The sequence below is a fragment of the Mycobacterium sp. ABE4_509 genome (assembly GCF_056160785.1).
This window is the reverse complement of sequence record NZ_JBSWXU010000005.1, coordinates 1-57,025: the sequence shown is the minus strand read 5'-3', so window position 1 is coordinate 57,025 and position 57,025 is coordinate 1. Positions and strand designations below refer to the sequence as shown.

General features: G+C 68.6%; 54 protein-coding genes, 2 tRNA genes and 1 pseudogene (1 of these 57 cut by a window edge). 26 read left to right on the top strand and 31 right to left on the bottom strand.

Annotated features, from left to right (window positions below; genetic code table 11):
• Positions 1-555 carry the beginning of a 2-oxoacid:acceptor oxidoreductase subunit alpha gene (locus ACXAID_RS02225; RefSeq protein WP_475020544.1) on the bottom strand. Its footprint begins 1,404 nt before the window's first position, so only the first 555 of its 1,959 coding nucleotides appear in the window; it begins with the start codon at positions 553-555; its stop codon lies off the left edge, out of view.
• Positions 556-916: 361 nt separating this feature from the next.
• Positions 917-1,927 (bottom strand): LacI family DNA-binding transcriptional regulator, encoded by a 1,011-nt coding sequence (locus ACXAID_RS02220; RefSeq protein WP_475020543.1) that lies wholly within the window; start codon positions 1,925-1,927, stop codon positions 917-919.
• A 79-nt stretch (positions 1,928-2,006) separates the two neighbouring features.
• Here ACXAID_RS02220 and ACXAID_RS02215 point away from each other — a divergent pair, with 79 nt between their 5' ends.
• The 5 genes from ACXAID_RS02215 to ACXAID_RS02195 all read left to right on the top strand — a co-directional run bounded on the left by ACXAID_RS02215 (position 2,007) and on the right by ACXAID_RS02195 (position 6,495).
• Positions 2,007-3,188 (top strand): phytanoyl-CoA dioxygenase family protein, encoded by a 1,182-nt coding sequence (locus ACXAID_RS02215; protein WP_475020542.1) that lies wholly within the window; start codon positions 2,007-2,009, stop codon positions 3,186-3,188.
• The gene (locus tag ACXAID_RS02210; RefSeq protein ID WP_475020541.1) at positions 3,185-4,213 is read left to right on the top strand and encodes a Gfo/Idh/MocA family protein; all 1,029 of its coding nucleotides are present in this window, start codon (positions 3,185-3,187) and stop codon (positions 4,211-4,213) included. Before ACXAID_RS02215 ends, ACXAID_RS02210 begins: the two co-directional genes overlap by 4 nt.
• Positions 4,210-5,091: a sugar phosphate isomerase/epimerase family protein gene (locus tag ACXAID_RS02205; protein ID WP_475020540.1), complete on the top strand. Its 882-nt coding sequence runs from the start codon at positions 4,210-4,212 to the stop codon at positions 5,089-5,091. The genes ACXAID_RS02210 and ACXAID_RS02205 overlap by 4 nt, the downstream gene beginning before the upstream one ends.
• Positions 5,088-6,050, top strand: a complete 963-nt coding sequence (locus tag ACXAID_RS02200; protein ID WP_475020539.1) for a Gfo/Idh/MocA family protein — start codon at positions 5,088-5,090, stop codon at positions 6,048-6,050. Before ACXAID_RS02205 ends, ACXAID_RS02200 begins: the two co-directional genes overlap by 4 nt.
• Before the next feature lie 136 nt (positions 6,051-6,186).
• Positions 6,187-6,495, top strand: a complete 309-nt coding sequence (locus tag ACXAID_RS02195; protein WP_475020538.1) for a hypothetical protein — start codon at positions 6,187-6,189, stop codon at positions 6,493-6,495.
• Between the two features lie 67 nt (positions 6,496-6,562).
• Here ACXAID_RS02195 and ACXAID_RS02190 read toward each other — a convergent pair whose 3' ends face one another.
• Entirely contained in the window at positions 6,563-7,747 is a 1,185-nt protein-coding gene (locus ACXAID_RS02190) for a LuxR C-terminal-related transcriptional regulator (RefSeq protein ID WP_475020537.1), read from the bottom strand.
• 135 nt (positions 7,748-7,882) lie between these two features.
• On the opposite strand from ACXAID_RS02190, the gene ACXAID_RS02185 reads away from it, so the two are divergent.
• Genes ACXAID_RS02185 through ACXAID_RS02175 form a run of 3 tightly spaced genes read left to right on the top strand, consistent with a single transcriptional unit; the run spans position 7,883 to position 9,719 of the window.
• Positions 7,883-9,118, top strand: coding sequence for a cytochrome P450 (locus ACXAID_RS02185; RefSeq protein ID WP_475020536.1), 1,236 nt, complete (start codon positions 7,883-7,885; stop codon positions 9,116-9,118).
• Positions 9,115-9,528 (top strand): nuclear transport factor 2 family protein, encoded by a 414-nt coding sequence (locus ACXAID_RS02180; RefSeq protein ID WP_475020535.1) that lies wholly within the window; start codon positions 9,115-9,117, stop codon positions 9,526-9,528. The genes ACXAID_RS02185 and ACXAID_RS02180 overlap by 4 nt, the downstream gene beginning before the upstream one ends.
• Complete coding sequence (locus ACXAID_RS02175) at positions 9,525-9,719, top strand: ferredoxin (RefSeq protein ID WP_475020534.1); 195 nt, start codon at positions 9,525-9,527, stop codon at positions 9,717-9,719. Before ACXAID_RS02180 ends, ACXAID_RS02175 begins: the two co-directional genes overlap by 4 nt.
• A gap of 107 nt (positions 9,720-9,826) precedes the next feature.
• Here ACXAID_RS02175 and ACXAID_RS02170 read toward each other — a convergent pair whose 3' ends face one another.
• The 13 genes from ACXAID_RS02170 to ACXAID_RS02110 form a co-directional block, all read right to left on the bottom strand.
• Entirely contained in the window at positions 9,827-11,143 is a 1,317-nt protein-coding gene (locus tag ACXAID_RS02170) for an MCE family protein (RefSeq protein WP_475020533.1), read from the bottom strand.
• Positions 11,144-12,247: an MCE family protein gene (locus ACXAID_RS02165; protein WP_475020563.1), complete on the bottom strand. Its 1,104-nt coding sequence runs from the start codon at positions 12,245-12,247 to the stop codon at positions 11,144-11,146.
• Between the two features lie 56 nt (positions 12,248-12,303).
• Entirely contained in the window at positions 12,304-13,542 is a 1,239-nt protein-coding gene (locus tag ACXAID_RS02160; protein ID WP_475020532.1) for an MCE family protein, read from the bottom strand.
• On the bottom strand, positions 13,539-14,696 hold the full coding sequence (locus ACXAID_RS02155) for an MCE family protein (protein ID WP_475020531.1): 1,158 nt from the start codon (positions 14,694-14,696) through the stop codon (positions 13,539-13,541). Before ACXAID_RS02155 ends, ACXAID_RS02160 begins: the two co-directional genes overlap by 4 nt.
• Positions 14,693-15,721 carry an MCE family protein gene (locus ACXAID_RS02150; protein WP_475020530.1) on the bottom strand — a complete coding sequence of 343 codons (1,029 nt, stop codon included), beginning with the start codon at positions 15,719-15,721 and terminating at the stop codon, positions 14,693-14,695. The genes ACXAID_RS02155 and ACXAID_RS02150 overlap by 4 nt, the downstream gene beginning before the upstream one ends.
• A gap of 25 nt (positions 15,722-15,746) precedes the next feature.
• The gene (locus ACXAID_RS02145; protein ID WP_475020529.1) at positions 15,747-16,997 is read right to left on the bottom strand and encodes an MCE family protein; all 1,251 of its coding nucleotides are present in this window, start codon (positions 16,995-16,997) and stop codon (positions 15,747-15,749) included.
• Position 16,998: 1 nt separating this feature from the next.
• Complete coding sequence (locus ACXAID_RS02140; RefSeq protein WP_475020528.1) at positions 16,999-17,853, bottom strand: ABC transporter permease; 855 nt, start codon at positions 17,851-17,853, stop codon at positions 16,999-17,001.
• Position 17,854: 1 nt separating this feature from the next.
• Positions 17,855-18,568 (bottom strand): MlaE family ABC transporter permease, encoded by a 714-nt coding sequence (locus ACXAID_RS02135; protein WP_475020562.1) that lies wholly within the window; start codon positions 18,566-18,568, stop codon positions 17,855-17,857.
• Between the two features lie 227 nt (positions 18,569-18,795).
• Positions 18,796-18,945: a hypothetical protein gene (locus tag ACXAID_RS02130; RefSeq protein ID WP_475020527.1), complete on the bottom strand. Its 150-nt coding sequence runs from the start codon at positions 18,943-18,945 to the stop codon at positions 18,796-18,798.
• A 139-nt stretch (positions 18,946-19,084) separates the two neighbouring features.
• The gene (locus ACXAID_RS02125) at positions 19,085-19,909 is read right to left on the bottom strand and encodes an ATP-binding cassette domain-containing protein (protein WP_475020526.1); all 825 of its coding nucleotides are present in this window, start codon (positions 19,907-19,909) and stop codon (positions 19,085-19,087) included.
• Between the two features lie 4 nt (positions 19,910-19,913).
• Positions 19,914-20,975 (bottom strand): ABC transporter permease, encoded by a 1,062-nt coding sequence (locus tag ACXAID_RS02120; protein ID WP_475020525.1) that lies wholly within the window; start codon positions 20,973-20,975, stop codon positions 19,914-19,916.
• Positions 20,976-21,004: 29 nt separating this feature from the next.
• Positions 21,005-21,991 carry a substrate-binding domain-containing protein gene (locus ACXAID_RS02115; protein ID WP_475020524.1) on the bottom strand — a complete coding sequence of 329 codons (987 nt, stop codon included), beginning with the start codon at positions 21,989-21,991 and terminating at the stop codon, positions 21,005-21,007.
• Between the two features lie 166 nt (positions 21,992-22,157).
• Positions 22,158-23,153 (bottom strand): LacI family DNA-binding transcriptional regulator, encoded by a 996-nt coding sequence (locus tag ACXAID_RS02110; protein ID WP_475020523.1) that lies wholly within the window; start codon positions 23,151-23,153, stop codon positions 22,158-22,160.
• A 95-nt stretch (positions 23,154-23,248) separates the two neighbouring features.
• On the opposite strand from ACXAID_RS02110, the gene ACXAID_RS02105 reads away from it, so the two are divergent.
• Positions 23,249-24,034: a TIM barrel protein gene (locus ACXAID_RS02105; protein WP_475020522.1), complete on the top strand. Its 786-nt coding sequence runs from the start codon at positions 23,249-23,251 to the stop codon at positions 24,032-24,034.
• 108 nt (positions 24,035-24,142) lie between these two features.
• Here the strand turns inward: ACXAID_RS02105 and ACXAID_RS02100 are convergent, their stop codons facing one another.
• Positions 24,143-24,874: a GntR family transcriptional regulator gene (locus ACXAID_RS02100; RefSeq protein ID WP_475020521.1), complete on the bottom strand. Its 732-nt coding sequence runs from the start codon at positions 24,872-24,874 to the stop codon at positions 24,143-24,145.
• 161 nt (positions 24,875-25,035) lie between these two features.
• Here ACXAID_RS02100 and iolC point away from each other — a divergent pair, with 161 nt between their 5' ends.
• From iolC to ACXAID_RS02065, 7 genes are all read left to right on the top strand, one after another.
• Complete coding sequence (iolC, locus tag ACXAID_RS02095; RefSeq protein ID WP_475020520.1) at positions 25,036-26,004, top strand: 5-dehydro-2-deoxygluconokinase; 969 nt, start codon at positions 25,036-25,038, stop codon at positions 26,002-26,004.
• Positions 25,997-26,881, top strand: coding sequence for a Cgl0159 family (beta/alpha)8-fold protein (locus ACXAID_RS02090; RefSeq protein WP_475020519.1), 885 nt, complete (start codon positions 25,997-25,999; stop codon positions 26,879-26,881). Before iolC ends, ACXAID_RS02090 begins: the two co-directional genes overlap by 8 nt.
• A 3-nt stretch (positions 26,882-26,884) precedes the next feature.
• Positions 26,885-27,781, top strand: a complete 897-nt coding sequence (iolB, locus tag ACXAID_RS02085; protein ID WP_475020518.1) for a 5-deoxy-glucuronate isomerase — start codon at positions 26,885-26,887, stop codon at positions 27,779-27,781.
• A 12-nt stretch (positions 27,782-27,793) separates the two neighbouring features.
• Positions 27,794-29,743, top strand: coding sequence for a 3D-(3,5/4)-trihydroxycyclohexane-1,2-dione acylhydrolase (decyclizing) (gene iolD, locus ACXAID_RS02080; protein ID WP_475020517.1), 1,950 nt, complete (start codon positions 27,794-27,796; stop codon positions 29,741-29,743).
• Positions 29,744-29,752: 9 nt separating this feature from the next.
• Entirely contained in the window at positions 29,753-30,769 is a 1,017-nt protein-coding gene (locus tag ACXAID_RS02075) for a Gfo/Idh/MocA family protein (protein WP_475020516.1), read from the top strand.
• 24 nt (positions 30,770-30,793) lie between these two features.
• A complete protein-coding gene (locus tag ACXAID_RS02070; RefSeq protein ID WP_475020515.1) occupies positions 30,794-32,284 on the top strand; it encodes a CoA-acylating methylmalonate-semialdehyde dehydrogenase in 1,491 nt (496 codons plus the stop codon).
• Positions 32,285-32,403: 119 nt separating this feature from the next.
• Entirely contained in the window at positions 32,404-33,288 is an 885-nt protein-coding gene (locus ACXAID_RS02065) for a bifunctional helix-turn-helix transcriptional regulator/GNAT family N-acetyltransferase (RefSeq protein WP_475020514.1), read from the top strand.
• Positions 33,289-33,361: 73 nt separating this feature from the next.
• Here the strand turns inward: ACXAID_RS02065 and ACXAID_RS02060 are convergent, their stop codons facing one another.
• Complete coding sequence (locus ACXAID_RS02060; RefSeq protein ID WP_475020513.1) at positions 33,362-35,539, bottom strand: glutamine synthetase III family protein; 2,178 nt, start codon at positions 35,537-35,539, stop codon at positions 33,362-33,364.
• 193 nt (positions 35,540-35,732) lie between these two features.
• On the opposite strand from ACXAID_RS02060, the gene ACXAID_RS02055 reads away from it, so the two are divergent.
• The 4 genes from ACXAID_RS02055 (at position 35,733) to ACXAID_RS02040 (ending at position 42,500) form a co-directional block, all read left to right on the top strand.
• Entirely contained in the window at positions 35,733-38,078 is a 2,346-nt protein-coding gene (locus ACXAID_RS02055) for an FdhF/YdeP family oxidoreductase (RefSeq protein WP_475020512.1), read from the top strand.
• Positions 38,078-38,902 carry a formate dehydrogenase accessory sulfurtransferase FdhD gene (gene fdhD / locus ACXAID_RS02050; protein ID WP_475020511.1) on the top strand — a complete coding sequence of 275 codons (825 nt, stop codon included), beginning with the start codon at positions 38,078-38,080 and terminating at the stop codon, positions 38,900-38,902. Before ACXAID_RS02055 ends, fdhD begins: the two co-directional genes overlap by 1 nt.
• Before the next feature lie 169 nt (positions 38,903-39,071).
• On the top strand, positions 39,072-41,066 hold the full coding sequence (locus tag ACXAID_RS02045) for a chitinase (RefSeq protein ID WP_475020510.1): 1,995 nt from the start codon (positions 39,072-39,074) through the stop codon (positions 41,064-41,066).
• A 192-nt stretch (positions 41,067-41,258) separates the two neighbouring features.
• The gene (locus ACXAID_RS02040; protein WP_475020509.1) at positions 41,259-42,500 is read left to right on the top strand and encodes a glycosyltransferase; all 1,242 of its coding nucleotides are present in this window, start codon (positions 41,259-41,261) and stop codon (positions 42,498-42,500) included.
• Between the two features lie 31 nt (positions 42,501-42,531).
• On the opposite strand, the gene clpX is transcribed toward ACXAID_RS02040, so the two are convergent.
• Positions 42,532-43,812 carry an ATP-dependent Clp protease ATP-binding subunit ClpX gene (gene clpX, locus ACXAID_RS02035; RefSeq protein ID WP_475020508.1) on the bottom strand — a complete coding sequence of 427 codons (1,281 nt, stop codon included), beginning with the start codon at positions 43,810-43,812 and terminating at the stop codon, positions 42,532-42,534.
• Positions 43,813-44,102: 290 nt separating this feature from the next.
• The gene (locus tag ACXAID_RS02030; RefSeq protein ID WP_475020507.1) at positions 44,103-44,384 is read right to left on the bottom strand and encodes a hypothetical protein; all 282 of its coding nucleotides are present in this window, start codon (positions 44,382-44,384) and stop codon (positions 44,103-44,105) included.
• Positions 44,385-44,512: 128 nt separating this feature from the next.
• Here ACXAID_RS02030 and ACXAID_RS02025 point away from each other — a divergent pair, with 128 nt between their 5' ends.
• Positions 44,513-44,956, top strand: coding sequence for a TIGR03618 family F420-dependent PPOX class oxidoreductase (locus tag ACXAID_RS02025; RefSeq protein ID WP_475020506.1), 444 nt, complete (start codon positions 44,513-44,515; stop codon positions 44,954-44,956).
• A 4-nt stretch (positions 44,957-44,960) separates the two neighbouring features.
• Here the strand turns inward: ACXAID_RS02025 and ACXAID_RS02020 are convergent, their stop codons facing one another.
• The 4 genes from ACXAID_RS02020 to ACXAID_RS02005 all read right to left on the bottom strand — a co-directional run bounded on the left by ACXAID_RS02020 (position 44,961) and on the right by ACXAID_RS02005 (position 47,913).
• Positions 44,961-45,650, bottom strand: coding sequence for an ATP-dependent Clp protease proteolytic subunit (locus tag ACXAID_RS02020; RefSeq protein WP_475020505.1), 690 nt, complete (start codon positions 45,648-45,650; stop codon positions 44,961-44,963).
• Positions 45,647-46,231 carry an ATP-dependent Clp protease proteolytic subunit gene (locus ACXAID_RS02015; RefSeq protein ID WP_173012233.1) on the bottom strand — a complete coding sequence of 195 codons (585 nt, stop codon included), beginning with the start codon at positions 46,229-46,231 and terminating at the stop codon, positions 45,647-45,649. The genes ACXAID_RS02020 and ACXAID_RS02015 overlap by 4 nt, the downstream gene beginning before the upstream one ends.
• A 124-nt stretch (positions 46,232-46,355) precedes the next feature.
• Positions 46,356-47,780, bottom strand: a complete 1,425-nt coding sequence (gene tig / locus ACXAID_RS02010) for a trigger factor (protein WP_475020504.1) — start codon at positions 47,778-47,780, stop codon at positions 46,356-46,358.
• Between the two features lie 59 nt (positions 47,781-47,839).
• Positions 47,840-47,913: transfer RNA gene (locus ACXAID_RS02005), tRNA-Pro, on the bottom strand.
• Between the two features lie 160 nt (positions 47,914-48,073).
• On the opposite strand from ACXAID_RS02005, the gene ACXAID_RS02000 reads away from it, so the two are divergent.
• A tRNA-Gly gene (locus ACXAID_RS02000) sits at positions 48,074-48,147 on the top strand.
• Between the two features lie 126 nt (positions 48,148-48,273).
• Here ACXAID_RS02000 and ACXAID_RS01995 read toward each other — a convergent pair.
• The 5 genes from ACXAID_RS01995 to ACXAID_RS01975 form a co-directional block, all read right to left on the bottom strand.
• Entirely contained in the window at positions 48,274-48,624 is a 351-nt protein-coding gene (locus ACXAID_RS01995) for a hypothetical protein (protein WP_475020561.1), read from the bottom strand.
• 334 nt (positions 48,625-48,958) lie between these two features.
• A complete protein-coding gene (locus tag ACXAID_RS01990; RefSeq protein WP_475020503.1) occupies positions 48,959-49,201 on the bottom strand; it encodes a hypothetical protein in 243 nt (80 codons plus the stop codon).
• 141 nt (positions 49,202-49,342) lie between these two features.
• On the bottom strand, positions 49,343-49,561 hold the full coding sequence (locus ACXAID_RS01985) for a hypothetical protein (RefSeq protein ID WP_475020502.1): 219 nt from the start codon (positions 49,559-49,561) through the stop codon (positions 49,343-49,345).
• Positions 49,558-49,968: a hypothetical protein gene (locus ACXAID_RS01980; RefSeq protein WP_475020501.1), complete on the bottom strand. Its 411-nt coding sequence runs from the start codon at positions 49,966-49,968 to the stop codon at positions 49,558-49,560. The genes ACXAID_RS01985 and ACXAID_RS01980 overlap by 4 nt, the downstream gene beginning before the upstream one ends.
• Before the next feature lie 50 nt (positions 49,969-50,018).
• Positions 50,019-50,495 (bottom strand): hypothetical protein, encoded by a 477-nt coding sequence (locus ACXAID_RS01975; protein WP_475020500.1) that lies wholly within the window; start codon positions 50,493-50,495, stop codon positions 50,019-50,021.
• Between the two features lie 142 nt (positions 50,496-50,637).
• Here ACXAID_RS01975 and ACXAID_RS01970 point away from each other — a divergent pair, with 142 nt between their 5' ends.
• Positions 50,638-51,627 carry a LysR family transcriptional regulator gene (locus ACXAID_RS01970; protein WP_475020499.1) on the top strand — a complete coding sequence of 330 codons (990 nt, stop codon included), beginning with the start codon at positions 50,638-50,640 and terminating at the stop codon, positions 51,625-51,627.
• A 64-nt stretch (positions 51,628-51,691) separates the two neighbouring features.
• Positions 51,692-53,408 (top strand): annotated as a pseudogene (gene ctaD, locus ACXAID_RS01965) (aa3-type cytochrome oxidase subunit I); the annotation flags it as partial.
• A 55-nt stretch (positions 53,409-53,463) separates the two neighbouring features.
• On the opposite strand, the gene ACXAID_RS01960 reads toward ctaD, so the two are convergent.
• The gene (locus tag ACXAID_RS01960; RefSeq protein WP_475020498.1) at positions 53,464-55,053 is read right to left on the bottom strand and encodes a Na+/H+ antiporter; all 1,590 of its coding nucleotides are present in this window, start codon (positions 55,051-55,053) and stop codon (positions 53,464-53,466) included.
• Positions 55,054-55,204: 151 nt separating this feature from the next.
• On the opposite strand from ACXAID_RS01960, the gene ACXAID_RS01955 reads away from it, so the two are divergent.
• Both ACXAID_RS01955 and ACXAID_RS01950 read left to right on the top strand, forming a co-directional pair.
• Positions 55,205-55,969 (top strand): acyl-[acyl-carrier-protein] thioesterase, encoded by a 765-nt coding sequence (locus tag ACXAID_RS01955; protein WP_475020497.1) that lies wholly within the window; start codon positions 55,205-55,207, stop codon positions 55,967-55,969.
• 79 nt (positions 55,970-56,048) lie between these two features.
• Positions 56,049-56,318 carry a hypothetical protein gene (locus tag ACXAID_RS01950; RefSeq protein ID WP_475020496.1) on the top strand — a complete coding sequence of 90 codons (270 nt, stop codon included), beginning with the start codon at positions 56,049-56,051 and terminating at the stop codon, positions 56,316-56,318.
• Positions 56,319-56,334: 16 nt separating this feature from the next.
• Here ACXAID_RS01950 and ACXAID_RS01945 read toward each other — a convergent pair.
• On the bottom strand, positions 56,335-57,025 hold a 691-nt coding region (locus ACXAID_RS01945), incomplete at its 5' end, for a hypothetical protein (RefSeq protein ID WP_475020495.1).

Here is a 57,025-nt window from a genome sequence, read left to right as displayed (position 1 = left end):
CAGCCCGAGAGCGAACATGTTCTTGGCGCGCTGGCCGTCCTTCTTCGTCGCGCCGATGGACTCGACGGCGCCCAGCGTCAGCGTGGTCATCGCGACGGACTGGACGACGTAGTCGGAGAGTTCCTCGGTTTCCAGCGGGTTGGCCTCGTAGCCGACCTTGGCGAGATTGCGCTTGGTGAACTCATCGGAGTTCGCGATGATCAGCCCGCCGCGGGGCAGGTCGGAGACGTTGGCCTTGAGCGCGGCCGGGTTCATCGCGACCAGGACGTCGGGCCGGTCGCCGGCGGTCAGGATGTCGTAGTCGGCGATCTGGATCTGGAACGACGAGACGCCGGGCAGGGTGCCCTGCGGGGCGCGGATCTCCGCGGGGTAGTTCGGTTGCGTCGCCAGGTCGTTGCCGAACAGCGCCGCCTCGGTGGTGAACCGGTCGCCGGTGAGCTGCATGCCGTCACCGGAGTCGCCGGCGAATCGGATGACGACCTTCTCGAGCTTCTGCCGAGGCGCCCGGGCCGCGCCGGCGGCGCCATTGCCGGCCGTACTGCCGTTCTCTCCCACTCGCCTACCTTCCGTGCTTTTCCCGGCCCGACGGGCCGGTGTCGGCGACCGTCCACCGAGCTGCTCACTGAGTGATCCAGTGAGTCATCCACTGGGTCACTGCGGATGCGACGCACCGTCGGTGGACGTGCCCCAAAGTTTGGTGTCACTGTCAGTACCGATTATTGCATCTTTCTTAGGCACCCCTATAACAGGCGCGGGGGTGACGCGGAGGTGTCGCGGAATCGAACACACTGCTCAGCGCCCCGAGATACGGCACAATGAGACAATAGTGTGTTGTTCGTCACGTTTCTGGCAGATGTCCGGAGCGAGTCGTTCCTTATTTTTGGTTACCGCCCGGTAGCCCGCGGCCGGCGCCCGATCAAGCCTGGATCGGGATGTTGTACGGCGTGATGACCTGGATCGGGACCGGGCGCACCGGCTCGGCGGGCAGCGCGCCGCGCTCGGCCAGCAGCAACCGCAGCGCCAGCCGGGCGTCCGCGCGCAGATCGTTGTGCAGCACCGCCGAGATGCGGCCGTCGCGCAGCAGCCGCCGATTGTCGGCGTCGAGGTCGTGGGCGACGAACACTCTGCACTCTCGGCCCAGTCGCTCGAACGCCGCGACCGTCGCGGCGTTGCCGCCACCGACCGAGTACACGGCCGCGACGCCGGGGTTGGCCTGGAGCGCCTCGAGAACGAGCGCCTCGTTGGTGGCGTCGATACCGTCGCTGTCACTGACCTCCACGATGGTGCGCGCCGAGGTGCGCAGCCCGGCACGGAACCCCACCTCGCGCTCTCCCTCGCCGCGGAACACCGTCCGGCTCAGGGTGATCAGCACATCGGAGGGGGAATCGGCGAGCCACTGTTGCACCAGGTAGGCCGCGGTCACCCCGGCGCCGTGGTTGTCGATGCCCACATAGGCGCAGCGCGCGCTGGCGGGGACGTCGGTGGTGTAGGTGACCACCGGCACCCCCGACTCGACCAGCCGATCGACGGCCTCGGCCACCTCGGGCTCGTCCTGGGCCTTGAGCACCACCCCGTGGCTGCCGCGCAGCCGGTCCAGCGCCTCGACCATCTGCGCGGTGGAGCCCGACTCCCAGAGATGGAAGCGGGCACGCAGCATCGCCGGGGCGAACGCGGGCAGCTCGGCCTCGATCGCGGCGCGGAACGCATCGGAGAACCGCCGCGGCGTCTGCATGACCACGTCGATCAGGAAGCGGCGCCCGTTGAGCCGCAGCTGCGCACGCTGCTTGTCCAGATCGGCGATCGCCTGGTTGACCTCGGCGACGGTGTTCTCCCGAACACCGGGCCGGCTGTGCAGCACCCGGTCGACGGTCGCTTCGCTCAGCCCCGCCTGCTGGGCGATCTCCCGGACCTTGTACCGGTGCGCCACGCCAAGCCTCCGCTCTTGAGGTGTTTTTGATGGTTTTCTGCCGTTGATTGGGATCCGGATCACAGCAAGACTATCGGCTATGCCAACACCCCTGCACGCCCCCACCGAAGCCGGGGCCTGGCTCGACGAGGGTGATCTGAACCTCGACGACTTCCGCGCCCAGATCGAACGCGACACCGAGCTGGCCGACTACCCGCACGCCGCGGATGTCCGCGGCAACGTCCTGGTGTACTCGGCGCCGTCGATGGCCCAGGCGCGCACCCGGGCCGAACGGCGCGCGCTGCAGTCCGAGCTCATCGGCGCGCTGGCCGACGGACCCGGCGTGGTCGTGTTCACCGAGGCATTCGAGCCCGCCGTCGTCGACCGGGCCAATACGGCGTTCTTCGGCCTCATCGACGCGCAGCGCGCCGGTGGGCTGGCCGCCGGCGACCACTTCGGCAAACCTGGCGCCAACGACCGGATCTGGAACGCCGCGCAGAAGCTGGCGCTGCACGACCCGCAGGTGTTCGCCGACTACTACGCCAACGATGCGCTGGCCGTGGTGTGCCAGGCCTGGCTCGGCCCGCGCTACCAGGTCACCTCGCAGGTCAACGTCGTCAATCCGGGTGGCACCGCGCAGGTCCCGCACCGCGACTACCACCTGGGCTTCGTCGCCGACGAGCACCTCGCCGACTATCCGGCCCATGTGCACCGCACCTCACCGGTGCTGACGCTGCAGGGCGCGGTGGCGCACTGCGACATGCCCGTCGAGAGCGGCCCGACGATGCTGCTGCCGTACTCGCAGCGCTTCGCCGGCGGCTACATCGCCTTCAACCGCCCCGAGTTCGTCGAGTACTTCGCCGACCATCACGTGCAGCTGCCGCTGCGCAAGGGCGACGCGGTGTTCTTCAACCCGGCGCTCTACCACGGCGCCGGCTCCAACGTCTCGGCCGGCGTCCGGCGCATCGCCAACCTGATGCAGATCAGCTCGCCGTTCGGCCGGGCGATGGAGGCCCTGGACCGCACCGCGATGGTGCGCGCGGTCTACCCGGCGCTGCGCGCCATGCGGGCCGCCGGCCGGCCGGCCGGTGAGCTGGAGAACGCGGTAGTCGCCGTCGCCGAGGGCTATGCCTTCCCGACCAACCTGGACAGCGACCAGCCGATAGGCAGCCTCGCCCCACCGAGTCAGGTCGACACGGTGCTCGATGCGCTGGCTCGCGACCTGCCCGAAGGAGCCCTCGACGTCGCACTGCGCGACCAGAACGAACGGAGAAAGCCATGACCACTCTCGGTCTGATCGGACTCGGCCGGATCGGCGCATTCCACGCCGAGACGCTGACCAACCTGCCGCAGGTCAGCGGGCTGGTGATCACCGACGAACGGCCCGACGTCGTCAAGGAGGTCGCCGCGAAACACGGTGCCACCCCGGCGGACTCGGTCGAGGCGCTGCTGTCCTCGGGGGTCGACGGCGTGGTCGTCGCGGCCGCCACCCCGGCCCATGCGGAGCTGACGCTGGCCGCGGTCGCCAAGGGCCTGCCCACGTTCTGCGAGAAGCCGATCGCCTCGACGGCCGCCGAGAGCGCCCGCGTCGCCGATGTCATCGCGCGTTCGGGCGTACCGGTGCAGGTCGGCTACCAGCGCCGCTTCGACGCCGCGTTCGCCGCGGTCAAGCAGGCCGTCGACGCCGGCTCGCTGGGCGCACTGCACACGGTGCGCAGCACCACGATGGACCCCGCTCCCCCGCCGATGGACTACATCAAGGGCTCCGGCGGCATCTTCCGGGACTGCGCAGTGCACGACTTCGACGTGATCCGCTGGGTCACCGGCCAGGAGGTCGTCGAGGTGTACGCCACCGGAAGCGTGCAGGGCGACCCGCTGTTCGCCGAGTACGGCGACGTCGACACCGCCGCGGTGGTGGCCCGTTTCGACGGCGGGGCGCTGGGCGTGGTCTCAGCAGCGCGGTACAACGCCCGCGGCTACGACTGCCGGCTGGAGGTACACGGATTCGACGACACCGTCGTCGCGGGCTGGGATCAGGGGGTGCCGGTGCGCAACGCCGACCCGGCCAATGCCGGCCCGGCCGGGTTCCCGTCCGGGGTACCCCACCACTTCTTCATGGACCGCTTCACCGAGGCGTTCCGCACCGAGCTGGGCGAGTTCGTCAAAGTCGTTGCCGGCGGGCCGGTTCGGGGTGCGACCGTGGCCGACGCGGTCGAGGTCGCCTGGATCGCCGAAGCGGCCACCGAATCGCTGCGCCGGGGCGTCCCGGTGAGCGTGGAGTCCGTCAGAAAGGAGATGAGCCAGTGAAGATCGCAGGAGCACCGATCTCATGGGGTGTGTGCGAGGTCCCCGGCTGGGGATACCAGATGGCACCGGAACGGGTGCTGACCGAGATGCGGCAGGCCGGTCTCAGCGCAACCGAACTGGGCCCCGAAGGCTTCCTGCCGACCGACACCACGGCACTGGTGTCGCTGCTGGACGGTTACGGCCTGAGTTGCGTGGGCGGCTTCGTGCCGGTCGTGCTCTTCGACGACGACCGCGACCCGGCCGACGAGCTGGCCGGACCGCTGGAATCCCTGGTCGCTGCCGGAGCCGGCGTGGTGGTGCTGGCCGCCGCGACCGGAGCCGATGGCTACGATGCGCGCCCCGAGCTGACCGAGAAGCAATGGGAAACCCTGCTCGCCAATCTGGATCGGCTCGCCGGGATCGCAGCCGCCCGAGGAATCGTTGCGGTGCTGCACCCGCACGTCGGCACCATGGTGGAGAACCGCGCCGAGGTCGACCGGGTACTGGCCGGTTCGGACATCCCGCTGTGCCTGGACACCGGCCACCTGCTGATCGGCGGTACCGATCCGCTGCAGCTGGCGCGCGAGGTCCCGCATCGCATCAAGCACGCCCACCTCAAGGACGTCGACGCCGGCCTGGCCGCCAAGGTGCAGTCCGGTGAGATCACCTACACCCAGGCTGTCGCGGCAGGCATGTACGTGGCGCTGGGCGCCGGCGACGTCGACATCGCCGGCATCATCCGGGCGCTCGAGGACAGCGGATTCGACGGCTGGTATGTCATGGAGCAGGACAACATCCTCGACGCTGAACCGAAGGGCGACCCGGAGGCCGACGGACCGCTGGCCGACGTGCTGACCAGCGTCGCATTCCTGCGCCAGGCCGCAGGCGTCTCGGCATGAGTCTGCGGATCGGGGTGCTGGGCGCCTCCCGGATCGCCGAGAGCGCCATCGTCGAACCCGCGCGCGAGTTGGGACACCGCCTGGTGGCGGTCGCCGCGCGGGATCCGCACCGCGCCAGGGCTTTCGCCGACAAGTACGGCGTCGAGCGGGTGCTGGGGTCCTACCAGGACGTGGTGACCGACCCCGAGGTCGACGTGGTCTACAACCCGCTGGCGAACTCGCTGCACGCACCGTGGAACCTGGCCGCGGTCGCCGCCGGCAAGCCGGTGCTGACCGAGAAGCCGTTCGCTCGCGACCGCGCCGAGGCGCAGCGGGTGGCCGACGCCGCCACCGCTGCGGGGGTCCCGGTGATGGAGGGCTTCCACTACCTGTTCCATCCGGTCAACCGGCGCGCGCTGGAACTCGCGGCTGACGGCACCCTCGGCGAAGTGACCCACGTCGAGGTCCGGATGGGCATGCCCACCCCGGACTCCGGCGATCCGCGCTGGTCGCTGGAACTGGCCGGCGGGTCCCTGATGGACCTCGGCTGCTACAGCCTGCACATCATGCGCCGGTTCGGCGATCCGTCGGTCACCGGCGCCACGGCCGTGCAGCGCCACCCCGGTGTCGACGAGAGTTCCGATGTCGAACTGCGATTCGCCTCCGGAGCGACCGGCCGGTGCACCCACTCGATGGTCGACGACGAGTACTCGTTCACCTGGCGGATTGTCGGCACCCACGGAGAGGCGTTGGTGCACGACTTCATCAAGCCGCACGAGGACGACCGGGTGACGGTCAGCACCGGCGGGGCCACCACCGTCGAACACCTGGGCCGGCGGATGTCCTACACCTATCAGCTGGAGGCGTTCGCCGCGCACCTGCGCGGCGGTGCCGAGTTGCCGCTGGACACCGCCGATGCGGTGGCCAACATGGCCCTGATCGACGAGGCGTACCGCGCCGCGGGGATGAGCCCGCGCTAGGAAGTCCACTGACCCCGGGTCCCTCCGGGGTGGCGGACCCTGGACAACATATGCATATATGCTAATATGACACCGCATGTGGCCGGCGGGCCACAGCGATGAGCACATGCCAGCGAAACGTCAAGGAGGACTCGAGATGGCAAGCAGCGCAACCCATGTTGAACACGCCGGCCACGATCACCGGCACGGCGACGGGTGTGGACACGTAGCCGTCCCGCACGGTGACCACGTCGACTACGTCCACGACGGCCACCTGCACCGCGAACACGACGGCCACTACGACGAGTGCGAGCCAGCAGCCGAGGAGCACGCCGTGCACGAGGCCCACGACCACACCCACGGCCCCGGCTGCGGCCACGTCGCGGTCCCGCACGGCGACCACGTCGACTACATCCACGACGGCTGCCGCCACGCCGCCCACGACGGTCACTACGACGAACACTGAACAGGCCACCGACCAGGGCCGCGCAGAGCCCTGCGCCCCCGTCGTCGCCGGATCCCGCCGGCCGGACCTAGTCGTCCTGGCCGAGCGCCAGTCGCACGTAGGCCGAGGCCGCCTCGGCGCGGTTGGTGGCGTGCAGTTTCCGCAGCACCCGCTTGACGTGTGACTTCACCGTGCCTGCCGAGATCACCAACTCGTCGGCGATCTGCTGGTTCGTCCGCCCCGCGGCCATCAGCCGCAGCACCTCGACCTCGCGACGGGTCAGCATCGACAGCACCCGGGTGGAGATGTCGGCCAGCGACTGCGCGGCGGGGCTGCGCTCGACCGGCTCGATCTTGCGCAGATCCAGGTCGGCGTCCTGCAGCGCCCGCACCGCCTCGTCGGCCGAGGCCAGCGCCTGCCGCACCTCGGCGTGCTGGCGGCGCATCCGCTCCAGCAGCACGGTGCGCTCGTAGGCGTATCCGAACCCCTCGGCGAACGCCCACACCGTGTCCCGGTCGATCTCGTCGACCGTGCGGCCCGAGTAGAGCCGGTCGGCGTGCAGGAACCCGATCACCTTTCCGGTCGGCATGATCGGTGCCGCGACGTAGGAGTGGGTCAGCGAGAAGTCGATGATCGGCTTGTTGACCCGCGGGTCGTTGCGGGCATCGGAGACCAGCGCCGGCGCATGCCGGCGGATCATCTGGGTCTCCAGCAGCATGTGATCCAGCGGCGGCGCCACCGACTGGGCGAACGCCACCATCTTCTCGGCACCGTCGCAGTCCTCACCGAAGTAGGCCGACTCCATCACCATCGTGCCGTCGTGCACCCGGAACAGCACGGCCCGGTCGAACCCGCAGGACTCCACCATCTCGCGCGGCGCCCGGTCGACGATGGTGGCGACGTCATCGACGTAGCGCAGTTTGCTCAGCCCCTCCTGCACTCCCAGGAGCGCAAGGGTGCGCCGGCGCGCCCCGTCCTCGGTCAGTTCGCGCTCCAGCGCGGTCAGATCGAGCACCGCGTCCAGCGCGGTCAGCGACTCCTCGTCGCCGAGCCGCTCGAGCAGAGAGCGCAGCAGCGTCACCTTCGCCTCGACGGCCTCGGTCACGACCGCCATCGGCTCGTCGGACGGGTCGACGTCGCCATCGGCGATCAACTCCCGGTAGCGTCGGGCGGCCGCCGACTCCTTGGCCGGACGTGACGCCCAGCCGGGATGATGACCGTCGACCAGAGCGGTGACCGGGGGGGTATCGGAGATTCCGGGAGCAACCGTCACACCCAAGACTGTCCTCCGAGGCCCGCCGGTTTGCGGGCGGATTGCCCGATCTGAGACCAATTCACCTCATACGGGAGCATGACTGCTCCCCTACGGGGGATCGATTTGCCGCACCGACTGTTCGACGCTGGTTGCATGACTTCCACAGCTGTCCCAGCCCTCGACTTACTCACCACACCCGAAGGGGTGTCGAACCCGTACCCGCTCTACGACCAGCTCCGGGACATGTCCCCGGTACCGGGCTACCGCGACTGGCCTCCGGGAACCGTTCCCGGTGCCGACGAGCCCGTCACCGCATGGGCTCTGTTCAGCTACGAACAGGTGTTCGCGGCCACCAGGGACACCGCCACGTTCTCGTCCCGCGACCCGCTGCAGGAGGCCTCCTCGGCCCCGAGCCTGATGCTGGTCAACACCGACCCGCCCAAGCACGACGTCGAACGCAAGCTGGTAAGCCAGGCGTTCTCGCCACGCCGGGTGAAGACGCTCGAGGGCTGGCTGGAAGGTCAGCTGTCGATGCTGCTCGACACCCTGGGCACCGGCGAGGTCGACGTGATGGACTTCGCCGCGGAGATCCCGACGCGGGCGATGGTGCGGCTGCTCGGACTGCCCGACGGCGACCACGTCCGGTTCCGGAAGTGGGCCAACGCGTTCATGCTGTCCTCGTCGCTGACCCCCGAAGAGCGGATGGCCAGCAATATCGAGATGGTCGAGGCATTCACCTCCCGGCTGGCCGAGCACACCGCCCGGCTGGCCGAGGAGCCGCCCTCCGACGACGTCGAGGACGCCAAGGACCTCATCTCGGCGCTGCTTCGCGCCGAGGTCGACGGTCAGCGGCTCACCCCCGAGGAAATCGTCCGGTTCTGCATGACGCTGGTGGTGGCCGGTAGTGAGACCACCACGTTCCTGATCGGCAACCTGCTGCACGCGCTGGCCCGCGAACCCGAGGTCACCGCCCGGCTGCGAGCCGACCGCTCCCTGGTGAACATCTTCGTCGAGGAGTGCATGCGTGTCGACGGCCCACCGCAGCGGCTGTTCCGCACCGCCACCCGCGACGTCGAGATCGGCGGCAAGCTGATCCGCAAGGGCGAGTGGGTCGCGCTGTTCTTCGGTGCCGCCAACCGCGACCCGTCGGTGTTCCCCAACCCCGAGGTTCTCGACATCGACCGGCCCAACATCCGCCAGCAGCTCTCGATGGGCCACGGACTGCACTTCTGCCTGGGCGCGTCGCTGGCCCGGCTCGAGGTGGTCACGATGATCAATGCGGTGCTCGACCGCTACTCCACGATCGAGCTGACCGACGATCCGGGCACCAAGCAGACCGCGAGCCTGCTGACCCACGCCTACGTCCGACTGCCGCTGCGCCTGTCATGACCACCGCCACGCGCGAATCGCGCAACATCGAGGCCACCAAGGCCATCTACGCCGCGGTGCCCGCCGGCGACCTGCAGACCGCCCTGGATCTGATGGATCCCGAGGTGCGCATCACCTACTACGGCGTTCCGGCGATCCCGTACGCGGGTGATTACCGGGGCATCGACGAGGCGGTCGCCTTCTTCACCAAGGTGGGCGAGTCGATCGCCATCACCGAGATGGAGGCCTGGAAGTTCATCGCCGAGGGCGACGAACTGGCCAGCTGGGGCCGGCAACGGTTCCGGCACCTGGCCAGCGGCTACGAGTGGGAGTCGGAGTTCGCCCACATCATCACGCTGCGCGAGGGCCGGTGGCTGTACTTCCGGGACTTCATGAACTCGGCGCTGACGCTGGAAGCGTTCACCCGGTGAAGGTCGTCCTGGATCGCGACATCTGCATGGCCGCCGGCGTGTGCGTGATGACCGCCGACACCGTGTTCGACCAGGACCCGGACGGCCTCGTGACGCTGGTGTCCGAACAGCTGAGCCCGCAGGACGAGAAGCTGGCCCGCAACGCGGTCAGGATGTGCCCGTCGGGCGCACTGAGCCTCGAAACGGACTGAGCCGAAACACGATCCATCCTCTCCCCCGAAGAAAGAATCCCCCAGGATCCTCCCCCTCAGGATCCTGGGGGATCTTCGTTGTGCAGGATCCGGGGGGATCTTCGTCGTCAGGATCCGGGCGGCAGCACCAGCGTCTCCCACGACTGCCCGGGCGGCGGCACATGCGGCACCGGCTGCCCGGACAACGTTGCGTTGGGATCGCCCTTCCAGTTGAAACCGTCGTTGAGCGGCACGTAGAACTCGTCGCTCTCACACTGGGCGACCGTCGGCGCGCGCTTGCCGGGAACGGTCGCACACGGAGTGTTGCGGGCGCCGCGGACGTTCAGCGGGGAGTCCTGCGGGACGCGGCAGTACAGATCGCCGTCGGGCCGCTCGGGCGCATCCTCGAAGACGGCCGAGCGCTGCTGCTGGGCCGGCAGGAAGCCGGTCGAGCAGGGCGGGGGCAGGTTGATGTTCAGGTTGAAGCTCAGGTACTGGCCGACGTAGTCCTGCTTGGTGTTCAGGTTGGCCACCAGGCCGGCCTGCTCGGCCGCCACCACCTGCGGGAACAGCACCAGCAGCTGCTCGATGTTGTCGTTGTACCTCTCGGCGACCTCGCCGACCCCGACCAGGTTCGCCAGCACCGCCGGCAGCGTCGGAGCCACCCGGTCGACCAGTCCGCGGGCCGCGTCGGTCGCGCCCGGCCCGGTCTGCAGCACGGTGGCGACGCTGTCGTCGCGGCTCTGCAGTTGGGTGGTCACGGTGGCCACCTGCGCCGCCCAGGCCTGGATGGCCTCCGAGGTGCGGGTCTGGGAGTCGAGCACCGGCTGGGCCTGCTCGATCAGTGTGATCAGCGGGTCCAGGTTCTCCCGCGCCTCGATCGCGAGGTCGGTCGACCCCCTGACGATCCGGGACAACTCGGGACCCAGACCGCCGACGGCGGTGTAGGACTCGTCGATCACCGTCCTCAGGTCGTCGCCGGGTATCGCCCGCAGGCCGGCGTTGGCATCGGCGAGCAGCGTGTTCACGTCCGGGGGGGTCGAGGTGTCGGCACGCGGGATGACGTCGCCGTCGCGCAGCGGACGGGAGTCGCCGTCGCGCGGCAGCAGCGCCACGTACTGCTCGCCGATCGCGGACTGGCTGTGCACCTCGGCACGCAGCTCCGAGGGCACCTCGATACCGGAGTTCAGCGACAGCACCGCCGCCACGCCCGTCGGGGTCAGCCCGACCGACTCGACCCGGCCGACCTCGGTGCCGCGGTAGGTGACGTTGCCTCCGCTGTACAGCCCGCCGGTCTGGGCCAGCTCCACGGTCACGGTGTAGCGGCCCACCCCGAACAGCTTGGCCGGCAGCTTCATGAAGTTCACCGTCATCATCGCCATCGCCACCAGGGCGATGAGCGCGAACACCGCGAGCTGGATCTGCATCCGCCTGTCCAACCTCATCTACGGCCCCTGATCCCAGCGGTACGGCACGGTCAGCGGGTTGGCCCGGGTGTAGGGGCTGGGGAACTGGCCGATGGTGCGGCCCCACTGCAGTTCCAGTGCGGTCAGATCGCCCTCCCACCGCGTCCCGGTGAACATGCCCGCGTCGATACGGCTCAGGGTGAGGTCGGCGATGGCGGTCAGGTTGGCGTAGTCGCCGCGCTGCCATTTCTCGACGGTCTCGTTCGGGAACGGGAAGGTCAGCAGCAGTGACAGCGCCCGGGTCATGCTCGGGCCGGCGTCGGCCAGCGCCTCGAGCACCGGGCCGATGTCGCGCAGCTCGGCGGTCAGATTCTCCTTGGTCTTGGTGACCGAATCGACGGTCAGCGCGCTGAACTGGCCGAACCTGTCGGCGGTTTCGATCAGGCTGTCCCGTTCGGTGTTCAGGACGGCCAGTGCGTCGGGGATGGTCTGCACGGCGCGATCGAGCACCGGTGTCTGCGCCGCGAACTGCCCGACGAGATCGTCGAGGCTCTCGGTGGCCGCGATGATGTCACCGGTCTGGTCGTTGAGATCGCGGGTGAAGATGTCCAGCTCGACCAGAGTGCTGCGCAGGTCTTCCTCACGTCCCGCGAACGCCGTCGCGAAGGCCTCGGTGATGTCCTGGACCTGGCCCAGCCCGCCGCCGTTGAGCACCACCGACAGTGCGGCCAGGGTCTGCTCGGTGCTCGGGAACGCGCCCCCGCGCTGCAGCGGTATCAGCGACCCGTCGTGCAGCCGCCCGCGCGGCGGGGCGTCGGCCGGCGGCGCCAGCTCGATGTGCAGGGAGCCCAGCAGACTGGTCAAACCGACTGTGACGGTGGAGTTCTCCGGTAGGTCCACGTCACCGTTGAGTTTCATCGTGACCAGCGCGTGCCAACCTTGCCGCTCGATGGCGGTGACGGTTCCGACGTCGACGTCGCCGACCCGGACCCGCGAGTTAGGTTGGATGTTGTTGACGTCGGGGAGCTGGGCGGCGATGACGAAGGATCCCGGGCCGTCGCCCTCGGTGCCGGGCATCGGCAGCGAGTTCAGTCCCCGCCATTCGGCGCAGCCGGTGGCGGCGAGTCCGACCACCGCGGCGATGACGGCGGCCGCGACCCGGGACGCGGCGGAGACGGGACCCGGCCGGTGCGCCCGGTTCACTGCCCGGCTCCGTGGGCCGGCACCATCATTCCGGTCAGCCCGGCGCCCGGATCGGTGGCCGCGGCCGGTGGCACGTAGTCGGGACGCATCCAGTCCTCGCTGTAGGTGATCTCGTTGGGTCTGGCCTGGGCGCCGACCAGCAGGTTCGCCCCGATCGGCGGGAAGTTGTACTGCCGGTTCTTCACGATCGGGGCCAGGTACTGGGCGCACAGCTTGGCCGAGTGCTCGGCGTCGCGCCGCGACGCCGCCTGGATCGCTCCGCAGATGAAGCTGATCGGGTTGGCGAAGTTGTTCACCGCCAGCGCTCCGGTCAGAGCCCCGTTGGCCGGTTCGTAGATGTTCGCGAAGTTCGCCAAGGTGCCGGGTGCGATGTGCAGGGTCTGCTCGATGTCGTCGAGGCTGGCGACCAGCGTGTCGCTGATCGCGGCCAGCGAGTCCGACGCGGTCCCGATCGCGTCGCGATGCTCGTCGGCGAAGCTGCCGACGTCGCCGATCACAGCGGCCAGGTCGTCGACAGTGCGGGCGACCTTGTCCGGATCGTCGGCGACCAGGCCGGAGACCGCGGCCATGTTGGCATTGAGCTGCTCGAGCAGGTCGGCGCTGTCGCGCAGCGCCGAGACCAGCGTCGAGAGGTTGGTGAACGTGGTGAAGATGTCGTCGCTGTGGGCATCGAGGGTGGCCAGCACCTGGGACAGCTTCACCACGGTCTCGCGGATGCTGCCGCCCTGGCCGCGCAGGTTCTCCGCGGCGGTGCCGATGGCCGCGCCGAGGGTGCTGACGCCACCCGGTTCGGTCGGCGCCAGCAGGGTCGTCAACCGCTGCAGCTGCACGCGCACGTCGTCCCACTCCACCGGCACGGCGGTGCGGTCCCGGTCGACGACCGCGCCGCTGGCCATCACCGGCCCACCGCTGTAGACCGGGGTCAACTGGATGGCCCGGCCCGTGACCAGCTGGGGCGACAGGATCACCGCTTTGGCGTCGGCGGGGACCGGGTGGCGGCCCGACACCCAGAACGTCACGCGGGCGCGGTCGGGCTGCGGCTCGATGCTGTGCACCCGGCCCACCGGGACACCGAGAATCCGGACGTCGTCGCCCTCGAAGAGCCCGTTGCTGTTCTCGAAGTACGCAGTCACCCAGACCTTGTCGGCGTTGTCGCCGATCCGCAGCGCGGTGAACACCCCGGCCGACAGGGTCAGGGCGAGCACCACGGCCAGCACCGCGCGCATCCGGCTCATGGCCCGGCCGCCGGCTCGGGGCGGTTACCGGTGATGGCGTCGGGCACGGTGAGCCGGGGCGGACCGCCCTGACCGGTCCGCGGATAGGGCACCGGCAGCGCCGGGGTGCCGGGCTGGCCGGTCTGCGGGTCGGTCAGCTCCGAGGGGGCCAGCACCGTGGGGTCCAGGCCCAGGTCGGAGAACGCGGCGTCGACGAACGGCTGCACGAACTGCCCGGGCAGCAGGTTGGCCACATAGGCCTTGAAGAACGGCCCCGAGGACAACGACTCCCCCAGCGACATCGCGTACTTGTTGAGCAACGTGACGGCTTCCTGCAGGCGCCCCCTGCGGTTCTCCACGATGGCCAGAACCCCGTTGAGTTTGTCCAGCGCGGGCCGCAACTGGGCGCGGTTGTCGGCGATGAAACCCTTGAGCTGCTGCGCCGCGGCGGAGATGCTGAGCCAGATCTGGTTGACCGCTTCGCTCTGGGTGCGCAGTTGCACCAGCAGCGCGTTGGTGTCGGTGATCAGCCGGGCGATCTGGTCGCTGCGGCGGGCCAGGACGGTTGTGGCCGCCGCGGCGTTGTCGAGCAGCGTGCGCAGTTGCGCGTCGCGCTCGTTGAGGCTCTGGGCGAATCGTGACACCCCCTGCACCGCCTCACGCAGTTGAACCGGGGTGTCGGCGAACGTCTCCGACAGCGTGGCCAGCGCGTCGGACAGTGTCGGGGTGTCCAGTCCGCTGATGGTGTCGGCCAGATCGCCCAGTGCGTCTGGCAATTGATAGGGCGAGGCGGTTCGGCTCTGCGGGATCGGCTCGGAGAGCTCTCCGGTGCCGAGGGGCACGACGGCCAGCATCTTGGTGCCCAGCAGACTCTTGGTCTTGATCGCGGCCTCGGTGGCGTCACCCACCGCAATGTTGTCATCGATACTGAACTTCACCAGCACCGCCGTCCCGTCGAGCTCGATCGACGAGACCCGGCCCGCGGGGTATCCCGATACCTCCACCGTGGCGCCGGTGAACAGGCCGCCCGCGTCGGCGAAGTAGGCGGAGTAGTCGTTGACCTGGTTGACCAGCGGGAGGTTTCGGTACTGCAGCGCGCCGGTCACGACCGCGGCGACGGTGAGCACACCCACGGTTCCGATGATCACGGGGTTGCGTTCGGTGAACGATCTCATTTGGGTGCGCACCGCCCGGTGTCCTGGCCGGCGATCTTGACGTAGACCGGTTGGCCGCCTTTGCCGTTGAGCTTGAGGACGATGTCGCAGAGATAGAAACTGAAGAAGTCCCCATACATGCCCTGCCGGCCCAGTGCCCGGTACTTGTCTGGCAGGGTGTTGAGCAGGTTGTCCAGATAGTCGCTGTCGGCCACCGCGATTCCGGCGACGCGGTCGGTCTCGGAGACCACCTTGCTGAACGGCTCGCGTGAGGCGGCCAGCAGGTCGGCCACCGAGGCCGCCGCCGCATCGGTGTAGGCCAGCGACGTCGACAGGTCGGTGCGGCGTTCAGCCAGCCCGGCCACCAGTTCCGACAGCGATGTGACCGCCACGTCGAGTCGGTCGGTCTGGCTGCCCAGCGACCCGAGTACCGCGTTGAGGTTGGTGATCACCTGTCCGATCAGCACATCCCGGTCGGCGAGGGTGTTCGTGACCGCCGCGGCCTGGTAGAGGAATGATCCGATGGTGGCTCCCTGGCCCTGCAGCGCCGCGATCAGCTGACCGGACAGCGCATTGACCTGTTCTGGATCCAGCGCCCGGAACAGCGGTTTGAACCCGCCGACCACGGAGTCGAGATCGAGTGCGGGTTCGGTCCGTGCCACCGGGATCGTGCCGCCGACCGGCATTGTCGCCAGCCCGCCGACGCCTTCCTCGAGTGCCAGGTAGCGGCCCCCGATCACGTTGTCGTACCGGATCGCTGCGCGCGTCCCCTCGGTGAGCACCACCGAGTCGTCGGTGGCGAACTCGACGCGCAGCGTCGAATCGGCGTTGAACGAAACACCTTTGACCTGTCCGACCTCGACGCCGGCGATACGCACCATGTCGTCGTCCTTGAGGCCGGACACGTTGCTGAACTCGGCGTAGTAGCGGGCTCCGACACCGAACCGGAACTGGGCGAAGATCGTCAGCAGCGCGAACGCGCCCAGCGTGCAGATGCTCAGGAAGATCAGCAGACGCCATGCGGCGCCCTTGAAGTCGTCCTTCACGGTGTCGCTCCTCTCGGCGGTCTGGTCACGGGTTCGGTCCGGGGGCGGGCCCGGGCAGGCAGGCCCTGATGCTGGGCTGCTCGGGGACCGCCCGGGTCACCGGCAGGTAGTTCGCCCAGCAGGGGTGGCCGATCCCGGGGTTGGGCCGCACGTCCAGGCCGGGCCCCCATCCGGTGTCGGCGATCAACTGGCGCACGGGGAAGTTCTTCGTCGCGTCGGGCAGCGATCCGCAACCGGGGCGCCCGCCCGGCCCGCCCTTGGCCGCGATGCGCGGCAGGTTCTGCGGGTACTGGTAGGCGTCGTTGCCGAACAGCAGTCCGACGTCGAACTGGATGGACCGTCCGTTGGCGCCGCCCCACACGTCGTACCCGCCGTTGTCCAGGAACCAGGTGGCCCCCTGCAGCAGGCAGGTGTAGACCGGCTCGTATTCGCGCAGCAGAGCGGTCGTCGGCTCCAGGGTGTCGACCAGCGCGACCAGGTTGTCCTTGCTTGCGCCCAGCAGATCGGTCCCGGACCGGGCCAGGCCGGTCGTGTTGAGCAGCAGCGCGTCCAGGTCCTCGGCGTGGTCGACGACCGTGGCGCTGGTGGTGCTCGCACTGTCGAGGATGGTCACCAGATCGGTGGCCACCGCGGCATAGGTGTCGTTGAATCCCTTGAAGGCCTGCCAGTCCCGTCGGATCGTCGCGCTGCGCTCGTTGAGGGCGGTCAGCACCACGTTGAGGTCGGTGGTGGCCTGGCCCATCCGTTCGCCCTGGCCGCGCACACCGTCGGCCACCGCGGTCAGAACGGCGTTCAGCTTGGCCGGGTCGACCATCTGCAGTAGTTCGGACAGGTTCGCGAAGATCGTGTTGACCTCGGTGCTGACGTTGATCGAGTGCAGCACCGCCCCCGCGGCCAGGTGCGCCGGGCTCGGATCCGCCGGGTAGACCAGGTCGACGAACTTCGACCCGAACGCGGTGGTCGACTGGATCCGGGCCTCGACGTTGGCGGGGATGAACTGGATCTGGTCGGGGTCGATCGCCAGCTGCAGACTGGCCGCACCGTCACCGCCGCTGATGCCGCTGACCCGGCCGACCTCGACGCCGCGCAGCTTCACCTTGGCGCCGGTCTCCATGACCAGACCGGAGCGCTGCGAGGTCAGCGTCACCGGTATCGATTCCTGGAACACGCCGTTGTAGACCGCGGTGGTGCTGCCCAGGAACAGCGCGATCACCGCCAGCAGCATGGTGGCCCACCAGCCGTTGGAGATGCGGGACTCGCCCGCGCGTCGTTGCATGTCAACCCGCCAGGTTGAAGTTGCCGGACTGGCCGTAGACCGCCAGCGAGATCATCACGATCTCCACTGCGGCGACCACCATCGAGGTGCGCACCGCCCGCCCCACCGCCTCACCGACGCCGGCCGGCCCGCCGGAGGCGTGGAAGCCGTAGTAGGTGTGCACCAGCATGATGACGACGGTCATCGCCACGCACTGGATGAACGACCAGACCAGGTCGGTGGTGCTCAGGAAGGTGCCGAAGTAGTGGTCGTAGACCCCGGAGCCCTGCCCGTAGATGATCGTGGTGCCGAAGCGGGCCGCGAAGAAGGCCATCATCACCGCGACGCAGTACAGCGGGATCACCACCACCACCCCCGCCAGCACCCTGGTCGCGGCCAGGTAGGTGACGCTGCGGATGCCGATGACCTCCAGCGCGTCGATCTCCTCGTTGATCCGCATCGCGCCCAGCTGGGCGGTCGCTCCGGCGCCGATGGTCGCCGACAGCGCCACCGAGGTGGTGCCGGGCACGATCAGGCGCACGTTGAAGAAGGCCGAGGCGAATCCGGTCAGCGCCTCGAAACCGACCGAGGCCAGCTGGTTGTAGCCCTGGACGGCCACCAGTGCCCCGGTGGTCATCGTCAGGAACCCGACGATCGCCACCGTGCCGCCCACCACGGCCAGCGCGCCGCTGCCGAGGCCCATCTGCGCGATCAGCCGCAGCAGTTCGGTGCGGTAGTGCACCACGGCGTCGGGGATGGCGGCCACTGTCTCGGCGTAGAACCGCGCCTGGGCGCCGATGCGGTCCCATCCGGAGGCGAGGTCGCCGGCGATGCCGCGTACCCGGCCCAGCGGCCTGCTCGGTGCACTCGATGTCATCTCAGGCGACCGTGAACTGGATGCCGACGGCGGTGACGATGACGTTGATGGCGAACAGCACCATGAAGGTGAACACGACGGTCTCGTTGACCGCGTTGCCGACGCCGGCGGGCCCACCTCCCACCGAGGTGCCCTTGTAGCAGGCGATCAACCCCGCGGCGAGCCCGAAAAGAGTTGCCTTGGCCAGCGATACCACCACGTCACCGGCGCCGGTCAGCAGTGTCATGCCGGAGATGAACGCACCGGCGGACACGTGCTGGATGTGCACGCAGAACAGGAAGGCGCCCGCCAGCCCGACGATGATCACCGTGGCGGACAGGGCCAGCGCCACCGTCGTGGCCGCGAGCACCCGGGGAACCACCAGTGCCTGGATGGGGTTGATTCCCATCACTTTCAGCGCGTCGAGCTCATCGCGGATGGTGCGTGCGCCGAGGTCGGCGCACATCGCGGTCGCGCCGGCGCCGGAGACCACCAGCACCGTGACGATCGGGCCGATCTGGTTCACCGTGCCGATGGCGGCTCCGGTGCCGGAAAAGTCCGCTGCACCAAATTCTTTGAGCAGGATATTGAAGGTGAAGACCAGCAGCACCGAGTACGGCATCGTCAGCATCAACGCCGGCAGCACCGACACCCGCGCGACGAACCACGTCTGAATGACGTACTCACGCCAGGCGAACGGCCGGCGGAACATCAGCACGAAGGTGTCCAGGGACATCGCGAAGAAGTCCCCGAGGGCCCGGACGGGAGCCACCGCGGTGCTGGCCGCGATCACCACCTTCGCTCCGGGGAGCGGACTGTCGACGCGGCCGATGGCATGGCCGAAACGCTATCTAGTCCGACCTCCGGTCCGCTGCTTCCACAAGAGGTATAAGCCTCTCCCTTACGGGGGCAGGCCCCAGGTCCGGGGCCGTCCGGGCCGGGTTAGCTCGCCCGAACCGTGGTTCAGGCGTGGTCGGCCCGATCGGCAACCGCCGCACGCCGTTCGTGCCAACGCAGGCGCAGCAGCAACAGGTTGCGGTGCGCACGCCAGCCCGCCGACAGCGGGTCACGCCAGGCCGGCACGACGGCCTGTGACTCGAGATCCCTGTCCATACTCCCCATTGTGCCGTCGCGCGCCGGATCGGGCGCGTTTCAGCGTGGGGTGTGACCATGTCGAGACAGTGAACGTCTCGTAGCGTGGGAAACACCGGGGCGTGGCCGCTGCACCGCCGGCGAGCGGCCTGCGGCGAACTCAGTCCTTGTTGCTGCGCAGCTCGTGGGACAGTGCCTCGAGTTCGTCGCCGCCGGCCATCTCCTGGGTGAGGTGTTCGAGGGTGATGTCGTCATAGGTGCAGTCCAGCTTCTGACGACCCCGGTTGAGCAGCACGAAATGGTCCCCGACCAGGTGCGCGTGATGCGGGTTGTGGGTGATGAACACCACGCCGAAGCCGGCCTCCTTGGCCGCGGTGATGTACTTGAGCACCACCCCGGACTGCTTGACGCCGAGCGCGGCGGTCGGCTCGTCGAGGATCAGCACCCGGGCACCGAAGAACACCGCCCGCGCGATCGCCACGCACTGCTTCTGGCCACCGGACAGCGAGCCGATCGGCACGTCCACGTCGGGCAGGTCGATGCCCATCTTGGACAGCTCCGAGACGGTGGTGGCACGCATCGCGTTGGCGTCCAGCGAGAACGGGAACGTCTTCCTGCGCAGTTCCTGGCCGAGGAAGAAGTTGCGCCACACCGGCATCAACGGCACGACGGCCAGGTTCTGGTAGACCGTCGCGATGCCCTTGTCGAGCGCCTCGGCCGGCGAGTTGAACTTGGTCGCCTTGCCGTCGACGAGCAACTGGCCCTCGGTCTGCTGGTGCAGGCCGGCGATGATCTTGATCAGCGTCGATTTGCCCGCTCCGTTGTCCCCGAGGATGCCGGTCACCTCCCCGGCGTGCACCCGCAGGCAGATGTCCTTGAGCGCGGTGATGTTGCCGTAGGACTTGCCGACGTTCTTGAGTTCGACGAGCGGCACCTTGCCACCGGACTGCTCACTGCTGCTGGGCTTTTCGACTGAGATGGTCATTCGATCACTTCTTCGCTGCATAGTTTCGGAAGGCGTTGTTGGCGATGACCGCGAACAGCAGCATCGCGCCCAGGAAGAACTTGAACCAGTCGGGGTCCCAGCCTGCGTAGACGATGCCCTGGTTGGTCATGCCGAAGATGAACGCACCGATGGCCGCTCCGATCGCGGTGCCGTAGCCACCGGTGAGCAGGCAGCCGCCGATGACCGCGGCGATGATGTAGAAGAACTCGTTGCCCACACCCTGCCCCGACTGCACGGTGTTGAAGGCGAACAGCAGGTGCATGCCCACGAACCAGGCGCAGAAGCCGACGAACATGAACAGCCCGATCTTGACCTTGGTGACGGGCACGCCCACCGCGCGGGCACTGTCGGCGTCCCCGCCGACGGCGAAGATCCAGTTGCCGATCTTGGTCTTGAACAGCACGTACGTCGCCACGGCGGTGAAGATCAGCCACCACACCACGGTGATGCGGATGCTCACGTTGCCGATGTTGAACGACGAGGCGAACACCGTGCCGGCCGAGTCCCAGCCGGCCATGTCGTTGACGCTGTGGGTGGCCACCTGGCCGGAGAGCAGTTTGGTCACCGCCAGGTTGATGCCGGCGAGCATGAAGAAGGTGCTCAGCGTGATCAGGAAGCTGGGGATCCTGGTCTTCATCACCAGGAACCCGTTGAAGAACCCGACCCCCAGCGCCAGGACCAGCGCGAGCGCGGCCCCGACCCATAGGTTGAGGTGCAGGTTGTAGGCCAGCATCGAACCGGCCAGCGAGCTGAACGTCACCGCGACACCGGTGGACAGGTCGAACTCGCCGCCGATCATCAGCAGTGCGACGCCACAGGCCATGATGCCGATCGTGGAGCTCGCGTAGAGCACCGTCGCCAGCGACGAGGCCTCCCGGAACGGCGGCGCCACGACGAGGAACAGCACGAAGATCGCGATCGCACCGGTCGCCGCACCGACCTCCGGCCGGATCATCAGGCGGTGGAAGCGGTTGCGTTCCTTGATCCGCTCGTCGCGGACGACCTTGTGGGCCGACGCGTCGAGGTCTGCGTGTTGGGTAGTCATCTTGCGACCCTTCCTGATCAGCCCGCCGGTCAGCGGGTTCCGCCCCGGGCGAACTCGGCCACCGAGTCGATGTTGGTCGAGTCGATGAACGCCGGGCCGGTCAGCGTCGGAGCGCCGCCGCCGATGACGTTGCCGTTGGAGTTGTACAGCCACAGCGAGTCGACGGCGAGGTAACCCTGCAGGTAGGGCTGCTGATCGACGGCCCACTGCACGTCACCGCCTTCGATCGCGTCCACCAGCGCGGCGTTGGTGTCGAAGGTGCCGATCTTGGCGGTGCTGCCGGCGTTCTGGGCCGACTGCACGGCGGTCAGCGCGAACGGCGCGCCGAGGGTGACGATGTAGTCGATGCTGGGGTCCTGCTGCAGCTTGGCGGTGATGGTGGCCTCCACCGAGGGCATGTCCTTGCCGTTGACGTTGAGGATCTCGGTGCCCGCGAAGGTGTCCTGGACCCCGGCGCAGCGCGCCTCGAGGTCGACGTGGCCCTGCTCCTGGATCACGCACAGCGCCTTGCCGGCACCTTCGGACTGCAGTCGTTCACCGACCCCCTGACCGGCGATGAAGCCGTCCTGGCCGAAGTACTCCTTGACCCCCATGTCCTCCCAGGAGTCCATCCCGGCGTTGAACGCCACCACCGGGATGCCGGCGGCGTCGGCGCGCTCCACGGCCGCGCGCATGGCGTCGGGCTTGGCCAGGGTGACGGCGATGCCGTCGACGCCGCTGTCGATCGCGGCCTGGACCAGGTTGGCCTGGTTGGGCGCCTCGGGATCGTTGGAGTAGCGCAGTTCGACGTTGTCTTTCTGGGCCGCCGTCTCGGCGCCCTTGCGGACCAGGTCCCAGAACGAGTCGCCGGGCACCTCGTGGGTGATCATCGCGATGGTCATCCGCGGGGTGTCCACGGTGCCACCGCCGGAGCCACCGTCAGACCCTTCGGGGGCGCCTCCGGTGCTCGAGCATGCCGCCATACCCAGGGCCAGCACGCCGGCTCCCGCGATCGCCGCAAGCCGCTTGAACGTCATTGGTCTCTCCTTGTCTTCGAGATCACCGCGGCGCCCTCCGGGACCCTGCAGGTCGGTGCGGGGCGACACGCCTCACTTGGTGATGTAATACGCCTCACACCCGAAAGTCAAGACTTTGTCCTGACATTAGGACCGCTAGTCATATGCAAGGGGCGATCACCGCAGCTCACGGATCCGCCTGCGCGGTGGACCGCCGCACGACAAGCGTCGGCTCACACACGATGTCGACCACATCGCCGCCGGCGTCTACGTCACCGTCGAGGCGGCCGACCAACCGCCGCACCGCCGCCCCGGCGAGTCCGGCCGCGTCCTGACGCACCGTGGTCAGGCCGATGTGGGCCAGGCCCGCCATTGGACCGTCGTCGAAACCGACCACCGAAATCTGTTGCGGCACCGATATTCCCGCCCTGATCAGGACATCCAGAAAACCCAGCGCGCAGCGATCGTTGAAGGCGAACACCGCATCCGGCAGCTCACCCTCGGCCACCAGCGCCGTGGCGGCAGCCGCACCGTCACGTTCGGTCAGCCCACCCGCACGGATCAGCTCGGGCAACCCGGCGCCGCGCATCGCACGGCGGTAGCCACGCAGCCGTTCCGCCGCCCCCGCGGCGCCGCGGCCGTCCAGATGCAGGATGCGGCGATGCCCCTGACCGAGCAGATGCTCGACGGCCAGGACGGCCCCGGCGGCGTCATCGCTGCGTACCGCGTCCACCCCGCGCATCTTGCGGGCCAGCACCACCGCAGGCACCTGCGCCGCCGCCTCCCCCAGCCGGCCCGCGCCCATCCGGGGCGCGACCAGGATCAGCCCCTCACACCGGTCGTCGACCAGGGTGCGCACCGCGCGCGGTTCGGCGCGGTGCGGCGTCACCGCGCTGAGCACCACGTCGTAGCCCAGTTCCTCGGCGGTGACGTACACGCCGTCGACCAGGTCGGCGTGAAACTCCTGACCGGCGGTGAACATCAAGCCGATCAGCCGGGTGCGGTGCTGGCGCAGCCGCCGGGCTCGCGGGTCGGGGCGGTAGCCGATCTCGTCGGCCGCGCGTTTCACCCGCTCCCGGGTGGCCGCACCGGCGCCGGGCGCCTCGCGCATCACGATCGACACCAGCGCCCGCGAGACACCGGCCCGCTCCGCGACATCCTCGAGCGTGGGCCTGCGTTGCACCGCGTCATCCTAGAACCCCACCGCCGCCTCGTTGACGGGTGAGCACGCCGGGCCCTACTGTTCTAGAACGTTCTAGTCCATGGATGGAGGCCTGCGTGAACGGATTTCAGCTGGCGGTGTGCTCAGAGATGGTGTTCACCGACCTGCCGCTCCTCGATCGCGTCGAGCGCGTCCACGAGCGGGGGTTCGCGGTCGAGATCTGGAGCTGGCACGACAAGGACCTGGACGCCCTGGCCGCGACCGGCGCGACGTTCACGTCCATGACCGGCTACCTGCACGGCGACCTCGTCGACCCGCAGACGTGCGACGAAGTGGTACGCACGGCCGAACTGAGCATCAAGGCCGCCGAGACGCTCGGCGTCACCAGGCTCAACCTGCACACCGCCGAACTGGTCGACGGGCAGGCGGCGCGGCCCCGGCAGCGCTCTACCGGCCAGATGTGGCTGACCGCCGCGCGCACGCTGGAACGCCTCGGCGAGCTCGGCGCGTCGGCCGGCGTGCAGTTCTGCGTGGAGAACCTCAACACGATCGTCGACCACCCCGGGGTGCCGCTGGCCCGGGCCAGGGACACGCTGGCGCTCGTCGAGGGCGTCGGGCATCCGAACGTGAAGATGATGCTCGACCTCTACCACGCGCAGATCGGCGAGGGGAACCTCATCGAGCTCCTCCGCCGGTGCGGGGAGTCGATCGGCGAGATCCAGGTCGCCGACGTGCCCGGCCGTGCCGAACCCGGAACCGGCGAGATCAACTACCCGGCGATCGCGGCGGCACTGCGCGACATCGGCTACACCGGGACGATCGGCATGGAGGCCTGGGCGTCGGGCGACGGAACGCAGGCCAGTGACGCCGCACTGGACGCCTTCCGCGCCGCCTTCAGCTGACCCCCGCCGCCCCCGATCCCCCGCACCGACCCCCGCCGAAATGGCATTCCAGCAGGCCCGCACTCGCAAAAGTTCTGCCGGAATGCCGTTTCGGCGGAAAGGGGCGGGTCAGCGGTCGACGAGCGTGGTGTCGAAGTAGTACCGCGACGCGCGGTAGCAGTGGTTGCCGTACTCGACCGCCGCACCCGAGTCGTCGAATGCGGTGCGGGCCATGGTCAGCAACGGCGCGTTGGGTTTCTCGTCGAGCAGCTGCGCCTCCGAGCGGGTCGCGCTGCGTGCGCCGATGCGCTGGCGGGCCAGCCGGATGTGCACCCCGCGCGAGCGCAACGACTGGTAGAGCCCGTTGCTCTCCAGCTCCTCGGGGTCCGGTGCGATATCGGCGGGAAGGTAGTTGATCATCAGCGCCAGTGGCTCACCGTTGGCGCAGCGCAGCCGCTTGATCATGGCCACCTCGCGATCCTCGGCGAGGTTCAGCTCGCGGGCCACCTCGTCGTCAGGCGGGCCCACGTGATACTCCAGCAACTGCGTCGTGGGCTCCTGCCCGGCACGGGCCAGGTCATCGAACAGGCTGGTCAGCTCCACCCGGCGGTGCACCGGGTTCTGCACGACCTGGGTGCCGACGCCGCGTTTGCGGACTAGCAGCCCCTTGTCCACCAACTCCTGGATGGCCCGCCTGGTGGTGGGCCGCGACAACGTCAGCCGCTTGGCCAGCGCGAGTTCGTTCTCGAATCGGTCGCCGGGGGCGAGCTCGCCGTCGCGGATCGCGGCCTCGATCGCCTGGGCGAGCTGATAGTAGAGGGGAACAGGACTCGACCTGTCGAGCTCCACCGTCAGTGGCACGTCGGCTCCGATCTCGAGTAGGGCCAGCCAACCAATGCCGGAATCCTAACATCCGGGGTGCAAAAGATAGAATGTCAGGACAAAGTCTTGACATCGGGACGTGACCGGGGGCACAGTTCTAACCAAGCCACCCACACCCAATTCCGTCGGAGTGACTCTTGATGACCAATCAGCAATACGACGTCCTCGCCATCGGGCGCTGCGGTGTCGACGTCTACCCCCTGCAGGTCGGCGTCGGCCTCGAAGACGTCCAGACGTTCGGGAAGTTCCTGGGCGGCAGCGCCGCCAACGTCGCGGTCGCCGCGGCACGCCTCGGCAACCGTTCAGCGCTGATCTCCGGCGTCGGCGACGACCCGTTCGGCCGCTACGTGCGCGCCGAGCTGGCCCGCCTGGACGTGGACAACCGCTACGTGGCCACCTCCACCGAATTCCCTACCCCGGTGACGTTCTGCGAGATCTTCCCGCCGGACGACTTCCCGCTCTACTTCTACCGCCGGCCCAGCGCCCCGGACCTGCAGATCGGCGTCGACGAGATCGACACCGACGCGGTGCGATCAGCCCGGCTGTTCTGGGCCACGGTCACCGGACTGTCCGAAGAACCCAGCCGCAGCGCACATTTCGAAGCATGGCAATCACGCGGTCGTGCGCCGCTGACCGTGCTGGACCTCGACTACCGGCCGATGTTCTGGGACTCGGCCGCCGCCGCCACCGAACAGGTGCAGCGTGCCCTGACCCAGGTCACCGTCGCCGTCGGCAACCGGGAGGAGTGCGAGATCGCCGTCGGCGAGACCAACCCGCACAAGGCCGCCGACGCGCTGCTCGACCTCGGCGTCGAACTCGCGATCGTCAAGCAGGGTCCGCGCGGGGTGCTGGGCAAGAGCCGCCGCTCCTCGGTCACCGTGCCGCCCAACGAAGTCGACGTCGTCAACGGCCTTGGCGCCGGTGACGCGTTCGGCGGCAGCCTGTGCCACGGCCTGCTCAACGGGTGGCCGCTGGAGAAAACGCTGCGCTACGCCAACGCCGCCGGCGCCATCGTCGCCGGCCGGTTGGAGTGCTCGACCGCCATGCCGACCGCCACCGAGGTGGCCGAACTCGCCGAACAGACCGCCGTGGAGGCCGTGAATGTCTGACACCCCGAAGTGCCGGGACTACGCCGAAGTCGCCGAGGTCCGCGCGACCGATCCGGCGGCCGTCGCCGAGGCCTGGGAGTACCGGCGCACCCGGCCCACCCTGCGCGGCAATGGACGGCTGATGATCGTCGCCGCAGACCATCCGGCCCGCGGCGCACTGGCGGTCGGCGCCCGCACCACCGCGATGAACAGCCGAACCGACCTGCTCGACCGGCTGCGCGCAGCGCTGGCCGATCCGGGCGTGGACGGTGTGCTGGCCACCGCGGACATCCTCGACGACCTGGTGCTGCTGGGCGCGCTGGAGGACAAGGTGGTGTTCTCCTCGTTCAACCGGGGCGGCCTGGCCGGAGCGTCGTTCGAACTCGACGACCGGATGACCGGGGCCACCGCGGCGTCCACCGCGGCGGCGAAGATGAACGGCGGAAAGATGCTGTGCCGCATCGACCTCGACGACCCGGGCACGGTCGCCACGATGGCGGCCTGCGCCACGGCGGTCGACGAGCTCGCCGCCCACGGCCTGATCGCGATGCTCGAGCCGTTCATGTCCGGCCGGGTCGACGGCAAGGTCAGAAACGACCTGTCCCCCGACGCGGTGATCAAGTCGGTGCACATCGCCCAGGGGCTGGGCGCCACATCGGCGTATACCTGGATGAAGCTACCCGTCGTCGAGGAAATGGACCGGGTGATGGAGTCCACCACGATGCCGACCCTGCTGCTGGGCGGCGACCCGACCGACCCCGACGAAGCCTTCGCGGCCTGGGAGAAGGCGCTGGCGCTGCCCGCGGTGCGCGGCCTGATCGTCGGCCGCACCCTGCTCTACCCCCCGGACGACGACGTGAGCTCGGCGGTGGCCACCGCCGTGGCGATGGTGAGGTGAGGAATGCATTCGAAGCTCTACATCCCGGCCGGCAGCGCCGCGGACCCGTTCACCGTCGCGATCACCCCGGAGGACGCCGGCTGGGCGGAGTCGTCACTGCACGTCGTCGACCTCGGCGACGGCGGCGAGGTGTCGCTGCACACCGGTGACAACGAGGTGATGATCCTCCCGCTGGCCGGCGCCGGATCCGTCACGTGCGGCGACCAGACATTCGAACTGTCCCCACGGGCGCGCGTTTTCGACGGTCCCGCCGACATGGTCTACCTCGGCATCGAGCAGGCCTACACCCTGGCCGGCCACGGCCGCATCGCGATCTGCGGAGCACGCGCCACAAGCGCGTTCCCGAACCGCCGGGTGGCCGCCGCCGACGTGGCCGTCGAACTGCGCGGAGCAGGCAACTGCAGCCGCCAGGTCCACAACTTCGGCACCGCGACCGCCTTCGAAGCCGACTCGCTGATCGCGTGCGAAGTGATCACCCCCGGCGGCAACTGGTCGAGCTACCCCGCCCACAAGCACGACGAGAACACCGAGGTGGAAACCCAGCTCGAGGAGATCTACTACTTTGAGATCGACGACAGCCCAGCCGGTACAACGGGATTCGGATATCACCGGGTCTACGGAACCCCGCAGCGGCCGATCGAGGTGCTCGAGGAGGTCCGCTCCGGCGACGTGGTCCTCGTCCCGCACGGCTACCACGGCCCGTCGATCGCGGCGCCGGGACACCACATGTACTACCTCAACGTCATGGCCGGCTCCGGACCCACCCGGGCCTGGATGATCTGTGACGACCCCGACCACACCTGGCTGCGCGGCAGCTGGGAACACCAGCAGATCGATGCCCGACTCCCGTTCGGCCAGCCCTCGCCCGACACTCGATCGCCGGCTCCGCCGGCTGGATAGGAGACTGACCCCGTGGTTTCCACCGCGCCCAAGTCGACCGAGAAACTGGCCGACACCGAAGCGACCGTCCGGCTCACCGTCGCCCAGGCGACCGTGCGCTTCCTGGCCAACCAGTTCGTCGAACGCGACGGCGAGCGGCACAAGTTCTTCGCCGGATGCCTGGGCATCTTCGGCCATGGCAACGTAGCCGGCATCGGGCAGGCGCTGCTGCAGGATGAGGTCGAGGCGGCCGAGACCGGCACCGAGCCCGGCCTGAGATACGTCCTGGGCCGCAACGAACAGGCCATGGTGCACACCGCGGTGGCCTACGCCCGCCAGCGGGATCGCCTGCAGGCCTGGGCCGTGACCGCCAGCGTCGGGCCCGGCGCCACCAACATGCTGACCGGCGCCGCGCTGGCGACCATCAACCGGATCCCGGTACTGCTGCTGCCGTCGGACACCTTCGCCACCCGGGCCAGCGCGCCGGTGCTGCAGGAACTCGAGCTGCCGTCCAGCGGGGACGTCACCGTCAACGACGCGTTCAAGCCGCTGTCCCGCTATTTCGACCGGGTGTGGCGGCCCGAGCAGCTGCCCGCGGCGCTGCTGGGGGCGATGCGCGTGCTCACCGATCCCGCCGAGACCGGAGCGGCGACCGTCGCGCTGCCCCAGGACGTCCAGGCCGAGGCGTTCGACTGGCCGGTGTCGCTGTTCGCCGAGCGGACCTGGCACATCGCCCGGCCGCTGCCCGAGCGGGCGGTGATCGCCCGCGCCGCCGAGGTGATCCGGTCGGCCGCCAAGCCGCTGATCGTCGCCGGCGGCGGAGTCATCTACTCCGGGGCGAACGACGCCTTGGCCCAGTTCGTCGCGCAGACGGGTATCCCGGTGTGCGAGAGCCAGGCGGGCAAGGGATCGCTGCTGCACGACGATCCGCGCTCGGTCGGAGCGGTGGGCTCGACCGGAACCACCGCGGCCAACGCGCTGGCCGGCGATGCCGACGTGATCATCGGGATCGGCACCCGCTACAGCGATTTCACCTCGGCCTCGCGCACCGCGTTCAACAACCCCGATGTCCGGTTCGTCAACATCAACGTGGCGTCGCTGGACTCGGTCAAGCAGGGCGGCATCAGTGTGGTCGCCGACGCCCGTGAATCCCTGGAATCGTTGGCCGACTCGCTGAGCGGCTACACGGTCAGCGATGAGTATCGTTCCCGCATCGGCGAATTGATGGCTGAGTGGAACGCGACGGTGTCCGGGGTGTACCGCACCGAAGACGGGGTGGCGCTGAACCAGAACCAGGTGATCGGGCTGGTCAACACCCTCTCCGACGCCCGCGACGTGGTGGTCTGCGCGGCCGGGTCCATGCCCGGCGACCTGCACAAGCTGTGGCGGATGCGTGACCGCAAGGGCTATCACGTCGAATACGGATACTCCTGCATGGGCTACGAGATCGCCGGCGGCATCGGGGTGCGGATGGCGGCCCCCGACCGCGACGTGTTCATCATGGTCGGCGACGGGTCCTACCTGATGATGGCCACCGAGCTGGTGACCGCCGTGCAGGAGGGGGTGAAGGTCATCCCGGTGCTGGTCCAGAACCACGGCTTCGCCTCGATCGGCGGACTGTCGGAATCCCTCGGCTCCCAGCGCTTCGGCACCGCATACCGGTTCCGCAGCGGTGATGGCCGGCTCGACGGGGCCAAACTCCCGGTGGATCTGGCCGCCAACGCGGCGAGCCTGGGCGCCGACGTCATCAAGGTGGGCACCGCCGCCGAGTTCGCCGACGCCGTCAAGGTCGCCAAGGCCGCCGAGAACACCACGGTGATCCATGTCGAGACCGACCCGATGGTCTACGCGCCGGACAGCCACTCGTGGTGGGACGTCCCGGTCAGCGAGGTGTCCTCGCTGGAGTCCACCCAGCAGGCCTACCAGCGGTACGCGGACTGGAAGAAGGTCCAGCGACCGCTGATCAATCCCTCTGATCGCTGAGGAGAACAGATGTCCGACTTGCGCGTTGCGGTGCTCGGCGTCGGCGTGATGGGCGCCGACCACGTCGCCCGGATCACCTCCCGGATCTCCGGGGCCCGGGTATCGGTCGTCAACGACTACGTCACCGAGAAAGCCGAGCAGATCGCCGCCGAGATCGACGGCTGTCGCGCGGTGGTCGATCCGATCGACGTGATCGCCGACGCCGACGTCGACGCGGTGGTGCTGGCCACTCCGGGAAGCACGCATGAGAAGCAGCTGCTGGCCTGCCTCGAGCACCGCAAGCCGGTGTTGTGCGAGAAACCGCTGACCACCGACGTCGACACATCGCTGGACATCGTCCGCCGCGAAGCCGAGCTGGGGCTCTCGCTGATCCAGGTCGGCTTCATGCGGCGGTTCGACGAGGAGTACATGCGGCTCAAGACGCTGCTCGACGGCGGCGAGCTCGGGGTACCGCTGATGATGCACTGCGTGCATCGCAATGCCGCGGTCCCGTCGTATTTCGACAGCACGTTGATCGTCAAGGACTCCCTGGTCCACGAGGTCGACGTGACGAGGTTCCTGTTCGGCGAGGAGATCGCCAGCGTGCAGATCGTCCGGCCGGCCTCGAATCCCGGTGCTCCCGACGGCGTGGTCGATCCGCAGGTCGCGATCATGCGCACGGTGTCCGGCAAGCACGTCGACGTCGAGCTGTTCGTCACCACCGGAGTGGGCTACGAGGTACGCACCGAGGTGGTCGGCGAACACGGCAGCGCGCTCATCGGTCTCGACGTCGGGATGATCCGCAAGTCCGCATCCGGAACCTGGGGCGGCCGACTGACCCCCGGATTCCGGGAGCGATTCGGCCGCGCCTACGACATCGAGATCCAGCGCTGGGTCGACGCGGTCCACGCCGGTGCCCAAACCGGCCACTACATCGACGGTCCCACCGCGTGGGACGGCTACGCCGCGGCAGCGGTGTGTGCCGCCGGCGTCGAGTCACTCCACAGCGGTGCGCCCGCCGACGTCGCGCTCGCAGACCACCCCTGAACCGAAACACGAAGGAAGACAACGATGACGAACACAATTTCGCACTGGGTCGACGATGCCGTCTTCACCGGCAGCTCCGGCGCGACGGCGCCGGTGACGAATCCGGCGACCGGCGAGGTGACCGGGCAGGTCGCGCTGGCCTCGGTCGCCGATGCCCGCACCGTGATCGATGCGGCCGCGGCGGCGTTCCCGGCGTGGCGGGACACCTCGCTGGCCAAGCGCACCGCGGTGCTGTTCAAGTTTCGCGAGCTGCTCAACGAACGCAAGGGCGAGCTGGCCGCGATCATCACCGCCGAGCACGGCAAGGTCCTGTCCGACGCACTCGGTGAGGTCAGCCGCGGCCAGGAGGTCGTCGAGTTCGCCTGCGGCATCCCGCATCTGCTCAAGGGCGGGTTCACCGAGAACGCCTCGACCAAGGTCGACGTGTACTCGGTTCGCCAGCCGCTGGGCGTGGTCGGCGTCATCAGCCCGTTCAACTTCCCGGCCATGGTGCCGATGTGGTTCTTCCCCATCGCCATCGCCACCGGCAACACCGTGGTGCTCAAACCCTCGGAGAAGGATCCCAGCGCAGCGCTGTGGATGGCCGAGCTGTGGAAGGAGGCCGGGCTGCCGGCCGGGGTGTTCAACGTGTTGCAGGGCGACAAGACCGCCGTCGACGAGCTGCTGACCAACCCCAAGGTCAAGTCGGTGTCCTTCGTCGGGTCGACCCCGATCGCCAAGTACGTCTACGCCACCGGCACCGCGCACGACAAGCGCGTCCAAGCCCTCGGCGGCGCCAAGAACCATGCGGTGATCCTGCCCGACGCCGACCTCGACCTGGCCGCCGACGCCATGGTCAACGCCGGCTTCGGCTCGGCCGGGGAACGCTGCATGGCGATCTCGGCGTGCGTGGCCGTCGGCCCGATCGCCGACGACCTGGTCGCCAAGATCGCCGAACGGGCCTCCGGCATCAAGACCGGTGACGGCACCAAGGATTCGGACATGGGTCCGCTGGTCACCAAGGCCCACCGCGACAAGGTTGCCTCCTACATCGACGCCGGCGAGGCCGACGGCGCGAAGGTCGTCCTGGACGGCCGTCAGGTTTCCGCCGACGGTGGAGCCGAGGGGTTCTGGCTGGGCCCGACCCTGCTGGACAACGTGACCACCGAGATGAGCGTCTACACCGACGAGATCTTCGGCCCGGTGCTCGCGGTGGTGCGTGTCGAGACCTACGACGACGCCATGGAATTGGTGAACAACAACCCCTACGGCAACGGCACCGCCATCTTCACCAACGACGGCGGGGCGGCCCGGCGGTTCCAGAACGAGGTTCAGGTCGGCATGGTGGGCATCAACGTGCCGATCCCGGTGCCGATGGCCTACTACAGCTTCGGCGGCTGGAAGGCCTCGCTGTTCGGTGACAGCCACGCCCACGGCATGGACGGGGTGCAGTTCTTCACCCGCCAGAAGGCCATCACCAGCCGCTGGCTGGACCCTAGCCACGGCGGTATCAACCTCGGATTCCCCACCAACTAGCCCCCTTGCGATTTCGGCGTGGTTGTCGTCGCAGAACAACGACAACCACGCCGAAATCGCGCTGAGGTGGAGGAGCGGCACCCTTGCACCCCCATCCATTCTCTGACTATGGTCAGAGAATGGATGGGGCCATGACCGCCGGAGTGCGCCGCTTCAACCGCGTCGTGACCCAACGCATCGGCGTGCTCACCGACAGACACCTGGCGACCGCGCGGCCGCTGGGGCAGAACCGCATCCTGTTCGAGATCGGTTCCGCCGGCGCCGACGTCCGGCAGCTGAGGGCACGACTGGACCTGGACTCCGGACACCTCAGCCGGATGTTGCGCGCCCTGGAAGCCGAGGGATTGATCACCGTCGACACCAGCCCTGCCGACGGACGGGTCCGCACCGCCACGCTCACCGCCGACGGCCGCCGCGAGCTGAACCGCCTCGACGAAAGCTCCGACGCTCTCGCCGAGTCGATCCTGCTTCCACTCAACCCATCTCAACGCAGCCGGTTGTTGGCGGCCATGGCCGAGGTGGAGAAACTTCTGACAGCCTCGACCGTGGAAGTGCGCGAAAGCGATCCCCGCTCCCCTGACGCGCGAGAGTGTCTCGGCACCTACTACGCCGAACTGGCCGAGCGGTTCGTCGGCGGCTATGATCCGGCCCGCAGCCCTGTCCACGATGCCGAGATGACGCCCCCTGCCGGACTCCTACTGGTGGCGTCGTTGCATGCCGCGCCGGTGGGTTGCGGGGCGTTGATCTTCCAACCCGACTCGGCCGGCCATGTCAAACGGATGTGGGTCAGGGGCGACGTCCGCGGCTTGGGACTCGGCCGCCGCATCCTCGGTGAACTCGAAGACCGCGCACGGCGCCACGGTGTGACGGTGATGCGCCTCGAGACGCGCGACGAACTGCCCGAAGCCATCAGCATGTACACCTCGTCCGGGTACCGCGAGATCGCGCCGTTCAACGACGAGCCCTACGCGCACCGCTGGTTCGAGAAGCGTCTCGACCGCTGATGGCCGCACCCACCCCGAACACGACTGCCCGCCCGGTGGAGGCCCGGGCGGGCAGCGCGTGAACAAGCCCTGATCAGAGGATGTAGAGCATCTCCTGATAGGTGGGCAGCGGCCACAGGTCGTCGGCCACAACGTTTTCCAGCGCGTCAGCGGCGGTACGCACCGCTTCCATCGCCGGCAGCAGACCCTCCTGGGCGTGCTTGGCCTCGTCCATCGCCGAGTCACCGGCATGCTCGGCGAGCGCCGCCTTGAGCGTGCCCACGGCGGCGGTCAGATCCGCGATCGGGCCCGACACGGCTTCGAGCATCGTGGTGTCGGCGTCAACCCCGGCCGCCTTCAGCGCCGCGACGTTCTGGGCCAGCTCGGTCTGGTAGCGCACCGCTGCGGGCAGGATCACCGTGGTGCCGATCTCCAGCGACAGCTTGGCCTCGACGCCGATGGTCAGCGCGTACTGCTCGAGGCGGACCTCGTAGCGGCTGTGCAGCTCCCGCTCGTTGAACACGCCGTACTTGCTGAACAACTCCACCGACTCGGGGTCGATGAGCGCCGGAAGCGCATCCAGGGTTGTCTTGAAGTTCGGCAGACCGCGCGAGGCCGCCTCGATCTGCCAGTCATCGGAGTATCCGTCACCGTTGAAGACGACGGCGCCATGCTCGGTGATCACCTCGGTGAGCAACTGCTGTACCGCCGAATCGAACTCGGCGCCGTCGGCAACGGCCTTCTCCAGAGCGGTGGCCATGTAGTCGAACGAGTCGGCCATGATGGTGTTGAGGATGATCATCGGCACCGCGACCGTCTGTCCCGAACCCGGGGCGCGGAACTCGAACCGGTTGCCGGTGAAGGCGAACGGGCTGGTGCGGTTGCGATCGCCCGGATCGGTCGGCAACACCGGCAAGGTGTCGACACCGATGTGCATGACGCCCTTGCCCTTCGAGGACGTCGCCGCACCCTTGGCGATCTGCTCGAAGACGTCGGCCAGCTGCGCGCCGAGGAAGATCGAGATGATCGCGGGCGGCGCCTCGTTGGCGCCCAGGCGGTGATCGTTGGTGGCCGAGGCCACCGAGACGCGCAGCAGCCCGGCGAACTTGTGCACGGCCCGGATCACCGCCGCGCAGAACACCAGGAACTGGGCGTTCTCGTGCGGGGTGTCGCCGGGAACCAGCAGGCTGCCGAACTTCGAGTTGCCCATCGAGAAGTTGACGTGCTTGCCCGACCCGTTGACACCGGCGAACGGCTTCTCGTGGAACAGGCACTCCATGCCGTGCTTCTGGGCCAGGTTCTTGAACGTGGTCATCAGCAGCTGCTGGTGGTCGGAGGCCAGGTTGGCCTTCTCGAACATCGGCGCGACCTCGAACTGGGCGGGCGCGACCTCGTTGTGCCGGGTCTTGGCGGGGATACCGAGCTTGAACAGCTCACGCTCGGTGTCCATCATGAACGCCAGCACACGGTCGGGGACGGCTCCGAAGTAGTGGTCGTCGAATTCCTGGCCCTTGGGCGGCTTGGCGCCGAACAGGGTGCGGCCGGCGTTGATCAGATCCGGGCGGGCGAGGAAGAAGTGCCGGTCGACCAGGAAGTACTCCTGCTCGGGCCCGCAGTAGGACACGATGTGCTCGAAGTTGTCGTGGCCGAAGAGATTGAGGATGCGCTCGGCCTGGGTGCCCATCGCCTGCTGGCTGCGCAGCAGCGGGGTCTTGTAGTCCAGCGCCTCACCGGTCATCGACACGAAGACCGTCGGGATGCACAACGTGTTGCCGTTCGGGTTCTCGAGGATGTATGCCGGGCTGGTGACGTCCCAGCCGGTGTAGCCGCGGGCCTCGAACGTGCTGCGCAGCCCGCCGGACGGGAAGCTGGAGGCGTCCGGCTCGCCCTGGATCAGGGTCTTGCCGGCGAACTCGGCCAGCGTCTCGCCATCGGAAACGGGTTCGAGGAAGCTGTCGTGCTTCTCGGCGGTGAAGCCGGTCATCGGGTAGAAGACGTGGGCGTAGTGGGTCGCGCCCCGAGACAGCGCCCAGTCCTTCATCGCCGCCGCGACGGCGTCGGCGACGGCCGGATCGAGCTTGGTGCCCTTCTCGATGGTGGCCACGACGGACTTGAACACCGACTTGGGTAGCCGCAGCTGCATCTCGGCCTTGGTGAAGACGTTCGAGCCGAAAACCTCGCCGGGCGCTTCGCTCGGGTCGAAGCTGAAGGCTGGGGGCTCGTATCCCTCAACGTTGTAGATGGCCTGGAGGCGCACCGCATTTCCGCTCAATGGTTTTCCTATCCCTGATTCGACCGGGGGCCGTCCGACCCCTACTCAAGACGTTCGACCGGCCTACCTTAGGAACGACGCATGCCGATCTTGTTACGTCGGCGTCAACGCCAGAATGCAGCCGTTACCAACCCGGGCTTTGGGTGACGGGGACGTCATGGCGGCGCACTGCCCGACCGACCACAATGGGGGCATGCCCACTCGCCGCCACCCGGACCAGGACACCGACGCCGACATCGACGAGAACGCGGTCACGGTCACCGACCGGGAGCATGAGGCGGCCGGGGTGCCCGCGGTACTGGTGTCGCTGCGGCGCGGGCTGGAATCGATGGGCCCGCTGCGTACCGCGGCCACGCTGGCCAAGCTCAACCAGCGGCACGGCTTCGACTGCCCGGGCTGCGCCTGGCCCGAAGAGCACGGCGGCCGCAAGCTGGCCGAGTTCTGCGAGAACGGCGCCAAGGCCGTCGCCGAGGAGGCCACCACCCGGGTCGTCACCCCGGATTTCTTCGCCCGCCACCCGGTCGCCGAGCTGGAGACCAAACCCGAGTACTGGCTGTCCCAGCAGGGACGGCTCACCCACCCGATGGTGCTGCGCCCCGGCGACGGGCACTACCGGCCGATCGGATGGGACGAGGCCTACCAGCTGATCGCCGACGAGCTGCGCGGCCTGTCCGGCCCCGACGAGGCGGTCTTCTACACCTCGGGCCGGACCAGCAACGAGGCGGCGTTTCTCTACCAGCTGCTGGTACGCAGCTTCGGCACCAACAATCTGCCGGACTGCTCCAACATGTGTCACGAATCCTCCGGTGCCGCGCTGACCGAGTCGATCGGGGTCGGCAAGGGCTCGGTCACCGTGGAGGACCTGGTGGAGTCCGACCTGATCGTCATCGCCGGACAGAACCCGGGCACCAACCATCCCCGGATGCTGTCGATCCTGGAGAAGGCCAAGGCCAACGGCGCGAAGATCATCGCGGTCAACCCGCTGCCCGAGGCCGGCCTGATGCGGTTCAAGGATCCGCAGAAGGTGCACGGGGTGATCGGTGACGGCGTGCCGATCGCCGACGAGTTCGTCCAGATCCGCCTCGGTGGGGACATGGCGCTGTTCGCCGGGCTGGGCCGGTTGCTGTTCGAAGCCGACGACAAAGCCCAGGACAACGCGGGGCCGCACGCCGGGATCGTCGACCGCGACTTCGTGGCCGGGCACTGCGCCGGCTTCGACGACTACGAACGCCGCACCCGCGCCGTCGACCTGGACACCGTCGTCGAGGCGACCGGCATCGACCGCACCCAGCTCGACCGGGTGGCGGCGATGATGGCCGGCGCCCAGCGCATCGTGGTGTGCTGGGCGATGGGCCTGACCCAGCACAAACACGCGGTGCCCTCCATCTCCGAGATCTCCAACGTGCTGCTGATGCGCGGCATGATCGGCAAGCCCGGGGCGGGCCTGTGCCCGGTGCGCGGGCACTCCAACGTCCAGGGCGACCGCACGATGGGCATCTGGGAGAAGATGCCCGAGACCTTCCTGGCCGCCCTCGACGAACGGTTCGGCATCACCAGCCCGCGCGAGCACGGCCTCGACACCGTCGACGCGATCCGCTCGATGCGCGACGGCAAGGCGGGCGTGTTCATGGCGATGGGCGGCAACTTCGCCTCGGCCACCCCGGACACCGCGGTCACCGAGGCCGCGCTGCGCCGCTGCTCGCTGACCGTGCAGGTGTCGACCAAACTCAACCGCAGCCACCTGGTGCACGGCCGCACCGCGTTGATCCTGCCGTCGCTGGGCCGCACCGACCGCGACGTGCAGGCCGGCGGCAAACAGCAGGTCTCGGTCGAGGATTCGATGTCGATGGTGCACCTGTCCCGCGGCAGCCTGCACCCGCCCGGCGAGCAGGTCCGCAGTGAGGTCGCCATTGTCTGCCAGCTGGCCCGGGTGCTGCTCGGCCCCGAGCATCCGGTGCCGTGGGAACGGTTCAACGCCGACTACGACGCCATCCGCGACGCGATCGCCGCGGTGGTGCCCGGGTGCGCGGACTACAACCGCAAGGTGCGCGCCCCCGACGGTTTCCAGCTGCCGCACCCGCCGCGTGACTCCCGCGAGTTCCCCACCACCACGGGCAAGGCGAACTTCACCGCCTACCCGCTGGAGTGGGTACCGGTGCCGGCCGGCCGGCTGGTGCTGCAGACCCTGCGCAGCCACGACCAGTACAACACCACCATTTACGGGCTCGACGACCGTTACCGCGGCATCAAGGGTGGCCGCCGCGTCGTCATGGTCAACCCGGCCGATCTCGAGGCCTTCGGCCTGTCCGACGGTGACCGCGTCGATCTGGTCTCGGAGTTCACCGACGCCGACGGTCACTCCCAGCAGCGCCGCGCCGAGGACTTCGCGGTGGTGTCCTACTCGACCCCGGTCGGCAACGCCGCGGCCTACTACCCGGAGACCAATCCGCTCGTCCCCCTCGACCACACCGCCGCCAAGTCGAACACCCCGGTGTCCAAGGCGGTCGTGATCAGGCTCGAGCGGCGGGGGCAGAACTAGTGGGCAGGGTCACCGCACGCCGGCGGGTGCGCCACGTGCGGGCCGACGAGGCGACCGCCCGGCCCGAGACCCTGGTGGTCGAGGAGCCGCTGGAGATCCGCGTCAACGGTGCCCCGATCACCGTCACGATGCGCACCCCCGGGGCCGATGTGGAACTCGCGCAGGGTTTCCTGCTCACCGAGGGTGTCGTAGCGCGCCGCGACGACATCGTGGCGGTGCGCTACTGCCGTGGCGCCACCGAGGAGGGGACCAACACCTACAACGTCCTCGATGTCACCCTGTCCGCCGGGGTGCCGACACCGGATGTGGACCCGACCCGCAACTTCTACACCACCTCGTCGTGCGGGGTGTGCGGCAAGGCCTCGCTGGAGGCGGTGCGGCTGATCAGCAAGCACGGCCCGGGTGACGATCCGTCGACGGTCAGCGCCGACACGCTCTGCGCCATGCCCGGCAAGCTGCGGGAACGTCAGAAGGTGTTCGCCGCGACCGGCGGCCTGCACGGTGCCGCGCTGTTCGACACCGACGGCGCCCCGCTGGTGGTCCGCGAGGACATCGGCCGGCACAACGCCGTCGACAAGGTCATCGGCTGGGCGCTGGAGCAGCGCCGCATCCCGCTGGGCGGCACGGTTCTGCTGGTCAGCGGGCGGGCGTCGTTCGAGCTCACCCAGAAAGCGGTGATGGCCGGCATCCCGATGCTGGCGGCGGTCTCGGCGCCGTCGTCGCTGGCGGTCGACCTGGCCAGCCAGTCCGGTCTGACCCTGGTGGCGTTCCTGCGGGGTGAGTCGATGAACATCTACAGCCGTCCGGACCGGGTGACCGACTGAGCCGGCGCCGGATCGCCCGAATTTCCCGCCGAACGTAGCCGCGCTAACAGACCCCCCACCGGGACCTTGAATAGGTTGCCCGGCAAGGGCCTGGAATCCATCTGCGATCCCTGCGTGCCGCAAAGCCGGTTCTAGTGCACGGCCACACATCACAACGGGAGGACTGTCGGTGCGATCTGCGGAGCTTGTTGGTCGGGTGGGCGGGTTGGCGGTAGCGCTGGGCATCGGTACGGGTCTGCTCGCCGGCGCCGGCGCCGCGTGGGCGGACTCGGAACCGGACTCGTCGGCTGGTTCCGATTCGACGACGTCGTCGAGTGCTGACTCGGGTTCGTCGACCGCATCCACATCGCCGGCCTCCTCATCGTCATCGGCTGCCGGCACCGAGTCCTCGGATTCGGCATCGGCCGAAGACGATTCGGACGACACCAGCGGCGGTGACTCCGAGGACGGCACCGAGGACGACGCCGAGAACGACGCCGCGGATTCGACGCAATCCGAGGAACAGCAGGAGGAACTGGACCTCGCAGCAGACGAATCGGACCTCGCTGATGCGGACTCGTCGCACGTGGAGGACGGCGCCGCAACCGAACCGGCCGAAGAGGCGACGGCCCCCCTGGTCGACACCGAGGAAGCCGGACTGCCGGCCGCAGAGCTGTCGAGCGACGAAAGCAGCGAGGACGGTGCCGAACAGAGCGCAGCAACGTACGCCGCCTCGGCAGGCACCGAGGCCGACTCCCTGAGCGCGGCCGCGGTGACGCAGGACGAGGTCGTCGATGACACCGGGTGGGTGCTCGACGACGCGACGGCTACCACGGTGGCCGGCCAGGTCCTGGCCACGAGCACCCGGGACCTCCCGCTGACCTACACGCTGACCGCCGGACCGGACCAGGGCGGCTCGGTCGAGCTGGACGAGGACACCGGATACTTCACGACCACGGTGGGTCCGTCGGTCGTGAGCGGCAAGGCCACCGAGGAGTTCACCGTTCTGGTCTCCGAGACGACGCACCTGGTGGCGGCCCTTCAGCAGGTGCCGATCATCGGGCAGTTCGTCGAGCCCGCGGTGCGCATCCTGCAACAGACGCCGATCGTGAACCTGCTGCTCATGCCGCTCATCGGCAGCGCCGTCGCGGTGCCCGTGCGCGTCGATTCCAGCATGCTTGCGGGGCGGCCCGCGACGATCTACGCCCCCTATGTCGACGTGACCCTCGATGATCCGAAGTTCGACTACGAGACAGCCGTCACCGAATACGGCATCGACAGTTTCAGCCTGGCGTTCATCGTCAGCGATCCCGACGACCCCGGGACCCCGGTGTGGGGCTACAGCACCGCTTACGCGCTGGATGACCCTTACATCACCAGCACGATCGACGAGATCGAACTCTTGGGCGCCGATGCCATTCTGTCTTTCGGCGGCGCTCTGGGGAATTACCTGGCCACCGATATCACCGACGTCGACACGCTGGTCGACGCCTACCAGGACGTCATCGACGCCTACGAGATCTACAACCTCGACTTCGACGTCGAGGGAACCCAGTGGGAGGACGAGGATTCGGTGGACCGGCGCAACAACGCGATCGCGCTGCTGCAACAACAGAACCTGGAAGAGGGCAATGAGGTCACCGTCTCGTACACGATCCCGGTGCTGCCCACCGGCCTGACCGACACGGGAATCTACGAGCTGCAGAGCGCGATCAACTACGGCGTGGACGTCTCGGTGGTGAACATCATGACGTTCGACTACTACGACACCACCTTTGCGCCCACCGGCGAGTACTACATGGGTGACCTGGCCGTGCAGGCGGCCACCGCGGTGCACGACCAGCTGGCCGATCTCTACGGGGACGCCAAGACCGACGAGGAGCTGTGGGCGATGATCGGCATCACGTCGATGATCGGCTACGCCGACGATCTCGACGAGGTCTTCTATCTCCATGACGCACAACAGATCGTCGATTTCGCGGTGTCCTACGGAATCGGCAGGCTCTCGATCTGGTCGGCCAACCGCGACATGGCGGTCAGCACCGATGCAGATGGCTGCAACTCCGACTTCACCGGCTCGTCGAACTACTGCAACGGGATCAGCTTCGTCGACTTCGCCTACTCGCGGGTGTTCGAACAGGCCGAGATGGCCGGCACCGACCCCCGAACCGGCACACAAGTGTGACGCCAGGTCCCGGGTCACCGGCTGAGAGCACAGCCCCCTGATCTGCAATCTCCACGCATTCTCCACACAACCTCCAAGTGCACGGCGGGGGTGATCGCCGAACATCGAGGGCATGGCTGAAGTGCTCTTCGCGTCCTGGCCGCAAACCGCACCGCGTTCCGCTCTGCCAGACCTCGCTGCTGGGCAGCGCTGATGCCGACGGTACTGATCGCCGCACTGTCTCCGCTGGGGCACGTGGCACCGCTGCTGGCCGTCGCCGAGGACCTGGTGTGGCGGGGCCACCGGGTCACCGTGATGACCGGTGCCGAGCACACCGCGGAGGTGGCCGGCGTGGGGGCGCAACCCCACCCGTTGCCCGCATCGGCCGACTTCGACGATGCCGCGTTCACCGCAGCGCGACGCGCCGCGCGGTTCGGTCCCGAGGGACCGAACGACGCCATCGTGCGGCCGTTCCTGCGGCCGATGCCGCGCCAGGCCGCCGAACTGCGCGCGGCGCTGTCTGCCCGGCGCTACGACGCCGTCATCGTCGATCACGCATTCGTCGGGGTCCTCCCGCTGCTGCTCGACACCCGCACCGATCTGCCGAAGGTGCTCTATTACTCGCCGACCCCGCTGATGCTCTCCGGTGGCGGCGACGCGCCCGGCGGCGCGCCGCGCCCCACGCAGCGGGCCACCGATCGGATGCTGGCGTCGATGGGGACGGGGCCGCTGCCGGTGCCGGTGCTCGACGTCGGCATGCTCGCCGACCGGTTGATCGTGCCGACGGTGCCCAGCTTCGAGTACCCGCGCACCGAACTACCCGACGGTGTGCGCTTCGTCGGGCTGGTGCGCCCGCGCCGCTCGAACCGCTTCCCGCTGCCGCGTTGGTGGCCGGCGCTCGACGGGGAACGTCCGGTCGTGCATGTCACCCAGGGCACCGTCGACAACGGTGACCTGTCCCGGCTCATCGGGCCCACGATCGAGGCACTGGCCGACGAGGATGTCACCGTGGTGGCCACGACCGGCGGCCGGCCGGTGTCCCGGCTGCGCACCCCGATACCGGCCAACACCTATGTCGCCGAGTATCTGCCCCACGACCGCCTGCTGCCGAAGGTCGACGTGATGGTGACCAACGGCGGCTACGGCGCGGTGCAGCACGCGCTGTCCAGCGGTGTTCCGGTGGTGGCGGCCGGCAGCACCAGAACCAGGGCCGAGGTTGCGGCACGCGTCGCGTGGTCGGGGGCCGGCATCGATCTGCGCACTGCCGCGCCGACCGCCGACGCGGTGCGCTCGGCGGTGCGTGCTGTCCGCGCAGACCCCCGCTACCTGCAGCAGGCGCGCCGGCTGGAGGCGGCCTTCGCCCGCCGGGACGGGGTGGCCGAGGTGGCCGCGCTGGTCGAGGATGTGACCACGGAACGGCGACCGTGCACCCCCCGTCGCCAGTCGGCCGGCTGAACGGTCAGTGCACGGCCGTCGTGACGGTGGGTCAGGCGCTCTTGTCGCGCCGCTCGTTGCGGGCGGTCTTGCGCGGCACGATGGTGGGGAGCACGTTGTCCTCGACGGTCTCCCGGGTGACAACCACCTTGGCGACGTCGTCGCGGCTGGGGATGTCGTACATCACCGGGAGCAGCACCTCTTCCATGATGGCGCGCAGACCTCGGGCGCCGGTGCCGCGGTGGATGGCCTGATCGGCGATGGCCTCCAGCGCGTCGGTGGTGAACTCCAACTCGACGCCGTCCATATCGAACAGCCGAGTGTACTGCTTGACCAGGGCGTTCTTCGGGGTGGACAGGATCTGCACCAGCGAGTCCTTGTCCAGGTTGGTCACCGAGGCGACGACCGGGAGCCGGCCGATGAACTCGGGGATCAGCCCGAACTTGATCAGGTCCTCGGGCATGACCTCGGCGAAGTGGTCCTGGGTGTCGATCTCGGCCTTGGAGTGCACCTCGGCGCCGAAGCCCAGGCCGCGCTTGCCGACCCGGTCGGAGACGATCTTCTCCAGCCCGGCGAACGCACCCGCCACGATGAACAGCACGTTCGTCGTGTCGATCTGGATGAACTCCTGATGGGGGTGCTTGCGGCCGCCCTGCGGGGGGACCGAGGCCTGGGTGCCCTCGAGAATCTTGAGCAGCGCCTGCTGCACGCCCTCGCCGGACACGTCTCGGGTGATCGACGGGTTCTCGCTCTTGCGGGCGATCTTGTCGACCTCGTCGATGTAGATGATGCCGGTCTCGGCCCGCTTGACGTCATAGTCGGCGGCCTGGATGAGCTTGAGCAGGATGTTCTCGACATCCTCGCCGACGTAGCCGGCCTCCGTCAGTGCCGTCGCATCCGCTATCGCAAACGGGACATTGAGCATCTTGGCCAGGGTCTGCGCCAGGTAGGTCTTGCCGCAGCCGGTCGGGCCGAGCATCAGGATGTTCGACTTGGCCAGCTCGACGGTCTCAGCGCGCGAGTCGCGGGTCTTCTCACCGGCCTGGATGCGCTTGTAGTGGTTGTAGACGGCGACGGCCAGCCTGCGTTTGGCGGTGTCCTGGCCGATCACATACCCCTCGAGGAACTCCCGGATCTCGGCCGGCTTGGGCAGCTCGTCGAGCTTGACGTCGTCGGCGTCGGCGAGTTCCTCTTCGATGATCTCGTTGCACAGGTCGATGCACTCATCGCAGATGTAGACGCCTGGTCCGGCGATGAGCTTCTTCACCTGCTTCTGGCTCTTGCCACAGAACGAGCACTTCAGCAGGTCACCGCCGTCTCCAATGCGTGCCATTCGCTGGGGTCCCACTTCCTAATTTGGCAGTCGTGATCAGTTCTTCGGTGGTCACACCGGGGAATGTTCCCGACGCTACCCGCTTGTTCGGCCGCTTTGCGACCGATAATGCCGAATCGCGCCGGTGGTATTCGTGTGTGGTTGCGCCAACATATCCCCTGATGCCGCCCGGATGGTTGCGGAACACACCACCGTGTCTCCGGCGTGTCGCTGCCGTTACCGGCCGGGAGCCACCGCGTCCAACGTACCTGCCGTGGCAGGGATGCCCCACCGGTCGGCGGTGACGGCGGTTATCGGCGTCCCGGCCCACCCGGACCTGCGGGTCCCGGACCCACCGGACCTGGGCCGACCGGCCCCGGCCCGACCGGACCGACGACTCCGCCGACCCCGATCGGACCGGCCGGACCGACGATCGGGTTGGGTGGATTCAGGTAGACGTCGAGGTCGTAGTACAGGCATTGATTGGTGATCACGTCCCAGTACATGCCGGCCGGGCACACCGGCTCCTGCGCGGTGCCGACCGCCGGCGAGGCCACCTGGCCGAGCACCCCCGCTGCGGCAGCGACGACCACTGCCCACCCTTGCCGACGCCCCACCGCAGTTCCGCCCTTCACCGCCGTTGATACCGCGGTCACAGCCTGCCACGCGCGGCCGAAACCGGCCCGCTTTCGCGCGCATTTCCCTGACGTACGCTGCGGGCATGACCACCCTCGACGACGCTTTCGCGCTGGCGCGAGCCGACAGCGGGCTGGCGGTTGTGTCGACGTTGCGCGCCGACGGCACCATCCAGGCCTCGGTCGTCAACGCCGGTCCGCTGCCACACCCCGGGACCGGTGAGCCCGCGCTGGGCTTCGTCACCTACGGCCGGGTCAAACTGGCAAACCTGCGGGCGCGCCCCCAGATCGCGGTGACGTTCCGGCAGGGCTGGCGGTGGGCGACCGTCGAAGGGCAGGCCGTACTGGCCGGCCCCGACGATCCGCAGCCGTGGCTGGGCTCCGACGACTCGCTGGCCGCCCTGCTGCGGGCGATCTTCACCGCGGCCGGCGGAACCCACGACGACTGGGACACCTTCGACCGCACGATGCGTGAGCAGCGGCGCACCGCGGTGCTCATCGCACCGACGCGGATCTACAGCAACGGCTGAGCGGTCAGGCGCTCTGGGCCGACAACTTGCGGTACTCGAGCACCGTGTCGATGATGCCGTACTCCTTGGCCGCCTCGGCGGTCAGGATCTTGTCGCGGTCGGTGTCCTTGCGGATCGTCTCGGGATCCTTGCCGGTGTGCCGCGCCAGCGTGGTCTCCATCAGGGTGCGCATCCGCTCGATCTCGGCGGCCTGGATCTCCAGGTCGGAGAACTGCCCCTGGATGACACCGCCGAGGGCGGGCTGGTGGATCAGCACGCGCGCGTTGGGCAGGGCCAGCCGCTTGCCGGGGGTGCCGGCGGCCAGCAGCACCGCGGCCGCCGAGGCGGCCTGACCCAGGCAGACGGTCTGGATGTCGGCCCGCACGTACTGCATGGTGTCGTAGATCGCCATCAGGCTGGTGAACGAACCACCCGGCGAGTTGATGTACATGGTGATGTCGCGGTCGGGATCGAGCGACTCGAGCACCAGCAGCTGAGCCATGATGTCGTTGGCCGACGCGTCGTCCACCTGCACGCCGAGGAAGATGATGCGCTCCTCGAAGAGCTTGTTGTACGGGTTGGACTCTTTGACACCGAAGCTGGAGTGCTCGATGAAGGACGGCAGGATGTAGCGGGCCTGGGGCTGCTGGCCTGCGGTGCCGTGCGGAGTGCCCGCGGCCGCGCCGCCGGGAGTGCTCAGTCGAGGATCGGTCATGAGTTCGCTCCGTTGAAGTTGACGCTGGTGATGATGTGGTCGACGAAGCCGTATTCGAGGGCTTCCTGCGCGGTGAACCAGCGGTCGCGGTCGGAGTCGGCCTCGATGCGCTCGATGGTCTGCCCGGTGAACTCGGCGTTCAGCCGGAACATCTCCTTCTTGATCGACGCGAACTGCTCGGCCTGGATCGCGATGTCCGCGGCGCCACCGGTGATGCCGCCGAGGGGCTGGTGCATCAGGATGCGCGCGTGCGGCAGCGCGTAGCGCTTGCCCTTGGTGCCGGCGGCCAGCAGGAACTCGCCCATCGAGGCAGCCATGCCCATCGCGTAGGTGGCCACGTCGCACGGTGCCAGCACCATGGTGTCGTAGATCGCCATGCCGGCGCTGATCGAGCCGCCCGGCGAGTTGATGTAGAGGTGGATGTCCTTGGTCGGGTCCTCAGCGGCCAACAGGAGGATCTGCGCACACAACCGGTTGGCGATGTCGTCGTCCACCTGTGAGCCCAGGAAAATGATGCGCTCGGCGAGCAACCGCTCGTAGACCGAGTCCTGGAGCGTGAGTCCCTGCGGCGCGCCACGCATATCAGTCACGACTGGATACCTGCTTTCTATATGTACTTCCGACGCGGTGACCGGTCTTAGAAGACGACACTAACCAACGCACGCCGACGGGGAGCCCCCAGACGGCGGGCGTTCGCTCAGAGCGTCACTTGGTGTCGTCGCCCGCGGCAGCCTCGACTGCTTCCGGCGCGGTCTCCGCTTCTTGCACGACACCGTCGGCGTCCTGGCCGTCCGCCTCGGCCTGCTCGCCGGACGGACCGAAGAACTCGGTGGTGTCGATGGTGTTGCCCGCCGTGTCGGTGACGGTGGCGCCGTGCACCACCGCGGCCACGGTCAGGCCGCGGCGCACATCGGCGAACATCGCGGGCAGCTGGTTGTTCTGCTGCAGCATCCCCAGCAGCTGCTGAGGCTCGATGCCGTACTGACGCGACATCAGCACCAGCCGCTCGCTGAGGTCGTTCTGGCCGACCTGGACGTCGAGCTTGTCGGCGATGGCGTCCATCAGCAGCTGGGTCTTGATCGCCTTCTCGGCGTTGGTGCGGTTGTCGGCGTCGAACTCCTCGCGGCTGCTGCCCTGCTCGGCGAGCTGCTCGGCGAACTTCTGCTCGTCGTGGTCGAGCCCGTGGATGGCGTTGCGCAGCGCGTCGTCGACCTGGGCCTGCACCACCTTCTCCGGCAGCGGCACCTCGACCTGCTCGAGCAGCTGCTCGATGGCCTTGTCGCGGATCTGCTCGGCCTGCTGGACCCGCTTGACCTGCGCGACCTTTCCGCGCAGGTCCTCGCGCAGCTCGTCGACGGTGTCGAACTCGCTGGCCAGCTGGGCGAAGTCGTCGTCGAGTTCGGGAAGCTCACGCACCTTGACCGACTTCACGGTGACGCTCACCTGCGCCTCCTTGCCGGCGTGCTCACCGGCCACCAGCGTGGTGGTGAAGACCTTGCTCTCGCCTTCCTTGAGGCCGACGATCGCCTCGTCCAGACCGTCGATCAGCTGACCGGAGCCCACCTCGTGGGACATCCCCTCGGTGTTGGCCTCGGGCACGTCCTGGCCGTCGACGGTGGCCGACAGGTCGATGGAGACGAAGTCGCCGGTCTCGGCGGCACGCTCGACACCGGTGAGGGTGCCGAACCGCTTCTGCAGCGACTCCATCTCGGCGTCGACGTCGGCCTCGTCGATCTCGATGGGGTCGACGGTGAGGGTCAGCGTGGAGAAGTCGGGCAGCTCGATGTCGGGGCGGATGTCGACCTCGGCGGTGAAGACGAGCTCCTCGTTGTCCTCGAGTTTGGTGATCTCGATCTCGGGCTGGCCGATGGGCTGCAGCGCCTCGGCGGTGACGGCCTCGCTGTAGCGGCCGGGCAGCGCGTCGTTGACGACCTGCTCGAGCACGGCGCCGCGACCGACGCGTGCCTCGAGCAGCTTGCGGGGGGCCTTGCCGGGCCGGAAGCCGGGCAGCCGCACCTGCTTGGCCAGCTGCTTGAACGCCTTGTCGATGTCGGGTTCGAGCTCAGTGAAGGGCACCTCCACGTTGATGCGAACCCGGGTCGGGCTCAACTTCTCGACGGTGCTCTTCACGTTCGTACTCCTCGGTTGCTCTTCTGTGGGGGTCGGTCTTGTGGGGGTGGACGTGCTTGTCGGGGTGACAGGATTTGAACCTGCGGCCTTCCGCTCCCAAAGCGGATGCGCTACCAAGCTGCGCTACACCCCGGTCGTCGCCGCGTCGCACCCGCGCGCAGCGCCAGACCACCGGCGATACTACGTGGTCACCGCAGCTCGACGACAACGGACCGACCCGCCGGGGATCCGATTGGATTTGAGCCGCTCCACACCGGTACAGTCGGCCGGTACTGCCTGCACAGGCGGCACATGCGGGCGTAGCTCAATGGTAGAGCCCTAGTCTTCCAAACTAGCTACGCGGGTTCGATTCCCGTCGCCCGCTCCACACCGGCCGGCGGCTGCGCCGGCCGAACATGTCCCGGGGTCCACCCGCCCCGCGTCCGGACCACCCGTCCGCACAACACTGCCGCCCCCGGCGAACCGGGGGCGGCAGCACAAGACTCTGGTCAGATCACCAGTCGGCGATGGGCGGGCCGACCGGGTACGCCCCTTCGAAGCCGGAGGCGGTTCCGCCGACCACGGCGTGCATCGTGTCGCGAACGTCCCCCTGGGCGCTGACGACGCCGGCGTCGGCGAGACGAGCCTCGGAGATACCGCGCGCCACACCGTAGTCGTTGATGCGAATGACGGCGTTCTGCGACTGCGAGGCGGTCACCACGGGGGTGGGGGCGATCTCGTCGACGTCGGCATTCGCGGTGCCACCGCCGAGACCGATGAGGGCTGCGGCGGCGGCGAACGAGCCCGCGCCGACCAAGCCCAGCTTCTTCGAACTGCGCGCGAAAGCCTTGGCGGCCATCAGTATTCCCCTTTTTCTAGGGAGGACGGTGATCCTCATGATGTTGTGCGGCCGCTTGAGACTAACAGCGATATCCGGCTCCCGCACATTCAAGCAGACATGTAGATCACAGCATATTCGCAGTTCAGATCGAATTTCAGCGAGCCTTCAGGTGACCTCCAGCAAATTCACAGCAACGGCCCGCCGGCGGGCTCGGCTGACCCTCGGCTCATTCTCGGCCTTCCCCGGCGACACCGTCATCGTCGGTCCCGGTCGCCGGTAGATCACGAAAGTCGCTGCACCGCAGCCGATTCAGCAGCGGGGTCCGCTCGGGGTCGGGCGGGGAGACGAGCTCGACCGGTCAGAGTTGGTGGTTCTGCCACTCAGGGTGTTGCCACTGCACTTCAGGGCGCAGGTTGTTCACGTTGTTCCAGTCGTGGTTGAACGGCTGGACCTGCTCGACGACCTGCCCGGCACCGTTGCCGATCTCCGGTGCGGCGTTACCGGGGGCGGCCAGCCCGAGGGCGGCGGTGCCCGCGATGGTCAGCGCCGCGGTCGGTAGCGCGATGTAGCGGCCCACCCGGCGAGTGAATGCGGTTGTCATGGTGTTGTCCCCTGTCGGTTGTGTGCCGCGGCTCTGCGGCCTACCGAGAAGTCTGTCGCCGCGCCCGGCCGCGCGCAATCGGTCGATCAGCGGTCTGCGCGGAGGAATTCGGCGTCCGCCGACCGGGGGACGCCGGGTCGGTCACCAGCCCCCGCGGACCCAGACGTGCCAGCCCCACCAGAACCAGCCGGCCAGCAGCAGCCAGCGGGTGATCCAGTTCTGGAGCAGCACATCGACGACCACCGTCAACGAGGGCAGCCGCGGGCTGAGCAGACACACCAGCTGCCAGAGCGCCGCCGCGGCGAACAGGGCGGCCCAGATCACCAGGATCAGGGTGCGCGAGTCCGGAGGCAGCATCATCGCCGCACCAGATACCAGCCCAGCGCCAACCAGGCCGCGAAACCGCCCACCCGGACGCCGTAGTTGTCGAACCACGAGTTCATCAGGTAGCTCAGGGTGGGATAGTCCGGCCGTGGACCGCTGAAGTGCACCGCGAGTATCCAGGCGCCCAGCACCGTGATCAACACCGTCCAGACCACCAGCCCCCGCACGGCCACCCGGTCGAGGTGCACCCGCGCGACGCCGGCGTCAACACGGTGCCAGCCGCGTCGCACCGCGTAGCCGAGCAGGATGATCCCGGGTATCGCAGTGAACACTGCGCTGTAGAGCGTCCAGGGCGCGCCGGCGACGGCCACGGCCGAATAGCCGAGCACCGCCACGGTCAGCAGCCAACGCCGCTGACCGCAGCGGCGTCGCTCAGATCCCATCGCCCTCACGGTAGCCAGTCGCCGACCCGCCCGGGAACCGTGAACCCCGGTCAGACTGCCGCGGTCCCGAGGATCCGGCCCGCCGCGGTTCTCTTCGCCCACACTCCCCCGGCGACTCCGCCCACCGCGACCACCCCCACCAGCCAGCCCGGCGCTCCGAGGTCGATGGCGGCGACGATGACGAACGCGTCGAACAGTGAGATCAGCGTGAACGTAACGCCGTCGAAGTACCGTTCCCGCCAGTCCCGGTCGCGCCGGCGCAACCGCTGCGCGGAGCGGGACGCACGGTAGAGCATGTAGGCCCCCAGCATCATCAGGCCCGCGTAGACGCTGCGCGTCACAGTCGGCAGCTCACCCCAACTCACCCACACCGCGCCGCCCACCGTGACGATGGTGAGCACCAGCGAGACCACGTACCAGCGCCAGCGCCACGACCGCAGGGTGGTCAGGGGCAGCGCGAGGATGCCGGTGAAGAAGGCCACCGCACCGGCCACGGTGTGGGCAATGATGAACAAGGTGTGCGTCATCGGCACTTCCGGCCTCGATGTCTCAGCATGACCGCTCTTCGGTCGTAGCCACTCGAGCCGAGTCAATCGCGGCCGAACCGCGGTGTCCAACAACCCTCTGACCCGCATTGACAACCATCGGTTGTCGGGCCAGCCTGAGTTTGTGGACCTGGACACCGGGCTGCTGAGAACGTTCGTCGTCACCGCCGAGGAGAACCACTTCGGCAGGGCCGCACAGCGGTTACACGTCACCCAGCAGGCCCTGTCCAAACGGATCGGGCGACTCGAACGCCAGCTCGGGGTCCGGCTGTTCGACCGGGCGCACCGCCGCGTCGAGCTGACCGCGGCCGGGCAGCGGCTGCTACCCGCCGCCCACGACGCGGTGGCCGCCACCGACGCCGTGGCCGCTGCGGTGAAACCCGGTCTGCACACCCTGCGCGTCGACGTGATGTTCGAGTACCTCGCCCCACTGCGCTGGGTCCGAGCAGCGGTGACCGACGATCCCCGGCTCGAGGTGGTGGTCAGCTCACGTGCTGGTCACCACTCGGCCGTCGCGGCGCTTCGGCGCGGTGACTGCGACGTCGCATTCGGTCGGGCGACAGCTGACCCGTGGCCGACGGATCTGTACCGGCGGCCGGCGGTGCTCGAACCGATCGGACTGCTGGTCAGCACCGAACACCAATGGGCGCGGCGCGACGCGGTGACGATGGCCGAACTGGCCGGCCACCGCCTGTCGTTTCCGATGGATTCCGCCCCCGAGGACTGGACGACCCTGGTCGCCGACCTCACCAGGGAATTCGGCTTCACCCTGCAACAACCGCCGACCGCCATGGGGTTCGAGCACTTCCTCGATCGCGCCGCGCGGGACCCGGCGGCGGCCTCGCTGCTCGGACGGGCCATGCCGGCCCCGGATTCCGACCGGCTGCGCGTCATACCGCTGGCCGAGCCGACCCCGGTGTTCGCCTGGGCGCTCATGTGGCGACGGGGTGTGTCCGCGGCGTCACTGGGGCGGCTGCTCGCCGCCGCACAGCACAGCGAGCACACCATCGGGCCCGAGCTGGCCGCCGAGGGCAGCCAGGTGTGGCTTCCCGATGCCGATCGAACCTGGTGGGAGCAGCAGGCAATCCCGACATCAAGGGACTTTGGCCCCTAGGAAGCAGGGCCGGGAGCCTGCTCAATAGAGGACAGCGGTTGCAGGTCGACGTTTTGGGGGATTGATGACAGCCGAGGCTCCGGCGCTGCGGGAACTGAAGCCTGCCCGCCCCTTCCCGCAACGACTGGGCCCCAAGGGAAACCTGATCTACAAGCTGGTCACCACGACCGATCACAAGATGATCGGCATCATGTACGTGGTCGCCTGCTTCGCCTTCTTCCTCATCGGCGGGCTGATGGCGCTGTTCATCCGCACCGAACTCGTCGCCCCGGGCCTGCAGTTCCTGTCCAACGAGCAGTACAACCAGCTGTTCACCATGCACGGCACGGCGATGCTGCTGTTCTACGCCACCCCGATCGTGTTCGGGTTCGCCAACCTGGTGCTGCCGCTGCAGATCGGCGCCCCGGACGTGGCCTTCCCCCGGCTCAACGCGCTGTCGTTCTGGCTGTTCCTGTTCGGCGCGCTGATCGCACTGGCCGGCTTCATCACCCCCGGCGGTGCCGCCGACTTCGGCTGGACGGCCTACTCACCGCTGACCGATGCCATCCACTCTCCGGGCGCCGGCGGCGACCTGTGGATCTTCGGGCTCGGGGTGGGTGGTCTGGGCACCATCCTGGGCGCGGTCAACATGATCACCACCGTGGTCTGCATGCGCGCGCCGGGCATGACGATGTTCCGGATGCCGATCTTCACCTGGAACATCCTGGTGACCTCGATCCTGGTGCTGTTGATCTTCCCGCTGCTGACCGCCGCCCTGTTCGGCCTGGCCGCCGACCGTCACCTCGGCGCCCACGTCTACGACCCGGCCAACGGCGGAGTGTTGTTGTGGCAGCATCTGTTCTGGTTCTTCGGCCACCCCGAGGTGTATGTCATCGCGCTGCCGTTCTTCGGCATCGTCAGCGAGATCTTCCCGGTGTTCAGCCGCAAACCGATCTTCGGCTACACCACGCTGGTCTATGCCACCGTCTCCATCGCGGCGCTGTCGATGGCGGTGTGGGCCCACCACATGTTCGCCACCGGTGCGGTGCTGCTGCCGTTCTTCTCGTTCATGACGTTCCTGATCGCGGTGCCGACCGGGATCAAGTTCTTCAACTGGATAGGCACGATGTGGAAGGGGCAGTTGACCTTCGAGACACCGATGCTGTTCTCGATCGGGTTCATCGCCACGTTCCTGCTCGGCGGCCTCTCAGGCGTGCTGCTGGCCAGCCCGCCGCTGGACTTCCATGTCCACGATTCGTATTTCGTTGTGGCGCACTTCCATTACGTGCTGTTCGGCACTATCGTGTTCGCGACCTACGCCGGGATCTACTTCTGGTTCCCGAAGATGACCGGCCGGTTGCTCGACGAGCGCCTGGGCAAGCTGCACTTCTGGCTGACGTTCATCGGGTTCCACACCACGTTCCTGGTGCAGCACTGGCTGGGCAACGAGGGCATGCCGCGCCGCTACGCCGACTACCTGCCCACCGACGGCTTCACGACGCTGAACATCGTGTCGACGATCGGCGCGTTCATCCTGGGCGCCTCGATGCTGCCGTTCGTCTGGAATGTGTTCAAGAGCTGGCGTTACGGCGAGCCGGTGACCGTCGATGACCCGTGGGGTTACGGCAACTCGCTGGAGTGGGCCACCAGCTGCCCGCCGCCGCGGCACAACTTCACCGAGCTGCCGCGCATCCGTTCCGAGCGTCCGGCCTTCGAGTTGCACTACCCGCACATGGTCGAGCGGATGCGCCGCGAGGCCTATGTCGGGCGGGCCCACGGACCCGGCGACGGCGACGTCACGCGGGTCGAGGACGAGAACGTCCGCAGCTGACCTCGGGGCCGCTCAGCCGCGGTGTGTCATTCCCGCTGGAAGACCGCTTCCTCCTGGTCCAGGTTGCGCAGGGCCGTCCGGAGGACTTCATCGTCGATGCGACCGCTGTTGCGTTCGGCGATGAACGCCTCGCGCTCGGCGTCGATCATCTCGACCCGCAACTGCCGGAAGGCCGACGCCAGGTTCTCGCTGCCATCCCCGTCGGCGCGGACCTCGTCCCAGGCGGCCGCCCGCCGTTCAGCGACCCAGGCGCGCAGCGCCTCGGCGGCGCGCTCCTGGATGTCGGTGCGCCTGCCCTGCGCGGCCGCCTCGGCCAACACCGCGTCCAACCGTGCCGCCGCAGCGTCTGCAGCACGGTCGAGCGCGCTGGCGGCCGCCAGCGCCTCAGCCTGCGCATCCTCGCCGCCCACGCCGAGCAGCCTGATGACCCAGGGCAGCGTCAACCCGTGTAGCAGCAGCGTGCCGACCACGACCACGAAGGTCAGGTACACGATGTGCGCCCGGCCCGGGAACGGGTCGCCGCTGAGCGTGGTCGCCGGCAGCGCGAAGGCCGCCGCCAGCGACACCACACCCCGCATGCCCGCCCACGCCACGACGAACACCTCGGCGGCGGGCGGTGCCGGACCTCGGCGCCACGGCAGCAACCGCGGAAGGTAGGAGAACGCGAAGACCCACCCGATCCGGACCACGATCACGGTGCCGAGCACGGCGAGCGAGAACCCGATCATCACCGTGGCCGGCATGCCCTGGATCTCGGTGAGCACGCTGGGCAGCTGCAGCCCGATCAGGAAGAACGCGAAGGCCTCCAGCACCAGCTGAAGTGCTCGCCACACCGCGTCGTCCTGCAACCGGGTCGCATAGCTCGCCCGGGTGGACCGATGGCCCAGGATCAGCGCCGCGACAACGACGGCCAGCACGCCGGATCCCCGGATCTGTTCGGCCAGCAGATAGATCACGAACGGCGCGATCAGCCCGATCGCGCTCTCCACCAACGGGTCGGCCAGCAGCGAGCGGACGTGGACGATCAACGTCCCCGCCACCAGGCCGACGACGACTCCCCCGACCGCGGCCAGCACGAACGTCGTGAACGCGGTGCCCCAACTGGCGGCCAGGCCGATGGCGGCGGCAAGCGACACCTTGTAGGCGGTCAGCGCGGTGGCGTCGTTGAGCAGGCTCTCACCGCCCAGCAGCGTCATCGTCCGGCGCGGCAACCCCAGTTTGCGGCCGATCGCGGTGGCCGACACCGCATCGGGCGGCGCGACGATGGCCCCCAGCACCAGCGCGGAGGCGAAGGTGACCTCGGGAACCGTGTGGTAGGCGACGAACGCCACAGCGAACGTGGTGGCCATCGGCAGTCCGACGGCGAGCATCGCCACCGGTCTGATGTTCTTGCGCAGCGCGACATAGGAACTCTCCAAGCCGGCCGACCACAGCAGCGGCGGGAGCACCACGAACAACACGAGGTCGGGTTCCAGGTCGATCTTGGGTGAATGCGGGAGCAGACTCGCCGCCAGGCCGGCCACCACCAGCACCAGCGGTGAGGACAGGTTGTACCGGCGGGCCACCGCGGACAGTAGGACCGCGGCGACCAGGACGAGCAGCAGCTTCGCTTCCACGCTGGTGGGACCTCCCTTCTGCACACGCTGCCGGCCAGCATGGCCGATCTGGCTGAGTACTGCCTGTGCCCTCGTCGACCCGGTGCCCCGGCACCGGGCTGACACCGATCCTGGACGAAGGCAACGATATGGGGCCGTAGGCTAGCGCCTCATGCCCGCCCGAGACGTCGACCATCGGCTCAGCCCGCCGCCGCAGACGGGCTACGTCTACCGCACCGCATGGCGGGTGGCCACCGGCGACATCGGCGCCGACCTCGAGCTACGGCTGGACTCGGTCGCCCGCTACCTGCAGGAGGTGGGCGCGGAGAACCTCGTCGACGCCGGCGAGGCCGAACAACACCCGCACTGGCTGGTTCAGCGCACCGTGATCGACGTGATCGAGCCGATCGCGTTCCCCAACGAGGTTGCGTTCAGCCGGTGGTGCTCGGCGTTGTCGCTGCGCTGGTGCACCATGCGGGTCGACCTGGACGGCAGTGACGGCGGGCACATCGAGACCGAGGGTTTCTGGATCGCGATGAACGCCAGAACCCTCACCCCGCAACGCGCCACCGACACCCTGCTGGAACGCTTCGGCTCCACCACCGACGAACACCGGCTCAAATGGCGCCCGTGGCTGCAGAACCCGGCCGACACCGACTCCGAGATGCCGTTCTCGCTGCGCCGCACCGACATCGATCTGTTCGAACATGTCACCAACACCGCCTACTGGCATGCCATCCACGAGCTGACCCCGCTGGTGCCCGATGTGGTCCGGGCGCCCTACCGGGCGGTGATCGAATACCGTCGCCCGATCAAGTACGGCGAGGACGTCACGATCCGATGGCGCCGCAGCGGGCCGGACACCAACGCGGACATGCAGATCGCGCTGTGTGTCGGGGACGAGGTCCACGCGGCGGCCCTGCTCCGCAAGCTCTGAGGGGACCACCCGCCGATCTCCACCCAATCTCCACGAAGGCTCCAAGCCCGGGCCGGCGCCGTCGACGACTCTGGTCGCCATGAACGAAAACACCCAGACCCTGCCCCGCGGGATGCGTGCGATCGATCCCGCTCACACCACGGCCCATCCGGAGGGAACCCGGTTGGTCAGCGTCGCCGAGGTGATGCTCGCGACCAGCGCCGCCACCGCGGCGCACCCGCCGGCGAACCCGGTGCGCGGCTGGTGGAACCGCTACCTCGCCGGACGTGAGCGGCGCCGCAGTGTCGCACAGCGACGTCCGGACTGCTTCGAGGCGGCCGCGATGGCTCGGGAGATGCACCGGCTCTGAGCGCCCGGCACCCGGGCTACAGCGTGCCCGGCGCGCCGCCCGTACCGCCGGCCCCACCGGCCCCGCCGGTGGGGCCGTCGCCGGGATCGCCGGCACCGCCGATGCTGCCATCATCCCCGCCGCCACCGCCGGCACCACCCCTGCCGCCGGTGCCACCGGTACCGCCGGCGCTACCTCCGCTGCCGCCCGTGCCGCCGCTACCGCCGGCACCACCCCTGTCGGCGGTCTCGGCGACTCGGTCCACACCGCCGTCACCGCCGGAACCACCGTCGCCGCCGTCCCCGCTGACGCCGCCGTCGCCGCCACCGGCACCACCCGTTCCGCCGGCACCGCCCTGACCGCCGGTGTTGCTTCCCGCATCACCCGCGTTACGTTCTCCGCCATCGCCGCCAGCACCGCCGACTCCACCGTTACCGCCGTCCCCGTCGACGGTCACACCTGTGCCACCGGCGCCACCGTCACCTCCCAGGCCGCCCTCACCGCCATCACCACCCAGCAGGTCGCCGGCATCGCCACCGCGACCACCGGATCCACCGTCACCACCGTCGCCGCCCGCAGTGAGGGTGCCGGTTCCGCCGTCACCACCGGCGCCGCCTCTGGCGCCGGCACCGCCGGTGTCGTCGTGTCCCGCATTGCCCCCGAGGCCGCCGACGCCGCCGGGTCCGCCGTCGCCGCCGTCCCCGCCGGTGGTGCCCTGACCGCCGTCA

What these genes read in the sequence shown, in the direction of transcription:
- ACXAID_RS02215 (WP_475020542.1), top strand. Translation starts at nt 2,007, where the DNA reads ATGCCAACACCCCTGCACGCCCCCACCGAAGCCGGGGCCTGGCTCGAC.
- ACXAID_RS02210 (WP_475020541.1), top strand. Translation starts at nt 3,185, where the DNA reads ATGACCACTCTCGGTCTGATCGGACTCGGCCGGATCGGCGCATTCCAC.
- ACXAID_RS02200 (WP_475020539.1), top strand. Translation starts at nt 5,088, where the DNA reads ATGAGTCTGCGGATCGGGGTGCTGGGCGCCTCCCGGATCGCCGAGAGC.
- ACXAID_RS02195 (WP_475020538.1), top strand. Translation starts at nt 6,187, where the DNA reads ATGGCAAGCAGCGCAACCCATGTTGAACACGCCGGCCACGATCACCGG.
- ACXAID_RS02185 (WP_475020536.1), top strand. Translation starts at nt 7,883, where the DNA reads ATGACTTCCACAGCTGTCCCAGCCCTCGACTTACTCACCACACCCGAA.
- ACXAID_RS02180 (WP_475020535.1), top strand. Translation starts at nt 9,115, where the DNA reads ATGACCACCGCCACGCGCGAATCGCGCAACATCGAGGCCACCAAGGCC.
- ACXAID_RS02170 (WP_475020533.1), bottom strand. Translation starts at nt 11,143, where the DNA reads ATGAGGTTGGACAGGCGGATGCAGATCCAGCTCGCGGTGTTCGCGCTC.
- ACXAID_RS02160 (WP_475020532.1), bottom strand. Translation starts at nt 13,542, where the DNA reads ATGAGCCGGATGCGCGCGGTGCTGGCCGTGGTGCTCGCCCTGACCCTG.
- ACXAID_RS02155 (WP_475020531.1), bottom strand. Translation starts at nt 14,696, where the DNA reads ATGAGATCGTTCACCGAACGCAACCCCGTGATCATCGGAACCGTGGGT.
- ACXAID_RS02145 (WP_475020529.1), bottom strand. Translation starts at nt 16,997, where the DNA reads ATGCAACGACGCGCGGGCGAGTCCCGCATCTCCAACGGCTGGTGGGCC.
- ACXAID_RS02140 (WP_475020528.1), bottom strand. Translation starts at nt 17,853, where the DNA reads ATGACATCGAGTGCACCGAGCAGGCCGCTGGGCCGGGTACGCGGCATC.
- ACXAID_RS02135 (WP_475020562.1), bottom strand. Translation starts at nt 18,568, where the DNA reads ATGTCCCTGGACACCTTCGTGCTGATGTTCCGCCGGCCGTTCGCCTGG.
- ACXAID_RS02130 (WP_475020527.1), bottom strand. Translation starts at nt 18,945, where the DNA reads ATGGACAGGGATCTCGAGTCACAGGCCGTCGTGCCGGCCTGGCGTGAC.
- ACXAID_RS02125 (WP_475020526.1), bottom strand. Translation starts at nt 19,909, where the DNA reads ATGACCATCTCAGTCGAAAAGCCCAGCAGCAGTGAGCAGTCCGGTGGC.
- ACXAID_RS02120 (WP_475020525.1), bottom strand. Translation starts at nt 20,975, where the DNA reads ATGACTACCCAACACGCAGACCTCGACGCGTCGGCCCACAAGGTCGTC.
- ACXAID_RS02115 (WP_475020524.1), bottom strand. Translation starts at nt 21,991, where the DNA reads ATGACGTTCAAGCGGCTTGCGGCGATCGCGGGAGCCGGCGTGCTGGCC.
- iolC (WP_475020520.1), top strand. Translation starts at nt 25,036, where the DNA reads ATGACCAATCAGCAATACGACGTCCTCGCCATCGGGCGCTGCGGTGTC.
- ACXAID_RS02090 (WP_475020519.1), top strand. Translation starts at nt 25,997, where the DNA reads ATGTCTGACACCCCGAAGTGCCGGGACTACGCCGAAGTCGCCGAGGTC.
- iolB (WP_475020518.1), top strand. Translation starts at nt 26,885, where the DNA reads ATGCATTCGAAGCTCTACATCCCGGCCGGCAGCGCCGCGGACCCGTTC.
- ACXAID_RS02075 (WP_475020516.1), top strand. Translation starts at nt 29,753, where the DNA reads ATGTCCGACTTGCGCGTTGCGGTGCTCGGCGTCGGCGTGATGGGCGCC.
- ACXAID_RS02070 (WP_475020515.1), top strand. Translation starts at nt 30,794, where the DNA reads ATGACGAACACAATTTCGCACTGGGTCGACGATGCCGTCTTCACCGGC.
- ACXAID_RS02065 (WP_475020514.1), top strand. Translation starts at nt 32,404, where the DNA reads ATGGATGGGGCCATGACCGCCGGAGTGCGCCGCTTCAACCGCGTCGTG.
- ACXAID_RS02055 (WP_475020512.1), top strand. Translation starts at nt 35,733, where the DNA reads ATGCCCACTCGCCGCCACCCGGACCAGGACACCGACGCCGACATCGAC.
- ACXAID_RS02040 (WP_475020509.1), top strand. Translation starts at nt 41,259, where the DNA reads ATGCCGACGGTACTGATCGCCGCACTGTCTCCGCTGGGGCACGTGGCA.
- clpX (WP_475020508.1), bottom strand. Translation starts at nt 43,812, where the DNA reads ATGGCACGCATTGGAGACGGCGGTGACCTGCTGAAGTGCTCGTTCTGT.
- ACXAID_RS02025 (WP_475020506.1), top strand. Translation starts at nt 44,513, where the DNA reads ATGACCACCCTCGACGACGCTTTCGCGCTGGCGCGAGCCGACAGCGGG.
- ACXAID_RS02020 (WP_475020505.1), bottom strand. Translation starts at nt 45,650, where the DNA reads ATGACCGATCCTCGACTGAGCACTCCCGGCGGCGCGGCCGCGGGCACT.
- ACXAID_RS02015 (WP_173012233.1), bottom strand. Translation starts at nt 46,231, where the DNA reads ATGCGTGGCGCGCCGCAGGGACTCACGCTCCAGGACTCGGTCTACGAG.
- ACXAID_RS01990 (WP_475020503.1), bottom strand. Translation starts at nt 49,201, where the DNA reads ATGACAACCGCATTCACTCGCCGGGTGGGCCGCTACATCGCGCTACCG.
- ACXAID_RS01985 (WP_475020502.1), bottom strand. Translation starts at nt 49,561, where the DNA reads ATGATGCTGCCTCCGGACTCGCGCACCCTGATCCTGGTGATCTGGGCC.
- ACXAID_RS01980 (WP_475020501.1), bottom strand. Translation starts at nt 49,968, where the DNA reads ATGGGATCTGAGCGACGCCGCTGCGGTCAGCGGCGTTGGCTGCTGACC.
- ACXAID_RS01975 (WP_475020500.1), bottom strand. Translation starts at nt 50,495, where the DNA reads ATGACGCACACCTTGTTCATCATTGCCCACACCGTGGCCGGTGCGGTG.
- ACXAID_RS01955 (WP_475020497.1), top strand. Translation starts at nt 55,205, where the DNA reads ATGCCCGCCCGAGACGTCGACCATCGGCTCAGCCCGCCGCCGCAGACG.
- ACXAID_RS01950 (WP_475020496.1), top strand. Translation starts at nt 56,049, where the DNA reads ATGAACGAAAACACCCAGACCCTGCCCCGCGGGATGCGTGCGATCGAT.